The organism is Pseudomonas sp. NPDC087342, from assembly GCF_044744265.1.
Taxonomy (GTDB): Bacteria; Pseudomonadota; Gammaproteobacteria; order Pseudomonadales; family Pseudomonadaceae; genus Aquipseudomonas; species Aquipseudomonas nunensis.
On record NZ_JBIUXZ010000007.1, the window covers coordinates 119,768 to 177,438 of the forward strand.

The window sequence follows — 57,671 nt, forward strand, 5'->3', positions numbered from 1 at the left end:
TTAGTGATCGTGTGCGAAAGATATACTCGTCGCTTTAATAAAGGTATAAGTCTGTGAAACAGAACTCCCTGAAAGGATGGTTCAAGAGCGGCGCCCCCGGCGTCTGGATCAGCGGTGGCGCGGTGTCCATCGCGGTCATCATGACCATTGGCTTGCTGGCAGTGATTGCCGTGCGCGGTCTGGGCCACTTCTGGCCGGCGGACCTGGTGCACGCCAGTTATGACGTGCCGGGCCAGGCCAATCATTTGGTCATCGGCGAAGTGGTGCAGAAAGAAGAAGTGCCTCGCGAGCGTTTGAAAAGCGCGGGCCTGCCGGTGCCTGATGTCGGCCCGGAGTTCATGACCCGCGAGCTGATCAAGGTCGGCAACCGTGACTTGAACGGCAACGACTTCACCTGGATCGTCGGCGAGTGGCTGACGAACCAGAAGACGCCGCCAGAACTGATGACCATCGAACGTCGCGAGTGGGGCAACTTCTACGGTTACCTGGTCAACGTCAAAGAAGACGGCAAGGTGATCGCCGAAGGCGAGGCGGCGTGGCCGGAGTTGCAGGCTCGTGTCGATCGCGTCAACAAGCTCGCGGCACAGCTCAAGACTTTGGAGAAATCCGACATCGGCGCGATCAACGCCGGTCTGGAACGCATCCGTCTGCACGGCCGCAAACTGGAACTGGCCGGCAAGCTCGATGCCACCGCGCAAGCCGACATGGACGCAGAAAAGGCTGAGCTGAACGCCCGTTATCAGGACATCGAAGCGCGCCTCGGCGACCTGCACGCCCAGTTCAACCGCGACAGCCTCACCGCTCGCGATGCCAACGGCAAAGAGCTCGAAATCGGCATCGGCAAGGTGGTGCATGCCTACCAGCCGAACGCCATGGGCACCTTTACCAAGATCGGCTTCTACTTTGGCAAGGTCTGGGAATTCCTGTCCGACGACCCGCGTGAAGCGAACACTGAAGGCGGGATCTTCCCGGCAATCTTCGGCACCGTGATGATGACCCTGATCATGGCGATGATCGTGACGCCGTTCGGTGTGCTGGCAGCGGTTTACTTGCGTGAATACGCCAAGCAAAACGCCCTGACCCGGATTATCCGCATCGCCGTGAATAACCTGGCGGGCGTTCCGGCCATCGTTTACGGGGTGTTCGGCCTGGGCTTCTTCGTCTACGTACTCGGCGGCTCGCTGGACCGGATCTTCTTCCCCGAAGCCTTGCCGGCGCCGACCTTCGGTACGCCGGGTCTGCTCTGGGCCTCGCTGACCCTGGCATTGCTGGCGGTGCCGGTGGTGATCGTGGCCACCGAAGAAGGCCTGGCGCGGATTCCTCGCACCGTGCGTGAGGGCTCGTTGGCCCTCGGCGCGACCAAGGCTGAAACCTTGTGGAAGATCGTGCTGCCGATGGCCAGCCCGGCGATGATGACCGGCATGATCCTCGCCGTGGCCCGCGCCGCCGGTGAAGTGGCGCCGCTGATGCTGGTAGGTGTGGTGAAGCTGGCGCCGTCGCTGCCGGTGGACGGTAACTACCCGTACCTGCACCTTGACCAGAAGATCATGCACTTGGGCTTCCATATTTATGACGTCGGCTTCCAGAGCCCGAACGTCGAAGCGGCCCGACCGCTGGTGTACGCCACCGCGCTGTTGCTGGTGCTGGTGATCGCCACGTTGAACCTGTCGGCCGTGTACATACGCAACCACCTGCGCGAGAAGTACAAAGCGCTGGATAGCTAATCACGCCGCTCCCTGTAGGAGCCAGGCTTGCCGGCGAAGGCGATTTCAAGGACGCCTTCGCCGGCAAGCCTGGCTCCTACAGAACGGCAACACTGCTGGCCCATTTTTTGTGAGGCCAGTGGGCAACCGAACCGAATTTGTTAGCACAGGGAGCCTCCCATGCAGCACGAAGCACATACCCACGGCATCAACATGTCTGCCCTGGGCCGCGACAAACAGAGCCTGAGTCTCGAGCAGGAAACCGTGGCCATCGAAGTACCTGGCCTGAGCCTGTTCTACGGTGAGAAACAAGCGCTGTACGACGTCAGCATGAACATTCCGAAACAGCGCGTGACGGCCTTCATCGGCCCGTCCGGCTGCGGCAAGTCCACGCTGCTGCGCACCTTCAACCGCATGAACGACCTGGTTGACGGTTGCCGCGTCGAAGGCGCGATCAACCTCTACGGCAACAACATCTACCGCAAGGGCGAAGACGTGGCCGAGCTGCGTCGCCGTGTGGGCATGGTGTTCCAGAAGCCGAACCCGTTCCCGAAAACCATCTATGAAAACGTGGTTTACGGCCTGCGCATCCAGGGCATCAACAAGAAGCGCATCCTCGACGAAGCCGTCGAGTGGGCACTGAAAGGCGCGGCGCTGTGGGACGAAGTCAAAGACCGTCTGCACGAGTCGGCACTCGGCCTGTCCGGTGGTCAGCAGCAACGTCTGGTGATCGCCCGCACCATCGCCGTGGAGCCGGAAGTGCTGCTGCTCGACGAACCGTGCTCGGCACTCGACCCGATCTCGACGCTGAAAGTCGAAGAGCTGATCTACGAACTGAAATCCAAGTTCACCATCGTGATCGTGACCCACAACATGCAACAGGCCGCGCGGGTTTCCGACTACACGGCGTTCATGTACATGGGCAAACTGGTGGAATTCGGCGACACCGACACCTTGTTCACCAATCCGGCGAAGAAGCAGACCGAAGACTACATCACAGGGCGGTACGGCTAGCCGTACAGCTGCAAGCCGCAAGCTTCAAGCGGCAAGTAAGATGCGGTGCGAAATCAGGACTTGTACATAACTGCTTGAAGCTTGCAGCTTGAAGCTTGCAACTTTCGCGGAGCGAAACAGATGATTAGTAAAGAAGGCCTTACCCACCACATTTCCGCGCAGTTCAACGCCGAGCTCGAGGAAGTGCGCAGCCACCTCCTGGCCATGGGCGGGCTGGTGGAAAAGCAGGTCAACGACGCGGTGACCGCGCTGATCGAGGCCGACTCCGGCCTGGCCCAGCAGGTGCGCGAGATCGACGACCAGATCAACCAGATGGAACGCAACATCGACGAAGAGTGCCTGCGCATCCTGGCCCGTCGTCAGCCGGCGGCGTCCGACTTGCGTCTGATCATCAGCATCTCCAAGTCGGTGATCGACCTGGAGCGCATCGGCGACGAAGCAACCAAGATTGCCCGTCGCGCCATCCAGTTGTGCGAAGAAGGCGAAGCACCACGCGGTTATGTCGAAGTGCGCCACATCGGCGACCAGGTACGCAACATGGTGCGCGACGCGCTGGATGCGTTTGCCCGTTTTGACGCTGACCTGGCATTGTCGGTCGCGCAGTACGACAAGATCATCGACCGCGAATACAAGACCGCCCTGCGTGAGCTGGCGACCTACATGATGGAAGACCCACGCTCTATCTCGCGGGTCTTGAGCATCATTTGGGTGCTGCGTTCCCTGGAGCGGATCGGCGACCACGCGCGCAACATCTCCGAGTTGGTGATTTATCTGGTGCGCGGCACCGATGTGCGACACCTTGGCCTCAAGCGCATGAAAGAAGAAGTTGAAGGCACAAGTGGCGAAACCGCTAATGTTCCGGGCAAAGCTGACGATAAGTAAGATTGCCTGAGAAAAGCGCCCGGCCCTTTGGCTGGGCGTTTTTGTTTGCGGCGAATGAATTCGAAAGCAGCACCCGCGAACGAAAAGTCCCGGCGTGACTGAAGGTTTTTGGCAATGTGCCATCAGCAAAGCGGTATGCTTGCCGGGATTTTTTAAAGGGGTTGTGGATGAGTAAGGTCAGTGTGTTGGTCGTGGACGATGCGTCGTTCATTCGTGACCTGGTGAAGAAGTGCCTGCGCAACTATTTTCCGGGCATCCGGATCGAAGATGCGGTCAACGGCAAGAAGGCTCAGGCGATTCTGGCGCGTGAAGCGTTCGACCTGGTGCTGTGTGACTGGGAGATGCCGGAAATGTCCGGCCTGGAACTGCTGACCTGGTGCCGCGAGCAGGACAACCTCAAGACCATGCCGTTTGTGATGGTGACCAGCCGTGGCGACAAAGAGAACGTGGTCCAGGCAATTCAGGCCGGCGTTTCCGGTTATGTCAGCAAGCCGTTCACCAACGAGCAACTGCTGACCAAGGTCAAGCAGGCCCTGAACAAGGTCGGCAAGCTCGACACCTTGATGAACAGCGCGCCGACCAAGATGAACTCGGCGTTCGGCAATGATTCGCTGAGCGCCCTGACTGGTGGCAAGGCTGAGGTGGTCGGTGCTGCCCCCGTCAACCCGTTCGCCAAACCTGTCGCCGCTGCGCCAGCCCCGGCGGCCGCGCCGTCCCGTGGCCTGCTCAACAGCCCGCCGGTCAAGGCACCGGCTGCATCGGCCGCACCTGCCGGCGGTCGTGGCCAAGGTCAATTGCGTCTTTCGAGCGGCACTCAAGCCTGCGTGATCAAAGCCTTGAGCCTCAAGGAAGCGCTGCTGGTGGTCAAACGCACCGACATCCTGCCGCAAGTGCTCGAAAGCGCAGTGCTCGATCTGGAGCAGGGCGACAACGCCGAAACCGCGCGCCTGAACGGCTACCTGCACGCCATCGTCGCCCACGAACCCAAGCCCGACAGCGACTGGCTGCAACTGACCTTCCGCTTCGTCGATCAGGACGCGCAGAAGCTCGACTACATCTCCCGCCTGATTGCCCGTGGTACTGCGCAGAAGCATTTCATTCCCGGCGCGTAATCTTCGTTGCCTGCCAGTCCGCCTTCGCGGGCAAGCCTCGCTCCTACATTGGAATGCATTCCAAGTGTGGGAGCGAGCCTGCTCGCGAAGGCGCCATCAAATTCACCGCACATCTCCCGAACATCTCCCGAACATCCCATTTTGAAACATCTGCCGACTACCCAGGTCCATTGCACCTGCTAGGCTCCTTTCCAGGCCTTATTCGACAGACTCTTGCCCATGCTCGCGCGCCTGCTGTTTTTCTGTGGTCTTTTCGTGGCCTCCACCTCGGCTGTGGCCATGACCATTTACAAATCCACCGATGCCAATGGCGTGGTCTCCTATAGTGACCGCCCCACGAAAGGCTCCCAGGTGTTTGTCTTTCGGGACCGGATGGTCGAGCACCTGGAGCGCCAGGTGTACCTCGACATCAAGAAGCAGAAGGGCGTGGACGTGGTGTTTGTGCGCAACGATCTATATGCGCCGGTGGAGGTCGAGCTGAGTTTTGCCGGGTTGAGCAACGTCAAGGGTGCGCCGAGCCAGCCGATTCGCCGGGTCTTGCCGGCGCGCAGCAACTCGCGCCTGGCGCTGCTGACGGCGATTACCGGTGGAAAGCCGCTGGTGTATACCCCGAGCTTCCAATATTCCATGGGCGACCCCTCAGGCGCCGCTCAGAGCTATCGATATCCCTTCCCCTGGCGTGGCGGTCCGTTTCGCTTGAGCCAGGGCGCGAATGGCCAATACAGCCACTTCGGGGCCAAGAACCGCTACGCGATGGACATCGCCATGCCCGAAGGCACGCCGATCATTGCAGCGCGCGCCGGGATGGTGGTGAAAACCGAGAATGGCCAGAGCGGCCGTGGCAATGATCCGTCCGGCAATTTCGTGCGGGTGTTGCACGACGACGGGACCATGGGCGTGTACCTGCACCTCAAGCAAGGTTCGGTGAGCGTGCGCGAAGGTCAGCGGGTGGCGGTGGGCAGCGCGTTGGCGTTATCGGGCAATACCGGCAACAGCAGCGGGCCGCACCTGCATTTCGTGGTGCAGCGCAATACCGGGTTGGGGTTGGTGTCGATTCCGTACCAGTTCAATCAACCGGTGGGGGCGTTGCCCAACTTTGCGTTGGGCAAGCAATGAAGGCGATTAGATCAATTGTGGCGAGGGGGCTTGCCCCCGTTGGACGGCGGAGCCGTCCCAAAACCATGAATGCGGAATGTCAGGGACTGTGCGGTTGAGGGGTTTAGGGGCCGCTTCGCAGCCCAACGGGGGCAAGCCCCCTCGCCACAAAGGCTCGCCGGCAATCAATCCAGCATCAACACCTTGGCCAATATGATCTTCGGCCCTTTCATCTTCTTGATGATGATGCGCAGACCTTCGACTTCCAGCACTTCCTCCTCTTCCGGCACCCGTTTCAGGGTTTCGTAGACCAACCCGGCGAGGGTTTCGGCTTCGATGTGGTCCAGGTCGATGCCCAGCAGGCGTTCAACCTTGAACAGCGGCGTATCGCCCCGTACCAGCAACTTGCCCGGTTGATACGCGAGGATCCCGCGTTCGGCCTTGCGGTGTTCGTCCTGAATGTCGCCCACCAGCACTTCCAGCACGTCTTCCATGGTCAAGTATCCGATGATGTTGCCGTCGGCTTCCTCGACCACGGCGAAGTGCGAACCGCCCTTGCGGAACTGTTCCAGCAGTTGCGACAGCGGCATATGGCGCGAGATGCGTTCCAGCGGACGGGTCAGCTCGGCCAGGTTGAACGACTCGGGAATGTGGTCCAGGGCCGCCAATTCCAGCAGCAGGTCCTTGATGTGCAGCAGGCCGACGAACTCCTGGCGTTCGCTGTCGTACACCGGATAACGGCTGAACTTGTGACGACGGAACAGCGCGAGGATTTCCTTGAGCGGCGCGTTGAACTCCAGCGTCACCAGGTCTTCCCGGGAGTTGGCCCAGTCCACCACTTCCAGCTCACCCATTTCCACCGCCGAAGCCAACACACGCATGCCTTGGTCGCTCGGGTCCTGGCCACGGCTGGAGTGCAGGATCAGTTTCAGTTCTTCACGGCTGTAATGGTGCTCGTGATGCGGGCCGGGTTCGCCCTGGCCAGCAATGCGCAGGATCGTGTTGGCGCTGGCGTTGAGCAGGTAGATCGCCGGGTACATCGCCCAGTAGAACAGGTACAGCGGCACGGCGGTCCAGAGCGACAGCAGCTCCGGTTTACGGATCGCCCACGACTTGGGCGCCAGTTCACCGACCACGATGTGCAGGTACGAAATAACGAAGAACGCGGCGAAGAACGACACGCCTTTGATCACTTCGGCCGACTGCACGCCGACGGCTTCAAGGATCGGTTCGAGGATGTGCGCAAACGCAGGCTCACCGACCCAGCCAAGGCCCAGCGAGGCGAGGGTGATACCCAACTGGCAGGCCGACAGGTACGCATCGAGCTGACTGTGCACGGTGCGCAGGATGTGTCCGCGCCAGCCGTTTTTTTCAGCGATGGCCTCGACCCGGGTCGAGCGCAGTTTGACCATGGCAAATTCCGCCGCAACGAAAAATCCGTTGAGCAAAACCAGGATCAGAGCAAAAAGAATCATGCCGAAGTCGGCGAAGAGTGTCGCGAGGGTCAAGCCAGGGGATGGGTCCATGATGGAGTTTTGCGGATTCCGTGTATTCAAAAAAAGGGGAAATGCAGTGCCTGAAGGGCAGGCACAAGTCAGCCAATGTAGCGGCTGACTCAGTGATTGCCTAGTGGCGAGTGCTGGCCGGTATCAATCGGCCGCGTTGATCAGTTGGGATTTGGTCACCTGGGCCGGCGCGAAATGGCAGGTGAATGTGCTGCCATGCCCCGGCACGCTGCTGATTTCCATCCGCGCGCGGTGACGCAGCAGCACGTGTTTGACGATCGCCAGGCCCAGCCCGGTGCCGCCAGTGTTGGAGTTGCGGCTGGAATCGACGCGGTAGAAGCGTTCAGTCAAGCGCGGCAGGTGTTTGCTGTCGATGCCGATCCCGGAATCCTGCACGCTCAAGTGCGCGCCTTGTTCATCGCCCCACCAGCGTATGCGGATATTGCCTTCGGCCGGGGTGTATTTCACCGCGTTGAACACCAGGTTTGAAAACGCGCTGCGCAATTCGGCTTCGCTGCCCTTGAGCAAAATCGTCGCATCGGCTTCCAGGGTGATGCGCTGATTCTTCTGGGCGGACAACTGCTGGGCATCGCTCTTTATCGATTTCAGCAAGCTATCGATGACCACCGGCTGGTTGTCCGACGGGTAATCCGTGGCTTCCAGCTTGGCCAACAGCAGCAAGTCATTGAGCAACGTCTGCATGCGCCCACCTTGCTGTTGCATCTGCTGCAAGGCACGGGTCCAGCGCGGGTTAACTTCCTCGACGTTGTCGAGCAGGGTTTCCAGGTAGCCGCAGATCACGGTCAGCGGCGTGCGCAGTTCGTGGGAAACGTTGGCGATGAAGTCTTTGCGCATTTGCTCCAGTTGATGAATGCGCGTCACGTCGCGCACCAGCATCAGGTGTTCGTTGTTGCCGTAGCGGGTGATGTACAGCTGAATGCGCAGGCGATCATTGGTCGGTGAGGGGATTTCCAGCGGCTCGGCGTAGCTGTCCTGTTCGAAGTACTCCTTGAAGCGCGGATGCCGCACCAGGTTGGTCACCGGTTGGCCGCTGTCTTGCGGAGTCTTGAGACCAAGCAGGGTTTCGGCGGCGCGGTTCCACCATTCCAGGTTGCCGTCGCTGTCGAGCATGATCACCGCGTCTTTGAGCGCGGCGGTGGATTCCTGGACCCGGTCGATCACCGCTTGCAGGCGACCGCGCACCCGTTGGTCGCGGCGTTGCAGGTGGTAGATGCTGTCGAACACTTCGCCCCACAGGCCATAGCCATCGGGCGGTGCTTCATCGGGTTTGTGCAGGCGCAGCCATTCGTGCAGGCGCAGCAGTTGCTTGAGAGTCCAGGCCAGGTAAAGACCCAGGCCAGCCGCGAGGCTCCAGCCGTAATAGCCGGAAATCAGGCCGATCACCAGGCAGGCGGTGACCAGCAACAACATGTGGCGAATCAGCGTGCCATGCCAGTTTTGGTTCAAGGGGGGCGTCCTAGCGCAGCTCCAAGTTTCAAGCCGCAAGCTTCAAGTCAGCGCGGCTCTGCTTTCGCTTGCCGCTTGTAGCTTAAAGCTTGCCGCTGCTTTTATGCCTTTGTGGAAAACCGGTAGCCGGTGCCGCGCACGGTTTGTACCAGATTTTCATAGGCATCGCCGAGGGCTTTGCGCAGGCGTCGGATGTGCACGTCGACCGTGCGCTCTTCGACATAAACATTGCCGCCCCAGACCTGATCCAGCAACTGGCCACGGGTGTAGGCGCGTTCCTGATGGGTCATGAAGAATTGCAGCAGACGGTATTCGGTCGGGCCCATCTCGGCGGGTTTGCCGTCGATGGTCACGCGGTGGCTGATCGGGTCCAGCAACAGGCCGCCGACTTCGATCGGGGTTTCACCGTCGGTCGGGCCGGCGCGGCGCAGCACGGCTTTGAGGCGCGCGACCAGCTCACGAGGGGAAAACGGTTTGGTGATGTAGTCGTCGGCGCCGACTTCCAGACCCTGGATCTTGTTGTCCTCTTCGCCCTTGGCGGTGAGCATGATGATCGGGATATCCCCGGTCAGCTCATCGCGTTTGAGGCGTCGGGCCAGCTCGATGCCGGAGGTGCCGGGCAGCATCCAGTCCAGCAGGATCAGGTCCGGCTTGCGGTCGACGATGATGGCATGCGCCTGCTGGGAGTTCTCCGCCTCCAGGCAGTCATAGCCGGCCATTTCCAACGCAACGGCGATCATTTCGCGAATGGGCGCTTCGTCGTCGACGATCAGAATGCTCCTGCCAACCATGCCTTAATCCTCTTGTCATTTAACTGTCTTGCGCCGCATTAGATAACGGAATTATTGCAGTCGTGTGACAGTATTTTAGTCGCACGGCGATTGTCATGATCCTGAACTAAGCTCTAAGTCCGAATCCTGACAACCACAAAAGGAAGGTTTCCATGAAGCAATACTCGCAATCCTTCAAAGCCCTGATGCTGACTGCGGTCCTGGCTTTGCCGACAATGGCCTTTGCTGCCGAGCCCGTCATGATGAAAGACGGCGTGATGGCCGACCATAAGGGCATGACCCTGTATACGTTCGACAAGGACACGGGCGGCACGTCGGTGTGCACCGGACAATGCGCGGAAAACTGGCCGCCGTTCAAGGCGGAAGCGGGCGCCAAGGCTGAAGGTAAATGGTCGATCGTCAAACGCGACGACGGCACGATGCAGTGGGCCTACGACGGCAAACCGCTTTACTACTTCATGAAAGACAAAAAACCGGGCGACAAGGAAGGCGACAAAATGAAAGACGTCTGGCACGTCATCACCAATTCCGGTCCGAAGATGTAAGCGAGTTCAAATGCCAAGCCTCGCTTCTGTAGGAGCGAGGCTTGCCCGCGAAGGCGTCCTCCGCCTCAACGCAAGCCGTAGTCCAACACAATCCCTACAAAAATCGCCAACCCCGCCCAGTGGTTGTGCAAGAACGCCTTGAAGCAACGCATCCGGTCCTTGCCGCGGGTGTACCAGAACTCCCAGGCAAAACAGCCCGCCGCCGCCAGCAAACCGAGGTGGAACCAGCCGCCGAGCTGGAATTTTGATCCGGCCAACAGCAAGCAACCCAGCGCCAATCCCTGCAACGTCAGAATGATCACCCGGTCCGCGTCGCCAAACAGAATGGCGGTGGATTTCACGCCGATCTTCAAATCGTCGTCACGGTCAGTCATCGCGTAGTAGGTGTCGTAGCCGACGGTCCACAACAGATTGGCAATCCACAGCAACCACGCAGCGGCCGGCAGCTCACCAGTCTCGGCGGTGAACGCCATCGGCATCCCCCAGGAAAACGCCGCGCCCAACACCACTTGCGGGTAATAGGTGTAGCGCTTCATGAACGGGTAACTGAACGCGAGCGCCAGGCCACCCAGCGACAGCCAGACAGTCGGCGCATTGGTGCACAGTACCAGCAGAAAACTCACGCCCATCAGCAGCGCAAAAAACACCAACGCTTCTTTTGAGCTGATCTTGCCGCTCACCAGTGGCCGCTGTTCGGTGCGCTTCACATGGCCGTCGACCTTGCGGTCCGCCCAGTCATTGATCACGCAACCGCCGGCGCGGGTCAGTACCACACCGAGCACGAAAATCACGATGTTGGCCAATGAAGGCGAGCCCTTGCCGGCAATCCACAGCGCCCAAAGGGTCGGCCACAGCAGCAGGTAAATACCGATCGGCTTGTCCATGCGGGTCAGCTGAATGAAATCCCAGGCCCGGGGATTCAAGCGATTCAGGGACTTGAGCAGGCTGGTGTACATCAGCAGTTCTCCGGGTGGGCGCGGGTGGCGAGCCACAAGGTCGGCAGGAAAATCTCGGCCACCAGCACGCTCAAGGCGCCCCGATCAAAACGCGAGCGACGACCCCACAGTTCCGGTGCGCGTGACTCCAGCGGCAGCCATTCCTGAGGATAGTGGCAAACCTCGATGGCCTGGCGCTGGAACGCCTGATCGCAGAACAGCAGTTCGCCCAGCGAGCGGCTGCCCAGTTCGTCCATGTGCAGGCCTTCACCTTGCAACGCACTGCGCGCCGCCACGCTGCGGGCGAACACCCAGGCCTGGCCAGCGCCGCGCAGATACACCTCGCGCACCCAACCTTCGCTGCCATCGGCCAGGTCCAGCGCGGCACATTCATCGGCGCGCAACGCTTGCCAGCCTTCGAACAACGGCGTGACGCTGAAGCGATCATTCGACAGACGGATCAAGCGTCGGGTCAGCGAGCCTTCGTCGAACAGCCAGTCGAGGGTAGAGCTGTCGGGGAGGGGGGCGAGTCGGTTTTGGGTGAGCCAGAACGGGGCTTTTGAGTGCGGCACAGTGAGTCATTATTGGCAGCAAATGAGGCGGCGAGCTTACCATGTCAGCCGGCGATTTTGATTGAGCCGGCCTGTTGCGGCGTCGAACAGGCTTGCATCTGCCGGGTTCGATCAGTACAAAACGCCCTGAGCCGGACGGCAACGCTTTACCCATCGACCGTTCGCGCCGGCAAAAGCCTGAATCCTGAGGAAGTAACCGAATGAAAAAGTGGCAATGTGTGGTCTGCGGCCTGATCTATAACGAAGCCGACGGCTGGCCGGATGACGGCATTGCACCCGGCACGCTGTGGCAGGACGTACCGGAAGACTGGCTGTGCCCGGACTGCGGCGTGGGCAAGATGGATTTCGAAATGATCGAAATCAACTAAGACAAAAAAGAGGAGTAAGGCATGAACGCACCTGTCGTGATCGTCGGTACCGGCCTGGCTGGCTACAACCTGGCCCGGGAGTTTCGCAAACTCGATGGCGAAACCCCATTGCTGCTGATCACCGCCGATGACGGGCGTTCCTACTCCAAGCCGATGCTCTCCACCGGTTTCGGCAAAAACAAGGATGCCGATGGCCTGAGCATGGCCGAGCCCGGCGCCATGGCCGAGCAACTGAAGGCCGAAGTGCGCACCCATACCCGTATCAGCGGCATCGACCCAGGCCACAAACGCCTGTGGATCGGCGAGGAATCGGTGATCTATCGCGACCTGATCCTGGCCTGGGGCGCGGAAACCGTGCGGGTGCCAATCGAAGGCGACGGCGCTGACGCGGTGTTCCCGATCAATGATCTGGAAGACTACGCACGCTTCCGTGCCGCTGCGGCGGGCAAGCGCCGGGTGTTACTGCTCGGCGCCGGCCTGATCGGCTGCGAATTTGCCAACGACCTGATCCTCGGCGGTTACGAGGTGCAACTGGTGGCGCCGTGCGAGCAGGTCATGCCGACCTTGCTGCACCCGGCGGCAGCCGCTGCGGTGCAGGCCGGGCTGGAAAGCCTCGGTGCGCGCTTCCACCTCGGGCCGGTACTCAATCGCTTGCAGCGTGTGGCGGACGGGCTGGAAGCGCACTTGTCCGATGGCCAGGTGATTGCGTGCGATGTGGTGGTCTCGGCCATCGGCCTGCGTCCGCGTATCGATCTGGCGGCCGCAGCGGGGGTTCAGGTCAATCGCGGCGTCGTGGTTGATCGTCAACTGAAGACTTCCCACGCCAATATCTACGCCCTGGGCGATTGTGCCGAGGTCGAAGGTCTGAATCTGTTGTACGTGATGCCCCTCATGAGCTGTGCGAGAGCGCTGGCCCAAACGCTGGCGGGAAATCCTACAGCGGTGAACTACGGCCCGATGCCGATCACCGTGAAAACGCCGGTCTGCCCGCTGGTGGTTTCGCCGCCGCCACGGGGCACCGAAGGCGTCTGGACGGTCGAAGGGCAGGGCGCCGACATCAAAGTGTTGTGCCGTGATGGCTCAGGCAAATTGCTCGGTTATGCCCTGACAGGCACGGCGGTGATGGAAAAACTCGCGTTGAACAAAGAGCTTCCGGCCCTGCTGGCGTAAATACTGGTCGTTCTGTCGGAATCACCCCGCTTTTGCCCCTACAAACGTCGCGCCGAGACTGGCGCGGCTCTTCCGTGCGTGCCATCCTCACTCCCGTCTGCCGCAGAGTAGAGCACCTGCGGCGCCTTGGGCGCTGTTCCAACGAGAACAGCACGGACATAACAACAAAAAACCGTCAAAGGGGCTTCACTAATGCGTAAACCAGAACTCGCCGCTGCAATCGCTGAAAAAGCAGATCTCACCAAAGAGCAGGCCAACCGCGTTCTCAACGCCGTTCTCGAAGAAATCACCGGCGCTCTGCACCGCAAAGACAGCGTCACGCTGGTGGGCTTCGGTACCTTCCTGCAACGCCACCGCGGTGCCCGCACCGGCAAAAACCCGCAAACCGGTGAGCCTGTGAAAATCAAGGCCAGCAACACCGTCGCCTTCAAACCAGGCAAATCGTTGAAAGACAGCGTTAATCCATAATTGCGGCGAACTCCCTGAATAAAGGGGAGAACCGTATTGAAAAATGGGCCTGCCGATTAATCGGAGGCCCATTTTTTATGGGCGTTGCCTTCTGTTTATATGAAGAGCGTGTTGTGGACTGATTAATACACACTGGAAACAAAGTGCGTGGCCGGAGTTGCCCTTGGTATCGTCAGGGAATTCAACGCTATATAAAAGTGCCATCACAGCGATGGCACTTTTTAAGTTGGCTGTTGTCTTTCATCGTTTTGTTCATAGATGACTGCAACCTTTCAGACATTTCCTACATTTATCATTTTTTATTCTTGTCATGCTTTGCGCCCGGCTCATGGACCGAATCGTCAATGGTTGCTGGGGATTTAAGAAATGGCTCTGGAACAATGGTTACGGGGCGCCTGCTTGGCAGATGAAATATTAATCTGACATCAGGGGAGTCCCTGAGAGATATAGGGATATCTCCTACGTGAAACAGAGAACACTTCGTCTTGTTGTTTAATCGGATGCTTGCTAGTGGCCATCATAGTGATTACGATGCGCCCACTTGCAAGAGCACGAACTCAATTGGATGAGAATCATCGCAGCTCTTTGATACTGTCCACCGCCGTTGAAACTCCAATTGGCGTGTGACCGTAATCCTAATTAAAGGCCATGGATGTCCTACTCAAGCAAACTTTCCGCCCATTACCTTGATCTCGCAAAAGCCTCTGTTTCCAAAGAGAATTTCGCGGGCGAGGATGTTCGCTTTTCGAGCGAATACGAGGCCCTGGAAAGCGAGCTCGCCAAAGCCCAATCGATGCATGAAGCCGGTCAGATCGACTGGCTGAAAATCCGTGAAAACAGCGAAAACCTGCTGCGCACCCAATCCAAGGATTTGCGCGTCGGTGCCTGGCTGACCTGGGCTTTGTACCAGCGTGAATCCTTTCAGGGCCTGCTGGCGGGCCTCGGTTTGCTGCACCACTTGTCGGAAAACCACTGGGCCGAAGTTCACCCGAACAAGGCGCGCACCCGCGCCGCAGCCATCAGTTGGTTGGTGCCGCGTCTCGAGCAGGTGCTGACCGAAAAAGTCGCGATCAAAGAGCAGTTGCCGATGTTCCGCCGGATGGTGGAACACCTCGAAGGCCTCGATGCCGCGTGCACCGAACATCTGGGCGACGACGCGCCGTTGCTGCTGCCGATCTCCCGCCGCCTGAAAAATATGGTGCAGCGCGCCGCCGATAACCAGCCGGAACCCGGCGTGGTGGGGGCGGCGGTCGCTCAGGTCAAACAGGCCGCGACCCAGCTGTTCACCCCCGGCGCTCCGATCGACAACGAAAAAGAAGCCCACAAGGCCCTGCGCGCCCAGCAGGAAAACGCCCGTCCGCTGTGCGCCTGGTGGCTCAAGCAGAAAGCCACCGACCTGCGCGCCCTGCGCCTCAATCGTACGTTGCTGTGGTTGCCCATTGACGCGGTGCCCGAGCGCAACGCCGAGCAGATCACCATGTTGCGCGGCTTGCCCGCGGACAAGCTCAAGGCCTATCAGGATCGCTACGATCAGGCCAAATACGCAGACCTCTTGGTAGAACTGGAGGCGAGCCTGGCGAAGGCGCCATTCTGGTTCGATGGCCAGCGAATGGTCTGGGAATGCCTTCAAGGGCTGAACGCCGAGATGGCAATGCGCGAAGTGGAAATCCACTTCGCGCTTTTGGTTCAGCGCCTGCCCGGCATCATCGAATTGCGTTTCCATGACGGCGCGCCGTTTGCCGATCCGGCCACCCGCGCCTGGGTCAGCGCCCACGTCATGCCGCACCTGCAAACCGCCAGTGCGCCGCGCAAGGTTGAAGTCGCTGACAACCAGCCTGCCTGGGAAGTGGCCCTGGAAGAAGTCCTGCCGATTTTGCGCAAGGACGGCCTCAAGGCCGCCGTGCAAATCCTCAAGCAGGGCCTGCAAGGCGCCCAAGGCGGGCGGGCACGATTTTTCTGGCAGTTCGCCCTGGCGCGGCTGTGCTTCATGGCCAAAAAGTACGAACTGGCCAGGACCCAACTCGAAACCCTCGACCAAACATTACAGGACTCAGGCCTGAACGCCTGGGAGCCCGATCTTGCGCTGGAAGTGCTGCATTTACTGCATAGCTGCTGCGAGTTGTTGCCGCAGAACCATGCCGTACGTGAACGCAAGGAAGAGATTTATCGCAGGCTGTGCCACCTCGATCTCGAAGTGGTACTCGAATAGGCCCCAGGGCCACAACCGCAAGGAGAAAAGCCATGGCCAAAGAAGGCTCGGTAGCCCCCAAGGAACGCATCAACGTCACCTTCAAACCCGCCACTGGCGGTGCTAATGAAGAGATCGAACTGCCGTTGAAACTACTGGCAATCGGTGACTACACCCACCGCAAGGACGAACGCAAAGTCGAAGATCGCAAGCCGATCAGCATCGACAAAATGACGTTCGACGAAGTGCTGGCCAAGCAAGAGCTGAGCCTGACGTTGAACGTGCCGAACCGTCTTCAGGAAGAAGGCAGCACTGAAGAGCTGGGCGTGCAACTGCGCGTCAACTCGATGAAGGACTTCAACCCGGCCAGCCTGGTCGATCAAGTGCCTGAGCTGAAAAAACTGATGGAACTGCGCGACGCGCTGGTGGCCCTCAAAGGCCCGCTGGGTAACGCGCCTGCGTTCCGCAAAGCCATCGAAGGCGTTCTCGCCGACGACGAATCCCGCGGTCGCGTACTGGGTGAGCTGGGCTTGAACGCCGCAGCCCAGGACGCCTGAGTCTCTATCAGCCAAGGAAGCCAACACAATGAGCACTAGCGCAGCACAGCAAAAGAGCAAAGAGAATGGCGAATACAGCATTCTCGACAGCATCATCGCCGAAACCCGCCTGACGCCGGACGACGAAGCCTACGACATCGCCAAGCGCGGCGTGTCGGCGTTCATCGAAGAGCTGCTCAAGCCGCAGAACAACGGTGAGCCGGTCAAGAAGGCCATGGTCGACCGCATGATCGCCGAGATCGATGCCAAGCTCAGCCGCCAGATGGACGAAATCCTGCACCACCCGGACTTCCAGTCCCTGGAATCCTCGTGGCGCGGCCTGCAGTTGCTGGTTGATCGCACCAACTTCCGCGAAAACATCAAGATTGAAATCCTCAACGTCTCCAAAGAAGACCTGCTGGACGATTTCGAAGATTCGCCGGAAGTGATGCAGTCGGGCCTGTACAAGCACATCTACACCGCTGAATACGGTCAGTTCGGTGGTCAGCCAGTCGGCGCGATCATCGCTAACTACTACATGTCCCCGAGCTCGCCGGACGTGAAACTGATGCAGTACGTGTCCAGCGTTGCCTGCATGTCCCACGCGCCGTTCATCGCAGCTGCCGGCCCGAAATTCTTCGGCCTGGAAAGCTTCACCGGCCTGCCGGACCTGAAGGATCTGAAAGATCACTTCGAAGGCCCGCAATTCGCCAAATGGCAGAGCTTCCGTGAGTCGGAAGACTCCCGTTATGTTGGCTTGACCGTGCCGCGTTTCTTGCTGCGTAACCCGTACGACCCGGAAGAAAACCCGGTCAAATCGTTCGTGTACAAAGAAACCGTCGCCAACAGCCACGAGCACTACCTGTGGGGCAACACCGCCTACGCGTTCGGCACCAAGCTGACCGACAGCTTCGCCAAATTCCGCTGGTGCCCGAACATCATCGGCCCGCAGAGCGGTGGCGCGGTTGAAGACCTTCCGTTGCACCATTTCGAAAGCATGGGCGAAATCGAAACCAAGATTCCTACGGAAGTCCTGGTCAGCGACCGTCGTGAATACGAACTGGCCGAGGAAGGCTTCATCTCCCTGACCATGCGCAAAGGCTCCGACAACGCGGCGTTCTTCTCCGCCAGCTCGGTGCAGAAGCCGAAGTTCTTCGGCATCAGCGCAGAAGGCAAGGCTGCAGAGCTGAACTACAAGCTCGGCACCCAACTGCCGTACATGATGATCGTCAACCGCCTGGCTCACTACTTGAAAGTGCTGCAGCGCGAGCAACTCGGTTCGTGGAAAGAACGTACCGACCTCGAGCTGGAACTCAACAAGTGGATCCGCCAGTACGTGGCCGACCAGGAAAACCCGAGCGCCGAAGTGCGTGGCCGTCGTCCGCTGCGTGCAGCTCAAATCATCGTCAGCGATGTCGAAGGCGAGCCTGGCTGGTACCGCGTCAGCCTGAACGTGCGTCCGCACTTCAAGTACATGGGTGCCGATTTCACCCTGTCGCTGGTTGGCAAGCTGGACAAAGAGTAAGCGGAGCCTAACTCATGACTGGATACGGCAGCCTTTTCGAACGCCTGGGTGGCGACGCGGAAAAACGCGTCGGCTGGAGCCGCGAGGTCTCCGCCATGGCGTCCGTGGCTGCCCATCTGGCCAAGATGCTCAGCACCCGTGCGGGCAGCGTGCAAACGCTGTCCGATTACGGGCTACCCGATCTCAATGACATGCGTCTGAGCCTGCACGACTCCCTGAGTCAGGCCCGTCTGGCTATCGAAAATTTCATCGAAGCCTACGAGCCGCGCCTGAGCAATGTGCGTGTCATCTCCCTGCCGCGTGATCACGATCAGCTTCGTCTGTCCTTCAGCATCGAAGGCCTGCTGGAAGTTGATGGTTTCAAGCGTCAGGTCAGTTTCGCCGCGCGCCTGGATGGCAGCGGTCAAGTGAAGGTCAACTAAGGAGATCCGTATGCCTGGCAAACCCGCAGCACGTGTATCCGACCCGACCGCTTGCCCGCTCCCCGGCCACGGCACCAACCCGATCGCCGCCGGTTCCGGCGATGTGTTCTTCGACGGCCTCGCGGCCGCCCGCCAAGGCGATGCCTCGGCGTGTGGTGGTGCGATGGTCGGCGGGTTGGCGACGACGGTTTTGATTAACGGTAAACCGGCGGCGACCGTGGATTCCGTTGGGACCCATGGCAACAAGGTTACGGCGGGTTCCGGGACGGTGATTATCGGAAGTTAGCAAGCGCTAGCGTACATGTGCTGATGAAGGCCGGTAGGGATGAGCTCGATGTTCAGGTGGACAGTTTTTTTGGCGTGCGGTGTTTCATTCACGGCTTGCGCCGCACAACAGGTCTACCGCAACGATGTGTATTTCCTGAACACCTGCGGCATACCGCTAGAGCTGTCGCTGGTCCATGACTCCAACTATGACGACCAGCCGCGTCGCCTCACGTTAGCCCCGGGTGAGCGCCGCTCCATCGCCAACTACAGGTCGGCAGGGAAGGATGTTTCGGGGCAGATAAGCGCCCGGTACAGCCTGGTGATCAAAACCGCCAGCGCCGTCAAAACCATTGATGCGCAGACGTTGCGCACGGCGTTGGCGAGGGTGGAGAAGGTCGAAGACAACGCAGTACGTGCATGGACGATCGAAGACCGCTCGTTCTGTCCTGCCGAGGCATCGCAGTGATCTTGGTAAAGCGCTTTCGCACGGTGATGGATTTTCTGGCCTGCATCGCCAGTGTTTTGATGGTTTCCCGGATGAATTTTTACAGGATGAAAGGGAAGAGGGATTTTGGGTGATTGATCGTGGCGAAAAATCGCGTGGCAGCGCTTGAACATGAATAGCCAACGAGTGATCGGGTTGGTCGTCCATGGGATGGCCTGCGTGCTCTATATCGTGATGAATGGCTTCGCCGTGCCGATCTATAAAAACCTGGTCGGCGGGCTGACCTCCCGTGGCGTCGCCATCGGCATGGGCATGTACCTGGTTTTTTACTTTTTCGTTTTCCTGAACCTCGTTTTGGTCTTCATCCCTCGCCTGGCCATCAAGTTTGGCGTGGCGATCTTCATGATGGTCTCGATCCTGGTTTACCTGCTGCCGCAATACCCTGTTCGCGCCATGGCGTATTGCGCGCTGGCGGGCGGTTTGACCGTTTCCGCGATTGTGGTGACACGTGCCCTCGATGCAGCGGTTACCCGTTGGCGTGCAACTCAGGGAGTGGCCAGGCTGTGAGGCGGCTATTCACATCGTTCGGCGCACTAGCCGTCGCGGCCGTGACGGTAATCCTGGCCTGGGCGACGCCAGTGTTTTCCAACGCCTTTATGTTGCTGATGGACCGGGTGAATTTCATTCCGCGTGAGTCATCGATCTGGACCTTCGAGCCCTACGAGATTAACCAGGGGTCGAGCAATTACTGGCTGTATGGCGAAGACGCGCAGCGCTATTACTACTTCGCCTACACCCGCGAGGCGCCTTATCGGTCAATCGCCAAGCGCAATGATTGCGTGGGCTTCGACAAGCGCGATGTGCGCACCTGGTGCGCGCCATGACGCGTTCGATGCAGGTGTGGAAATGGCTCAATCATGTGCTGAGCGCCATCGGTGTGTTGGCGATCATCGCGCTGGTGACGCTGTTCATCTCGCTACGTCCCTCCAACCCTTCAACGCCAGTGCTGCCGGGTCACCCCGATGCGGTATGGCGCGGGGCGCAGGATGGCGGTTTTTTCATCGAGATCACCCAGTCCAATCCGCCGGATTATTTCGTGCAGGTGCGGTATGAGCATGGCGATATCTACAGCGAAGGTTGGGTCCGGTTTCAAACCCCGGACGGTAAGCCGTTGACGATGGCGCGGGTCAACAGTGCCGATGACGGATACGTCTATGTCGATTCGTATCTGCCGATGACAGCGAACAAAGAAGGGGCTCGTCCATGAACCTTCTCCCCTTCGTGGCGTCTGTGTTGGCGGTGGGTTGCCTGTTGTTGGCCGGCTGCACGACTCAACTGACGTACATCTACGAAGTTGACCTGTTGAATACCTGCGGCGTGCCGCTGCAGATCGAATCGCAGAACGCCAGCAACTGGTTGCCGCTGATGGAGCCGCGCGTCCTGGCACCGGGCAAGCAGTACGCCGTGGCCAGTTATTTGTCTTACGACGAAGAGGGCGACATACGGGTAGATGACAACTTCTCGCTGACCGTCAAAGGATCTGAACAAACGCGTCTCTTCAGTGCGCACGACATACGCAACGCCCTGCTTGGCATCAAGCATGAACGCGATGGCGGTCGACGTATCTGGACACTCAAGGATGGAGTCTTTTGCCCATGATCAACGTATCGGACGAGATGCGTGGTTGCCCGAAGTACGTGGCCGACAGCAATCTGTTCGGCGGCATGAACACCCTTGGCCGAATGCTCATCAGCGTGTTGATCCATGGCTTTGGCTGCGTGGCTTACGCGATCCTGAATGACGCGGTCGTGCATGCCTACAAAGAATTCAACGGTGGTTTCACCACCCGTGGCGTCGCAATCGGCGGGGCCAGCTACGCACTCTTTTATATCTTTGTGGCGGTCAATCTGATCGTCGCGTTGCTTCCGAACCTGTTGGCCAAGCTGCTGTTGCTGAGCGTGATGGTGGGTTTCATTCTGCTCTGGATGATGCCCGACAATCCGCTGCGCGCGTTGTTCTACGGCGTGGCCCAGGGTTGCGTCACGTTCATGGCGATTCTGACGACGCAGGTCATCGAATTGCGTTGGGCCCAGAGAACCTGGAATCGCCGCATCGGCCAAAACCCGCCCGTAGGTGTCTGCCAGTGATAAGTCTGAGCCGTCGCCTATTTCTGGGCGCTGCCCTTTGGGTGCCGATTGTCGCGTTGGTGGCTCTGATGATCCTGGATTGGGACGCGGGCAACTCACTGACACCAGACTGGAAGCAGTTCGTGATGATTCACGTCCTCTCGTTCGGCGTTCCGGCCTATATCGCTTTTGCCGCTTGGCAAACGCGAGCGCTGAACAAAGTAGCCGAACAGCAGGTCCTGAAGAAAATCCTGTGCGCGCCGCTTACGTTCATTCCTTTTTACGCGGCGCCATGGGTGATCGGCGGGCTGGGGCTTTTGCTTTTTGGGCAACTTGCCGGGCTCGGATTGATGGTGATGTGGGTGGCCATGTTGCCTTACCTGCTGGTCGCCGGTTACGTCATTTCCGTGCTGACGGCCGCGCTCTACTGGACGTTTTATTCATGAGATTTCATACCAGGCAGGTAACCCGTGTCCTTTAACCACTACTACCAAAGCGAACTCACCGCACTTCGCCAGTTGGGTCGTCGATTCGCCGAGCGTAGCCCGGCGTTGGCGCCTTTCCTGGGTCAGGCCGGGCGGGATCCGGACGTGGAGCGGTTGCTTGAGGGCTTCGCCTTCCTGACCGGGCGCCTGCGCCAGAAGCTCGATGACGAGCTGCCGGAACTCAGCCATTCGCTGATGCACCTGTTGTGGCCCAACTACATGCGGCCGCTGCCGGCGTTCAGCATTTTGCAGTTCGACCCGTTGAAGCGTTCGGGTCCTGCGTTGATGGTCGAGCGCGATACGCCGGTGGAAAGCGTGCCGATTGACGACGTGCGCTGCCGCTTCCGCACCTGCTACCCGACCGAGGTCTTGCCGCTGGATTTGGCCGCGCTGAATTACTCGGTGAAGGGCGACGGTTCGTTGTTGAGCCTGCGTCTGGAAATGAGCGCCGACGGTCACCTCGGCGAGCTGGAACTGAGTCGCTTGCGCCTGCACTTTGCCGGCGAGCGCTACATCAGCCAAATGCTCTACCTGAGCCTGCTGCGCAACCTGGAAGGCATCGAGCTGATCCCGCTGGATGGCGCCGGCAAGCCAATCAAAGGCGTCAACGGCATGCCGATGGCGTTCAAGATGCCCGGCGACCGCGTGCAGCCAGTGGGTTTTGCCGAAGAAGAAGCGTTGATTCCGTATCCGCTGAACACCTTCCGTGGCTACCGCTACTTGCAGGAATATTTCGCCTTCCAGGACAAATTCCTGTTCGTCGATATCAACGGTCTGGACCTGCTCAAGGCCCTGCCGGAAGACACCCTCAAGCAAGTGCGCGGCCTCGAATTGCGCTTCGACATTCGCAAGAGCGGCATTCAGCGCCTGCGTCCGACCCTGGACAACGTGAAGCTCTACTGCACGCCCATCGTGAACCTGTTCAAGCACGACGCACTGCCGATCCGCCTCGACGGCAAACAGGATGAATACCTGCTGCTGCCAGCGGAGTTCGATCTGGAAAACTGCGGCGTGTTCTCCGTGGAAACGGTGACGGGCTGGAAGCCGGGCGGTCTCGGTTATCAGGAATACGTGCCGTTCGAATCCTTCGAGCACGACCCGAGTTTCGACGTGCCCAACAGCCGTCCGCACTACAGCATCCGCCAGCGTTCGTCTTCGTTGCACGACGGCCTCGACACCTACCTGAGCTTCGGCATCCGCCACACCGAAGCCCACGAAACCCTGTCGATCGAGCTGATGTGCACCAACCAGAACCTGCCACGCAAGCTCAAGCTCGGCGACATCAGCCAGGCCTGCGAAGAGACGCCGGAGTTCCTGAGTTTCCGCAACATCACCCCGGCCACGCCGAGCTACGCGCCACCGTTGAACCGTGACTTCCTCTGGAAGCTGATCAGCAACATGTCGCTTAACTATTTATCCCTGGCCGACGTCAACGCGTTGAAGGTGATTCTCGAAACCTACGACTTGCCGCGCTACTACGACCAACACGCTGAAAAAGTCAGCAAACGCCTGCTGGGCGGGCTCAAGTCGATCAAGCACCAGCACGTCGACAGATTGCACCGAGGGTTGCCGGTACGCGGGTTGCGCACCGAGCTGACCATCGACCCGGAAGGGTATATCGGCGAGGGCGACCTGTTCGTTTTTGCTTCGGTTCTTAACGAGTTTTTCGCGCTTTACGCCAGTCTCAATTCGTACCACGAGTTGCGCGTAAAAAGCACACAGGGAGAGGTGTACCAATGGACACCACGTATGGGCCTTCAGCCGCTGCTTTAAGCGGACTGACCCGAGGAATACGCGAGTACTCGCTGTTTCAGGCCGTGCTGCTGGTGGTTGACCGGCTGCGCGAGGCCCACCCGCACCTGAGCCAGGACGATTTGTACGACCAGCTGGAATTCCAGGCCAACCCGAGCCTGGGTTTCCCTGGCAGTGACGTTGATCGCGTGGAGTTTTTCACCGAGCACGGGCACCTGCGCGCGCGTATGCGTTTCAACCTGATCGGCCTGGTCGGTTCCGGTTCGCCGCTGCCGGCGTTCTACGGCGAACAAGCCTTGGGCGACAGCGAAGACGGCAACCCGACGCGCCACTTCCTCGACCTGTTCCACCATCGCCTGCAACGGCTGATGCTGCCGATCTGGCGCAAGTACCGCTACCGCGCCAGCTTCGAGAGCGGCGCGCTTGATCCGTTCTCGGCGCAGTTGTTTGCGCTGATTGGCCTGGGCGGCGAAGAGATCCGCAAGGCCCAGGAACTGAACTGGAAACGCCTGCTGCCATACCTCGGCCTGCTCAGCTTGCGGGCGCACTCGGCGGCACTGATCGAAGCGGTGCTGCGGTACTACTTCAAGCACGCCGAACTGACCATCGAGCAGTGCATCGAGCGTCGCGTGGAAATCCTCGACGAGCAGCGCAATCGTTTGGGCCGCGCCAACAGCATGCTCGGTGAAGACCTGGTGCTCGGCGAACACGTCCGCGACCGCAGCGGCAAGTTCCGGATTCACATCCGCGAACTCGACTGGCTGCGCTTTCACGAATTCCTGCCGATCGGTTTCGGCTACCAGCCGCTGTGCGCGCTGGTGCGGTTCACCCTGCGTGACCCGCTTGATTACGACATTCGCCTGGTGCTGCGCCAGGAAGAAATCCGCGAACTGCGAATCGGTGAGCAGAACGCCTGTCGCCTGGGATGGACCAGTTGGCTCGGCCGCGAAAAAGCGGACGGCGTGGTAACCCTGGGCAGCAAAATTCATTAAGGACAGATGACCAATGAGCAACGTAGACCTGCAACAACTGATTCAGGCGCTGGACGCCGAAACCCGTCGCGACCTGGAAAGCTCGGCCGAGCGCTGCGTTGCCCGTGGCGGCAGCAAAATCCTCGTCGAAGACCTGCTGCTGGGCTTGCTGGAGCGCCCGAACGGCCTGCTCGCACGCGCGCTGCAAGATGCCGAAGTGGACGCCGGCGAACTGAGCGCCGCCCTGCAATCGCGGGTCGAGCACAGCGCCTCGCGCAACCCGGTGTTTGCCCCGGAACTGGTGCAATGGCTGCAAGACGCCTTGCTGGTGGCCAACCTTGAACTGGGCCAGACCCAGGTCGAACAAGCGGCGCTGATCCTCGCCCTGTTGCGCAACCCGATGCGCTACGCCGGTAGCCGCTACCAGGCGTTGCTGGCCAAGCTGAACATCGAGCGCCTGAAAGAATTTGCCCTGTCGCAGAAAGAGCAACCGGCCACTGGCAAATCCGCCGTGCAGGGTGAATCCCTGCTGGAGCGCTTCACCCACAACCTGACCCAACAGGCCCGCGACGGCAAACTCGACCCGGTGCTGTGCCGCGATGGTGCGATCCGCCAGATGGTCGACATCCTCGCCCGTCGCCGCAAAAACAACCCGATCGTGGTCGGTGAAGCCGGCGTCGGTAAAACCGCCATCGTCGAAGGCCTGGCCTCGCGCATCGCCGCCGGTGAAGTGCCACAAGTCTTGAAAGGCGTTGAATTGCTGTCGCTGGACATGGGCCTGTTGCAGGCCGGCGCCAGCGTCAAAGGTGAATTCGAGCGTCGCCTCAAAGGCGTGATCGACGAAGTCAAAGCCTCGCCAAAACCGATCATCCTGTTCATCGACGAAGCCCACACCCTGATCGGCGCGGGCGGCAATGCCGGTGGCTCCGACGCGGCCAACCTGCTCAAGCCAGCCCTGGCCCGTGGCGAGTTGCGCACCATCGCCGCCACCACTTGGGCGGAGTACAAGAAATACTTCGAAAAAGACCCGGCCCTGGCCCGTCGTTTCCAACCGGTGCAACTGCACGAACCGACCGTCAGCGAAGCGGTGACCATCCTGCGTGGCCTGGCCCAGGTCTACGAGAAGAGCCACGGCATCTACCTGCGCGATGACGCGGTGGTCGCCGCTGCCGAATTGTCGGCGCGTTACCTCGCCGGTCGGCAACTGCCGGACAAAGCCGTCGACGTGCTCGACACCGCGTGCGCCCGCGTACGCATCAGCCTCGCCGCCGCGCCGGAAAGCCTGGAGCGCCTGCGCGGTGAACTGGCTGAAGGTGGCCGTCAGCGTACGGCCCTGCGCCGCGATGCCGAGGCTGGTTTGCTGATCGACCACGAAGCGCTGGATGCTTTGGAAGCGCGTCTGGAAGCAGCCGAAGACGAAAGCGTTGCCCTGGAAGCCCTCTGGACCGAACAGAAAGAGCTCGCCGAGCGCTTGCTGGACCTGCGTCAGCAACTGGCCAAGGCCCGGGTCGCCGTAGCCGTCGAGCCAACCGTTACGGTTGAAGAAGACGCCGAAGGCACCGTGATCGAAACCCTCGAAGCGCCTGTCGACGAAACCCAGACCGTCGAAGCGCTGGAAGCCGCACTCAACGAAACCCACAAAACCCTGACGGCGCTGCAAGTCAAAGAGCGTCTGGTGAGCTTCGAAGTCTGCCCGCGTCTGGTGGCTGAAGTGATCAGCGCCTGGACCGGCGTGCCACTCGCGCAACTGGCCCGTGAGCACAACGCCAAGGTTGCGAGCTTCGCCACCGACCTGCGCGTGCGCATCCGTGGTCAGGAACAAGCGGTTCACGCACTGGATCGCTCGATGCGCGCCACGGCTGCCGGCCTGAATAAGCCGGATGCGCCGGTCGGTGTATTCCTGCTGGTCGGCCCGAGCGGCGTCGGCAAGACCGAAACCGCGTTGGCCCTCGCCGATTTGCTGTACGGCGGTGATCGTTTTATCACCACCATCAACATGTCCGAGTTCCAGGAGAAACACACCGTCTCGCGCCTGATCGGTGCGCCGCCGGGCTACGTCGGTTATGGCGAGGGCGGCATGCTCACCGAAGCCGTACGCCAGAAGCCGTACTCCGTCGTGTTGCTCGATGAAGTCGAAAAAGCCGACCCGGACGTGCTCAACCTGTTCTACCAAATCTTCGACAAAGGCGTGGCCAACGACGGGGAAGGGCGCGAGATCGACTTCCGCAACACGTTGATCCTGATGACCTCGAACCTGGGCAGCGACCTGATCGCCGAACTCTGCGAAAACGGCGAGCGGCCGAGCGCCGAAGTCCTCGAAGAAACCATTCGCCCGGTGCTGAGCAAGCACTTCAAACCGGCACTGCTGGCGCGGATGCGCGTGATTCCGTACTTCCCGGTCGGCGGCCCGGTACTGCGCGAACTGATCGAGATCAAACTCGGTCGTTTGGGCGAGCGCCTGAACCGTCGTCAACTGGAGTTCACCTGGTGCCAGAACCTCGTCGATCACCTGTCCGAGCGTTGCACCCAAAGCGACAGCGGCGCGCGCCTGATCGACCACTTGTTGGACCTGCACGTGCTGCCGCTGGTGGCCGACCGCTTGCTCGATGCGATGGCCACCGGTGAAAGCCTCAAGCGCGTTCACGCAACGCTCGATGGCAACGCCAGCGTGATCTGCGAGTTTGCCTGAGGTGGGTGTGATGTTCACTCAAGTGCCGCAACCACTGGTCTACGCCGAAGCCTTGCTGGCGCAGTTCGCCAGCCTGTCGCGGGCGGCGGACGGTGCTGCGCTGCTGGGTGACTTCGTGCGCGGCCTGGCCGAACTCAGCGGTTGCGAGTTGACTCAGTTGTACCTGCTGGACGCGACTCATACGTGCCTGGGGATGAACGCCGAGTGCCTCAACGGCATTCTGCAACCCCGGGAAGCGGAAAGCCTGCCGGCGGATTTCAACGGCGAACAACTGCTGCAATTTGCCTTGTGCCAGAACCGCGTGGTGTGCCTCGGTGAATTGAGCGGCAGCCTGCACGAAACCAGTTTCCTGCCGCCCCAGGTCAAGCCCTGGCAATCGCTGCTGTGCGTGCCACTGGTCAATCAGCAGAAAGCCGTCGAAGGCTTGTTGCTGTGCGCGAGCCACCGGCATATCGACCTGCAAGGTTTTGCTGATTCCCTCGGGCAACTGGGGTCGTTCGTGCTTGGCCAATTGCATCTGCTGCAACGGTTGCGCCGGCCGGTGGGCCAGTCATTGCCGACACCGGCCAGCGTTCCGAGCGTCAGTGGCTATGGGCTGATCGGCAAGAGTTCGGCGATGCGCCAGACGTATTCGCTGATCAGCAAAGTCCTGCACAGCCCGTACACCGTGCTGCTGCGCGGCGAAACCGGCACCGGCAAGGAAGTCGTGGCCCGGGCGATTCACGATTGTGGCCCGCGCCGCTCCCAGGCGTTCATCGTGCAGAACTGTGCGGCGTTCCCCGAGAACCTGCTGGAAAGCGAACTGTTCGGCTATCGCAAAGGCGCCTTCACCGGCGCGGATCGCGACCGCGCCGGGCTGTTCGATGCGGCCAATGGCGGCACCTTGTTGCTCGATGAAATCGGCGACATGCCGTTGTCCCTGCAAGCCAAGCTGTTGCGGGTGTTGCAGGAGGGCGAGATCCGTCCGCTAGGTTCCAACGACACGCACAAGATCGACGTGCGCATCATCGCCGCGACCCACCGGGATTTGGCGGTGCTGGTCAGCGAAGGCAAATTCCGCGAGGACTTGTACTACCGCCTCGCGCAATTCCCGATCGAGTTGCCGGCACTGCGTCAGCGCGAGGGCGACATCCTCGACCTGGCCCGGCACTTCGCGGAAAAGGCTTGCTCGTTCTTGCAACGGGACGCGGTGCGTTGGTCCGATGCGGCATTGGATCACCTGGCCGGCTACAACTACCCCGGCAACGTACGGGAACTCAAAGGCCTGGTCGAACGCGCGGTGCTGTTGTGCGAGGGCGGTGAGTTACTGGCCGAGCATTTTTCCCTGCGCATGGAAGCCATGCCGGAAGACACCAGCGGCCTGAATCTGCGCGAACGCCTGGAGCAAGTCGAACGCAGCTTGCTGGTCGATTGCCTGCGCAAAAACGACGGCAACCAGACCCTCGCCGCCCGCGAACTCGGGCTGCCACGCCGCACCCTGCTGTACCGCCTCGGGCGCCTGAATATCAATTTGGGTGATTTCGATGGGTAGGCAAACGACCTTCGATTTCACCTCATTCGCTTCTAACAGCGCCGCCCGAAAGGGTCGGCGCTTTGTGCTTTGTCTACCCATGGAGACCCTCTGATGTCTGTTCGTCACTGGCAAGCCGTCCTGCTGACCCTCGTCGTTCTATGCGGCCTCGGCGGCTGCAGCGGCAATTACAAATTCAACGACAACACCTATCGCCCATTGGGTGATCCGCAGGCGGTCAATCGCGGCAAGTGACCGCAAGGAGCATCATCATGGAACTGGTTTTCGAAATGCTGAACACCAAGCAGTTCGTGCCCACGGATTTGTGCCAGAAGACCTTCAAACAGGCTGGCGGCGTGATTGGCCGGGGCGAGGATTGCGACTGGATCATTCCGGACCGCAAGCGTCACCTGTCCAACCACCACGCGTTGATCAGCTACCGCGAAGGCACGTTTTACCTGACCGATACCAGCAGCAACGGTATCCAGGACAGCGAAAGCGGCGCGCGCCTGCGCAAGGGCGAAGCCATGCGTATCGAACACGGCAGCGTGTACGTGTTGGGTGACTTCGAGATCCGTGCGCGACTGGTGCGCGACCCGGCGACTTTCGACGTCGAAGTCGGCCGTCCGCAGGCGGCAGGCAGCATCATTCCTGATGATGCGTTCCTCGACCTCGATCCGCTGAACGCCCTCGATCAGCAAGAGCGTGTGTACTCGGAAATCGACGAGTTGATCTCCCCGCGCGCGGCGCCTGAAGACACCCGTCAACGTGCCGACTACGCACGCATCGACATGGAAAGCCTGATGGTCCCGGAGCTGATCGAAGCCCCGGCCGAACCTGCGCCAGCGCCGCCGCCGAAAGCCGTCGAGCGCCAGAGCGAAGGTTTCTGGGAGCACTTCGGTGCCGCCCTCGGCGTGGACCTCAAAGGCCTCGACCACGACGCCCGCGAAGCCCTGGCGCTGAACGCCGCGCGCCTGCTCAAGCAAAGCGTCGGCGGTTTGCAGCAGAGCCTGCGCACCCGCAGCGAGTTGAAAAACGAACTGCGCCTGGCCCAAACGATCGTTCAAGGCACCAACAAAAACCCGCTGCGCTTTGCGGTGGATGCTGGTGAAGCGCTGGGCATTTTGCTGCAGCCGAACAAGCCGGGGCAGTTGCCGGCCGAGCAGGCAATCGCCCGTTCGTTCCGCGATTTGCAGGCGCACCAAGTAGCCTTGCTGACCGCCAGTCGCGCAGCGGTTCGCGGCACGCTGGAGCACTTCTCGCCCGAGCAGTTGACCTTGCGTTTCGAGCGCGACAACAAGCCGATCCTGGCCACTTCCGGTAGCCGTTGGAGAGCCTACGGTCGTTATCACCAGGCCCTGCGTCAGGACGATGACTGGAGCGAGCGCCTGCTGGCCCGCGACTTCGCCCAGGCCTACGAAGAACAGATCCGCCTGATTTCCTCCCTTCACAACGACCACCAAGGATGATGCGCATGTCTCGCTGCTCGACCGCTTTTTTCAAGACGCTGACAGCGCTCACAGCCCTGGTGCTGCTGGCCGGCTGCTCGTTGCTGTCGCCGTACTCCCATGTGACAAAACTCAACCTCAAGCTGACCGCCAGCGATCAACTGAACCCGGACCTCAACGGTCGTCCGTCGCCAATCGTCGTGCGCCTGTTCGAACTCAAGCACCCGGTGGCCTTCGAGAACGCTGACTTCTTCAGCCTGTACGAGCGCGCCAAGGAATCCCTGGCCCCGGACATGGTAGCCACCGAAGAACTGGAGCTGCGTCCGGGCGAAACCGTCGAGCTCAAGCTCAGCGTGGAGGAGGGCAGCCGCTACGTTGGCGTCCTCGCCGCCTACCGCGACCTGCCGGAAACCAAGTGGCGCTACACGGTGCAAGTCACCCCGGTGGAAGTCACCGAGGCTGACCTGACACTCGACCAGTCCGGCATCCGCAACACCAATGAAACGCTCGCCAAGGCGGTTGACTGATCATGAACTCCCATAAAGTCATTTGGCAGGAAGGCATGCTGCTGCGTCCGCAGCACTTCCAGCACAACGATCGCTACTACGAACACCAGATGAAGACCCGCACCCAGTTGCTGGGCAGCTACACCTGGGGCTTCCTGAACCTGGACATCGACTTGCAGTTCCTCAACATGGGCAAACTGGTGATCAGCCAGGCCTCGGGGATTTTGCCGGACGGCAGCCTGTTCGAACTGGGCGGCAACACCGAGCCGTTGGCCCTGGATGTGCCGCCGAACACTGGCAACACGCCGATCTACCTGGCGCTGCCACTGGTCACCGGCAACCACATCGAAGCCCGTCGCCCGGAGCAATCCGACGTGCTGGCGCGCTACACCGCATATGAATCGGAAGTCGCTGACTCGAACGCGGGCGATGATTCGTCCAGCCAGGTCAGCTGCGCACGCCCGGACTTCAAACTATTGCTCGGCGAGCAGCAGAGCGACCAGGCCTACGTGAAGCTGAAGATCTGCGAAGTGCTCGACACCACGCCGGACGGCGTGATCAGCCTTGACCCGGACTTCGTGCCGACCTACATCCAGGCGCATTCCTCCAGCTACTTGCTGTCGTGCCTCAAGGAAGTGATCAGCATGCTCGGCCACCGGGGCGACACCATCGCCGACCGGATCCGTTCCAACGGCAAGGTCGGTGGCGCGGAAGTCGGCGACTTCATGATGCTGCAACTGATCAACCGCACCGAACTGCTGCTGCGCCACTACCTCGGCCTGGAGCAGGTTCACCCGGAAGAGTTGTACCGCACGCTGCTGACCATGCTTGGCGATCTCGCGACGTTCTCCAGCGACAGCAAGCGCCCGCGCCTGGATAGCCGTTATCAGCACAGCGACCAGGGCGCGAGCTTCCGCAAACTGATGGAAGCGATTCGTCAGGTACTGTCGATGGTGCTCGAACAGCACGCCATCGAACTGGTGCTGCAGGCGCGTCAGTACGGGATCATCGTCTCGCCGTTGCACGATCACAAACTGCTGGGCTCGGCCTCGTTCGTGCTCGCGGCCAGTGCCAACTGCGATTCCGAAGAACTGCGCCACCGCTTGCCGGCGCACCTCAAGGTCGGCCCGGCGCAGAGTCCACTGACAGACTTCGCCGCACCGCCGCGTTTCGAACAGCTCGAAGAACGCATGATCTACGCCGCGCGTTTGCGTCCGGCCGAAGCGTTCAACATCAGCCTCAATTCGCTGGTGGCCGCAGGCTCTGACCTGTTGTCGGAAGTGGTGCGCCTGAAGCACAGCGACACCCGCGAAGACATGTACGCGCTCAACGAGCGACTGACTTCCGCGCTGAAGCTGTTTGAAGTGCGCGCCCTGCACAACGGCGCCGAAAGCAGCCAGGTGATGGCCGCCCGTTACGTGCTCTGCACCGTGGTCGACGAAGCCGTCGTGACCACGCCGTGGGGCAACGAAAGCGAGTGGTCGCAGATGAGCCTGCTCAGCAGCTTCCACAACGAAACCTTCGGCGGCGAGAAGTTTTTCCAGCTGCTGGATCGCCTGTCGAAAAACCCGGTCAAGCACCTGCCGATGCTGGAGCTGATGTACCTGTGCCTGTCCCTGGGCTTCGAAGGCAAGTACCGGGTGCAAGCCCGCGGCATGCTCGAGCTCGAAGGCATCCGCGACGCCTTGTATCGCCAGATTCGTCAACTGCGTGGCGACGTGCCGCGTGAGCTGTCGCCGCATTGGGAAGGCTTGAACGATCAGCGCCGCAGCCTGGTGCGCATCGTGCCGGCGTGGATGGTGGTGCTGTTCACGTTGGTGTGCCTGGTGGTGATGTATTCGGGTTTTGCCTGGGTATTGGGCGAGCAACGCGAAACCGTTCTGCAACCTTATCAGCAGCTAGATCCGGCCGCGGTCCAGCCGCAGTCGCAGCCGTAAACAGGGACGTGTGATGAAAAAGTTTTTCAAGAAAGTCGGCGCATTCTTGCGCAAGACCTGGGTCTGGACCCTGCTGGTGGTGTTGTTCCTCGCGCTGCTGGTGTGGTTCGTCGGGCCGCTGCTGGCCGTAGATGACTACAAGTTCTGGGAAGGGTCGACCTCCCGCCTGCTGACCATCAGTGTGCTGTTCCTGATCTGGGGCCTTACCATGGTCTTCGTCAGCTGGCGCGCGGGTGTTCGCAAGAAAGCCATCGAAGACACCGAAGACGGCCAGGATCGTATCCGCCGTGAAGAGCTGATCGACGAAGAGCAGAAAGAACTGAAGGTGCGTTTCAAGGACGCACTGAAAACCCTCAAGACTTCGAGCCTGTATCGCGGTCGCAGTGAGCGCTGGCGCAGTGATTTGCCCTGGTACTTGCTGATCGGTCCACAGGGCAGCGGCAAGACCAGTTTGCTGGACTTCTCGGGCCTTGAGTTTCCGATCAACAAGATCGACCGCAAACTGACCCGCGACACCCTCGGCACCCGTCATTGCGACTGGTACTTCGCCGACCACGGCGTCCTGATCGACACCGCTGGCCGTTACCTGACCCAGCCGGATGCCGAAGTCGATGGCAGCGCCTGGAGCACCTTGCTCGACCTGCTGCGCAAACGTCGCCGCAACCGTCCGTTGAACGGCGTGCTGGTGACCATTCCGGTGGAAACCCTGCTGGGCGGCAGCGAGCAAGACCTCGACACCCTGGCGCGCCAGGTCCGTGCGCGTTTGCAGGATGTGCATCAAAAGCTGCACGTCGATGTGCCGGTTTACCTGGTGTTGAGCAAGGCTGATCGCCTGCTCGGCTTCGACGAGTTCTTCGATCAACTGACCCGCGAAGAAAGCGATCAGGTGCTCGGCACCAGCTTCCGCAAAGAGCAAAGCGGCACCGACGTGGCGGTATTGCGCGCCGAGTTCGAAGAGCTGCTGCGTCGCCTGAACAGCCAAGTGATCATGCGCATGCACCAGGAGCGCGACACCCAGCGCCGTGGTCGCATCCTCGACTTCCCGCATCAATTGGGGCAGATCGGCGAGCGCCTGTGCCTGTTCGTCGACATGGCGTTCACCGGCAACCGCTATCAGCGTGTCAGCCAGTTGCGCGGTTTCTACCTGACCAGCGCACCGCACCTGACTCAAGAGATGGACCAGACCACCGCCGGCATCGGCGCCAATCTGGGCATCAACTCTGGCGTGCTGCCAACCCTGCGCAGCGGTCGTTCGCGCTTCATTCACCATTTGCTCAGCCGCGTGATTTTCCCGGAAGCCGATCTGGCTGGCCTGGACAAGCGCGAACGCAGCCGCATCCACTGGGGCCAGCGTGCCTTGTACGTGGGCGCACTGGCGGCGTTGGCACTGTTCGGCATGCTCTGGGCTGGCGGTTTCTCCGCTAACTACGAGCGTCTGGAAAACCTGCGGACCCTGGCACAAAACTGGACCCAATCACGCTCGGCACTGACCCCGCGTGATGATTCCATGGCGGTGCTCAAAACCCTCGACAGCAGCTACGCGGCGACTCAGGTGTTCCCGAAAAAGGGCGACGTGAGTTACCACGAGCGTGGCGGTTTGTATCAGGGCGAAGAGTCCAACCCAGTGGTCAAGGCAGCCTACGAGCGTGAGCTTCAAGCGCAGCTGTTGCCACGGGTCGCGACCCTGCTTGAAGGGCAGATCCGCGCCAACATGCAGGACCGCGAGCGCTTGCTCAACAGCCTGCGTGCGTACCTGATGCTGAACATGAAGGATCGCCGCGACGCCGGTTGGCTCAAGGATTGGGTCGCCACCGAGTGGTCCCAGCGTTATACCGGCAACACCGCGGTGCAGAACGGCTTGAACACGCACTTCGAGCGTTTGCTGGAGCAGCCGTTTATCTACCCGCTGAACGATCAACTGGTGGCCCAGGCGCGTCAGGTCTTGCGTAGCGAGTCCTTGGCCAACGTGGTTTACCGGATGCTCCGCGAGCAGGCCCGCAACCTGCCGGAATACCGTTTGAGCCAACACATGGGGCCGCAAGCTTCGTTGTTTGTCGGTACTGACTATGTGATCCCGGGGTTCTACACCCAACAGGGTTATCAGCAGTACTTCTCGGTGCAGGGCGCTACGCTGGTCAGCGATATGCTGCGTGACAACTGGGTGCTGGGCGAAGGCTCGGGCATCAGCGGCATGGACTTGCGTCGCCTGATGGTCGAACTGGAGCAACTGTACTTCCGCGACTACGCCAACTTCTGGAGCGAAGCCGTGGGCCAGGTTGCCTTGCCGGCGATCAGCGACTTCAGCGAGGGCGCCGAGCAACTGGCGGGCCTGACCTCGGCTAACTCCCCAGTCCTGCAACTGCTGGTGGAAGTGCGCGAGAACACCCGTTTCCCGGCAGATGCCGAGCCGGTTGATCAAGCCGCTGACGCCGCTGGCGCGCTGGCCGATCAGAAAGGCAAGTTGGGCAAGGTTGGCAAACTGGCGTCCGCCGTAGCGGACAAGGCGTCCGACATGGCCGCCGCCAAGAACCTGCCGGACACCGCGAAGAAATCCCTGCAACGGCGCTTCGAACCACTGCACCGTCTGCTGGATGACAACAACGGCCCGGCCGCTGATCTGACCCCGGCACTGACCGCACTCAACGACCTGCAACTGCAAGTCGCGAGCCTGGCCCGCGCCAGTTCGCCGGAACAGGCTGCTTTCGAAATGGCCAAGACCCGCATGGGCGGCCAGCGTGATGCGCTGAGCAACCTGCGCAATGCGTCCAACCGTTTGCCGCGTCCGGTCAGTGTCTGGTTCAACGTGTTGGCCGAAGACACCTGGCGTCTGGTGCTCAACGATTCCTACCAGTACCTGAACCAGCGCTACCAGAGCGAGCTGTACGGCTTCTATGGCAAGGCGATCAACAAGCGTTATCCGTTCAGCGCCCACAGCACCAGTGATGTGGCGATCAGCGACTTCCGCGAGTTCTTCAAGGCCCAAGGCATCGTCGATCGCTTCTTCGACACCTACATGCGTCCCTTCGTCAGCGGCGATCCGGGCAACTACCGCATGCGCAGCGTCGATGGTCACAGCCTGCCGATCTCCAAGGTCTACCTCGACCAGATGGCCGCGGCGCAAACCATTCGCCAGAGCTTCTTCGCCGAGAACCCGGCCGAGCCGCAAGTGCAGTTCAAACTGGAGCCGTACACCCTCGACCCGGCCGTCAGCCGTTCCGAGTTCAAGTTTGGCGACAAGACCATGGAATACCGTCACGGTCCGATCCTGCCGATGGCCTTCAAATGGCCGACCGATGCTGAAGACGGTCGCACCAGCCTGGTCCTCGACAAAATGGTCGGTCGCCCGATCGGCATCGAGAAGAACACTGGCCCATGGTCGCTGTTCCGTCTGTTCGACCTGATGCAGACCGAGTACCTGAACGGTCGCGACGTGCTGGTCCTGAAAGCGGACGTGGGTGGCCTGCGCGCCAACTACCTGCTGTCGAGCCAACGCACGCCGAACCCGTTCGACATGGGCGTGCTGCGTACCTTCCGTATGCCGGTGCAACTCTGATGCTGGTTGCCAGTCCCTGGCGCAGCGCTGCGCGTACCGATCCTGGCAAGGTTCGGGCGCGCAACGAAGATGCTTTCCTCGACGCTCCACAGCACGGGCTGTGGGTGGTCGCGGACGGCATGGGCGGTCATCAGGGTGGCGACATCGCCAGCCAGTTGATCGTCGCCAGCCTGGCGGAATTGCCGGTGCAGGAAGACTTCGACGAACGACTCAAAGGCATTCGCCAGTGCTTGCACTGGATCAACCGCCGCTTGGGCCAGGAGTTGACCGTCACCGCCGGGCGCCACGACAGCATCATGGGCAGCACCGTGGTGGCGCTGCTGGTGGAAGGCAGTCGCGCGGCCTGCATCTGGGCCGGCGACAGCCGTTGCTATATGTGGCGTGGCCAGCGGCTGTATCAGCTGTCCAAGGACCATTCGCTGCAACAGCAACTGATCGACGAGCAAAACATGAGTGTCGAAGACGCCCGCGCCCATCCATCGGCTCATGCCCTGACCCGTGCGGTCGGGGCGGCCGATGTGCTGACGCTGGACGTGCTCGAACTTGAGGTTTACCCCGGCGATACGTTCCTGTTGTGCAGCGACGGTTTGTACCAAGGGCTCAGCAGCGATGCCCTGGGCAACGCCCTGAGCCTGACCGCGCCACACGTTGCGCTGGAGCGTCTGTTCGACGGCGCTTTGCGTGGCTCGGCCCGGGACAACCTGACTGCCGTGGTGATCCGCCAATGACTGAACTCATGCGACCGATCGACGACCTGCTGGTGAGCGAAGAGCAGGACAACAACCTGACCTACTTTGCGTTCGCCAAGCCCAATCCGGCTTCACCCGCGCTGGCGCCGACCCGGGCCAGCGTCGGCGAATTGCCCGACGTGCTGGCGGGCCGTTACCGCATCGAGCGCCTGCTCGGTGCCGGTGGCATGGGCGCGGTTTACCGCGCACGGGACTTGCTGAGCGAACAGTTCGGCGATCCCGACCCCTACATTGCGCTGAAAATCCTCAGCGAAGAATTTGCCGAATCGCCGGACGCCAGTGCCTTGCTCTACAGCGAGTTCGCCCTGACCCGACGCTTGCGCCACGACAACGTGCTGCGCTTTCACACCTTTGAAGTCGACACCGACTGCCAGCGTGCCTTCATCACCATGGAACTCATGCGTGGGCTGACCCTGGACAAATTACTCTGCGAGCGGCCCCTGGGCCTGCCGTGGAAAGAACTGCGCGACATCGCGCTGCCGCTGCTCGACGCGCTGGCCTACGCCCACGCTCGCGGCGTGCTGCACGGTGATATGAAACCGAGCAACGTGATGCTCAGCGAAGAAGGCGTGCGCCTGTTCGACTTCGGCCTCGGCCAGGCCGAAGAGGGCATCTTGCCCGGCCTGCCACACCTGAGCCGCAGCCGCTTCAACGCCTGGACCCCAGGCTATGCCGCCCCGGAACTGCTCGAAGGCCAACCGCTGACCGCCAGCGCTGACGTTTACGGTGTGGCTTGCGTGCTCTACGAACTGGCCGGCGGCAAACACCCGTTCCGCCGCTTGCCCTCGACCCAGGCCCGCGACGAACGTCTGGAGCGCGAACTGCACGCCCCGCGCAATCTACCGAAACACTGCTGGCCAGCCTTGCGCAAAGCGCTGACCTTCAACGCGGCTGATCGAACCATCAGCGCCGCCCAATTACGTAGCGCCATGGGCGCCACTTCGTCTTTGCTGCAACGCCTGCGACTGCGGGCGTAACGGATGACTGCCGAACAGGGAGCAAACAATGTTCAACCCCGCTAACGAAACGCACTTCAGCCTCACGGTCGAAGATTACGTGGGCGACCTGCAAGTGCTGTCGTTCACCGGCACCGAAGGCATCAGCCAGCCGTATCGCTTCGACCTCGAACTGGTCAGCGAAAACCCGGATCTGGACCTGGAAAAACTCCTGCACAAACAGGCCTTCCTCGCCCTCGATCCGCAAGGATCCGGCATCCACGGCCAGATCTACCGCGTCGCCCAAGGCGATGCCGGCAAACGCCTGACCCGCTACAAAATCTCCCTGGTGCCGCAACTGCAATACCTGCACCACCGCACCAACCAGCGTATCTACCAGCAGATGTCGGCGCCGAAAATCATCGCGCTGATCCTCGACGAGCACGGTATCAAAGGCAACGCCTACAACTTCCAGTTGAGCGTCGTGTGCCCGGACCGCGACTACTGCGTGCAGTACGACGAAACCGACCTGCATTTCGTGCAGCGTTTGTGCGAAGAAGAAGGCATTCACTACCACTTCCAGCACAGCGAAAAAGCTCATTTACTGGTATTTGGCGACGACCAGACCGTGTTTCCGAAACTCGGCCAGCCGACCGCCTATGTGCAAGGCAGCGGATTGGTCGCCGATGAGCCGGTGATCAAAGGCTTCAAGCTGCGTCTGGAAACCCGCACCAGCCGCACGACCCGTCGCGACTACGACTTTGAGAAGCCGCGCCTGCAACTGGAGTCCGGCTACAAACCCGAAGGCGAGAGCACCGAACCGGACCTGGAAGACTACGATTATCCCGGCCGCTTCATCGACCGCGCGCGCGGCAAGTTCCTCAGCCAACGTGCCCTCGAACGCCATCGCGCGGATTACCAACAAGCCGAAGGCTGGGGCGACCAGACGCGTCTGATCAGCGGCCATTTCCTGGAAATGTCCGACCACCCACGCACAGAGTGGAACGACCTCTGGCTGCTCACCGAAATCTTCCACGAAGGCAAACAACCGCAAGTCCTCGAAGAATCGGTACCCAGCGACACCACCGACAACAAAGACGACTTCCACCAGGGCTACCGCAACCGCTTCCTCGCCACGCCGTGGGCCGTGTTCTACCGCCCAGCCCTGGAACACCCGAAGCCCCGCGTCCTCGGCAGCCAGACCGCCCTGGTCACCGGCCCCAAAGGTGAAGAAATCCACTGCGACCAATACGGCCGCATCAAGGTGCAATTCCACTGGGACCGCGAAGGCCAGGCCGACGACAAAACCAGCTGCTGGATGCGCGTCTCCTCAAGCTGGGCCGGCGACCGCTACGGCGCCATCGCCATCCCACGCATCGGCATGGAAGTCCTCGTCACCTTCCTCGAAGGCGACCCCGACCAACCACTGGTGACCGGTTGCCTGTACCACAAGGAAAACCTCGTCCCCTACGAACTGCCGGCGAACAAAACCCGCACCGTGTTCAAAAGCCTCAGCTCACCGGGCGGCGGTGGCTACAACGAACTGCGGATCGAAGACAAAAAAGGCGCGGAACAGATCTACCTGCATGCCCAGCGCGATTGGGATGAAAACATTGAGCACGATCAGAAGATCCGCGTGGGCAATGAACGCCATGACACGGTGGAGAAGAACACCTACACCGAGTTGAAGGCTGAAGAACATCGCACCACGATTTCGGATCGCAAGATTGAAACGCGGATGGATGACCACCTGACGATTGGGCAGAACCAACATGTGAAGCTGGGGACTGCGCAGCTGACGAGTGTGGGAAAAGAGATTCATCTGAAGGCTGGGGACAAGATTGTTATTGAGGCGGGGATGGAGCTCACCGTGAAGGCGGGTGGGAGCTTTATCAAGCTGGATGCGGGTGGGATTACGGTGGTTGGGCCTGTTATCAAAATCAACGCTGGTGGGTCGGCGGGGAATGGGACCGGGATCGGGATTAAACCGCCGGTGCTGCCGGGGGCTGCGGATCAGGATAAGGCGGGGAGTTTGATGGATCAGGCGTTGATGAATGCGCCGTCTGAGAAGGTTAAACCGAAGGCTTTTTTTGTGTTTTCTGAGTGATGAAGTTCGTGATGACAAAGAACAATCAAGTGCGAAGTTTCAGCTTCAAGTGGCTTGCTCTTCTGACATTTGGACTGAGTTCCGGAGTGTTTGCAGCTGAGTGCCCGAGCGACGATTTTGCCGGTTTCATAAAGGCGTTCTCTGCCGAGCCAGAGATACAGAAGGCGTTTATTGCGTCATCGCTGACCGAGCAAACAGTGGTCGCTACTGGCTTGACACCGCAAGTGGTGCAGAAGCAGACCATGGCGTTAGACCCTCACTTCCTGGCGGTGCTTGCTCCGAACAATGTTGTGAACGCCGAATTGAGCGTCAACGTCGAGTTACCTAATCAACTATTCGTGCGCGATCACAAAGGCAGTGTTCTGAATATCTTCACTTTCGAGAAAAGTGAATGCTGGAAACTGGTTCGCGTAGAAGATTGGTCACTTGAAAATGTCCTTAATGCTCAGAAGCCTGAATCCAGAATGTCACCTGGCGAACGGGACCTGAAACGAGGCACGTTGTATAACGATTTGGGCATGGAGGCCGAATTTCCAGCGTCCACTCAATTGTTCATTTCTGCGTTGGACAGTTACCTGAATGGGGCCGAGCAAGGATCCAAAGAAGCAGCTTATAAGGCCGCTTTGTTGAGCCTGTCCGGACAAGCCCCGCGCTTGGATAATGGGAAGATTTTGGCTCTATTGAAAGATGCTTCTACCACCGTGGCCGGAGCAAGTTTGGCGCTCGCTGATTTTTACTGTGATGAAGGTCACTACGATCAACAGCGTTCGTGTGCAAATCCGGAAAAATCCATGGAGGCATTGCAGAGCGCCGTAAAGCTCGGGTCAGTCGATGCTGTAAACCAACTGGGAACCTCTCTTGAACGTGGATCACTGATTCCTCAGGACACTGAGCGTGCGTTGGCCTGTTATCAAATTGCCGCGGCAAAGGGACTAGACATCTCTCGATCAAATGCCGAGAGACTGAGCGCCCAAGGCGTGCAGACAAACGAATCCAAGAAATGTTTATAGCAGGAAGCTACCAATGACTACCGGTGTACTTGAGCAGAGCGGCCTCTATGACAAGGGCGACTACGAATATGGTGGCGGCAAAGGCCTCGATACCAACGGCAATGGCAAGAAAGAAATAGATTGCTCGACGTTGGTTTGGAAGATGTTGAGCGGCGCTGGCTACAACATTCCATATCACACGACCTCGGTCCTCAATGGCAACGTTACCCACTACGACGTCATTGAGTGGGCCAACGTATTGCCCGGTGATATTGCGGTGTGGGCCAGCCACACAGGTTTCGTCGTGACTGCCGATATTGCGAATCGCAAAGGCACTTTTTTTGGCTCGCAGAGCTCGACAGGTCCGGCCCCGGCCAGTTTTGGTGCCGGCGCGAATTACTGGCGAATGCCGGGCCGATTCCTACGTGTGAAAGAGCAATACAAGACGGGCGCTCAACCAGCGCCTGCCCCAGCTGCTGCCCCAGCCCCGGCTCCTGCGGCTCCTGCTGCCTCAGCACTCATGAATTTCCAATACCCGATCAGGAAAGCTGACGGCAAACAGTTCACAGATGCTGAAGAACTCTACAAAGGTCTTGAGGGTGAAACGTCGGGCCATTACCTGCTGGGTAGCAATAAATTCTGGCATGGTGGTATTCACATCAGCGACAAAAGTGCCCCGCAGTGCAAGCTGAACGAGCCTGTGCGTTGCATGGCTGACGGTGAGGTCGTTGCGTATCGTCTGAACCAGGACTACTTGCAATCGACGTTTGGAGACAACGAGAAAAAGCTGAAGTACTCCAACTCTTTCTGTCTGGTGCGCCACGAATACAAATCGGCACCGAACCCGGAAGAGGGCGCGAATAAGGGCAAACAAAACAAGCTGAATTTCTACAGCTTATACATGCACTTGTTGCCTCATGCTCGTTATCCGCTGGCCCCCGAAGAAACGCCGGCCAAGAAAGTCACCATGAAAGTCGGTGACTTCAATGCCTATCCAACGGCTCCCCCGCCCGGTGTTGTTTCGCAGCCCGATGGAAAACTGGTTAATGGCACCCGACTGGAAATTCTCGAAACGGCGGAAAGCGGCGAGCTGACTTATGCCAAGGGCAAAATACTTTCCGGAAGCGTGAAAAAAGGCGCGGCGAAGACTCACGGTGTCGGGGATGCAGTCTGGTTTGCCTATTTGAAAAACGGCGAACCCTACAAAAACTCCCTAGATACGCAAATCTGGAAGGAAGAGCTGGTCCCCGAGCGTCTTCGGCCTAACTATTGGCAGGGCAAAGTCAAAGCGAAGGTCGTGAAGCGCTTGCCGCTTTACGAAGCGCCTGCAAACCCCACGAATGGGCAGCCTGCCGGTAGCCCGAAAGGGACTTTGCAGCTGAGCGTTGACAGCGTCATCGAATTTGACAGTAAGGCAGTTTTAAACCTGGCCGTTGGCAACCAAATAATGCGCATGGCCTCGTGCACATTAGTGAGTGGAGGTCTTTGGGGAGATGGCGTTACACCGACGACTTTCTGGGCCTGTGTCGAGAACGTAGTGCCCAATAAATATTTAAGTTGGGATACCGTCACACCGAGTGAATTCGATAGCGTAGTTGCGACTGGCACCGGGATAAAGGCGGGTGACCCGATCGGCTACTTGGGGCTGACAGAAAACCTCACAGGCGAAGATGGCGGCGTGACCAATAAGTACCAGGTTCATGTCGAGATATTCACTGCTGAAGCCGACGTTAAAGATTTCCTCAAAAACGTTGCCGGTTTGAAGATAGGTAAACAATACCTGCATCTTGCGGCAGGAGCCGAACTCAAGAAAAAGGCACCTGCCACCGGTAGTATTCCGGTCAAGAAGGAGCATGCGGTTGATTTGAGCAAGGCTCCCGTGATCAAGGAAGGCGATGAAAACTGGTATGACGTCAGCGTGGTTGAGGACGATCAGCCATTAAAAGGATTGGTTAAAAAGGCTGGTGCAACGCTTATCACGCAGCACGATTGGGAGAAGTTGGGTTTCCAGATTGTGGAAGAAACCAATGCCGTTGCTGATGGGTTCCTCGACCCTGAAGACATGCCTCAGTTCTTCAAGGATCTCTTCGCCAAAATTGATAAAAACCACGACGGGAATGTTGATCCCGGCGAACTCGCTGAAGCGTTGAAGAACGCTGATACGAGAGACCACTGGGCGAAGCTGATTGCTCACCACCCGACGGAGTGGAAGGACAAGGCAGAGTCGGCTAAGTGGAGTAAATTGGATACGTTGTTGGAGACTTCTCCAAAAACCTTGAAACATGAAAAAGAAAGAATAAGTAAATACGTTTTCTGGAGTGAGCTGTCAGGTAAAGCCGCTGTTAGTTCGGATGTGGTTTGGCATTTTCATCCGATTGAATTCATCTCCAACATGACGGCGAAAAAAACCTGCGAATGCAATGCTGTTGTTAAAGCGACTCGTTGGGTTTCTAGCACCATGACCCATTATGGTCCACTGCATACCGGTGATAAGGAGTTAGGCAGCGCCCCTCAATGGGATGAACTGGTGTCCGGGGGCAGGATTACAGCAGATGAAAAGAAAATCATTGTTGTAATGTCGGGGAATGAAGCAAAAATCAACGGCGTACAATGTTATGACAGCGAAGTGATCACTGCGGGGGCGATGCAAAAAACAGTGAAAGTTTCGGGTGCCGGTGAGTTGCCTGTTCAGATCAAAAAATTCAAGGATCAGTACCCAGACGCCTATGTTGAATTTTTTGAATCGAAAGGCTGGAAGTTAGATGAAACAGGTACAGCCCCCAAATTATATTATCAGGGGGAGGCCCGCGCTAACGGCGCTAAATTGGAAGGCCAGGCGCTAAAAGATAACCTGCAACTCGGATGCAGTGAAGCGACCTTTGGCAAGGTAGTTGATTGCCAGCCTGTTTCTGTAATGGCGTGTGCGATTGCCAGCCCGTTATACGTAGAAATACAAATAATGGATTTTATCGATAGACTACACAGTGCGTTGGGGAAAGTGCCTACGGGGTACAGCTTTAGTGCTGAAAAGCTATTCAAGTCTCCTCTGGGGAAAGCCGTCATCCTTGATCATGATATAAACAGGCCCGCCAACGTAAAAGATGATTTAGGTTCAGCGCTCGATACGTTTTTTGCCCAGAATCCTGCGGTCAGTAGAAATGTTGATACCTGGGGAGCGGCGCACGGCACGAATGAGCAGAAGGTTCTCGATTTGTATGGCAATAACAGGCGGATGACCAACCCATCCCTCCGTTATACTCACCTAAAGGCAGGGCTCTGAAAGTGTTAAAAGCAAAGTTTTTTATCGGTACATGTTTACTGTTTTCAATTAGTTCTTTTTGTAATGCCGCAGATTCGAATTTGACCGGTGCCGATGGTTCGACTCTCAAGTTTTCTTCTTGGGATCAAAATGCAGCTGTCTGGAAGCGCGCTATCTTCTCAAAGATGAATAGCAGCTTTGATATATACGAAGGTGGGGTCGGTTCTTCAATTGGCCTGGGCATTAACTCTGACTCTCTTTCGCCCAACAAGAAATATGCTCTGCTTCAGCGAACTGTATTTGGAGAGTTGAGCAGCGGTCAACAGGTGGATGCTACCGAGAATAGCTATTGCGATATGGTCTCGATGGACACGGGTTGCGTACTTTTATCACGTTCTGCCGAAGCTTGTTCCGGTAGTTGGAAAGGGGCAAATTGGTCGACTGATGGGGGAGAGGTGATTACGCCGAAGTTGGAAACGATTTCCCCTGGCAACTTAATAAAATCAGTGGCATCGATTGCTAATGCATCGGCGAAAGGGCTTGCTGTAAAAGACCAACTATTCATGGGGCCTGACTCTTATATGAGCTGCTATCCAGCCGCCAAAAACGTCCAGGCCTTAAATGATGTTGGTTTCTATCTGGCACAAGCAGGTGATGATTCCTCCGCACTGAAGATTTATCGGGGTATTGAAGTAGTCGGTAAGCGGACTGTACTGATGCTGAATATCGCGGACTCATTGTGGAATTTGAAAAAAACTCCTGAGGCAGCGGAGTATTACAAAAAATACTCTGACGCTATGATCGCGGAAGGTAAAGCCGGCAAAGTTCCTGCACGCGTTGCTGAGCGGGTGAAATAACAGCGCAAGGGAACGAGTTTATATGTTCATGGCCTTGAAACACGTGGTTTCGAAAGACGCAGCCATAAAGGCCAGTCACTGCCTGTAAATTTCGTGGCGCAGCTATAAACGTTGAAGAAGGGGACATTCAGTCCCCTTCATACTTTTATTACACTGCAGCCCGTTGACGGCTCCCCGGATCCGGCGAATCAATTTGATTCAGCGCTTGCTCCACCATCAGATGCACCCCATCTGCCAATCGACTCAGCCCCAGCGCTACCGAGCGGCGTGTGCCTTCCACGTCGTCCGCCAAATCTGCAGCGATGGCGCTGATGGACAGCAGGTCTTCGGATGCATTGGCCAATAGTGTTTCGGTTTGGTGGTCGGAGGAGGCGGTGAATAGGGCGCCTTTGCGGGGCTTGGGCTTGGTTTTCGTTTCGGGGTTGGGGCCGAGGTGGTAGTCGAGGGCGCGTTCGGCGGCTTCGTGGAGTTTTCTGGAATCGAGGGATTCGTAGGGGGATGTGGATAAGTCGTCGGGTGGGTTTGGTGTTGGTTTGATCATTAATGGCACCGATTTTTTGAGCTATCACCATTCGCTCGCACTTCGAATGGGGTGGCAGCTGTGTATAGGTGTGCAAGACCGGAATCGGTAAACCGGCAGACCCGAAGGTCTCCCACACACAGCCGCCATAACGATTCGCGAGCATAAGAAAACGCTCGATGAATAGCCATAACCGATGTGTACCAATTCCGGACTTGCACGTCTGGGTCACCGTTTTTTGCGATGACCAGAAGAGGTTATCGGTGAACGCAAACGACGCCTAGTTCACGAACACCCCCGCGTATCGAAGGAAAAATCCGATGGTTTTGCAGGCAATGTAAGCGGATGATCCGACTCTTTTAAACGTAACCAGCGCACTGCTTAAACAAGGGCTTTCGAGTGATCGACATGGAGTGTTTTTTGAAACAGCGCGGTTTCGGCGCGGTGCTGAAGGCTGCTTTTGTACTGAGCCTGTTCCTGGGTGGCGCGAATGCATTCGCTGAAGGCCAACCTTGCCCGTTCGATGTCCCGCAAACAGACCTGAAAGTCGCAAGCTGCGTGCAGGAAGGGGACGTGAGCATCCTGAAACTCGTGCCCCGCAACGAACCTGAGTCCACCAACGACTTCGACAACCTCCCCACCTTCATCGTCTCCGGGAAAAACCTGCAGGACATTTTGGCGGTTGTTGGAATCGATAGCGCACGGCGTTACAACAAGCTGATCGAAGTGCCTCATGCTGAGGGACTCAAGGAGTTTTCGGACGCTGCGCCCACCGCAAAAGCGTTAATGAAGCAGCAGGGCTGGACGCTGTTGGACATGAAAAACGTTATCTACCCTGGCCCGGATGATGTAGAGGGGTTTTCATTAACCTGCAACACACTTCAAGCAGAAACAGTCCAGGGGTTTGTCGTGGTTTCGCAGTGCAACACCTTTTATGAGGAAGGCGTATCCGACTTGAAAAAACTCCTGGCCCGAATCACCTGCGAACCCGCAAAAAGTGAAGCCTTCCCAGTGCTCAACACCGACTCAGGCACCATCGTTTTCAACTACACCAAACTGCCTGAAGAAGAATCCCAAGCTTCCGACGACGTAGCCATCGACGTCGATTTTGTGAATTGTGCCGACGGTATAAAGAAGAACATCGGCGGGCTGCCATTTTTGGCGGCCACTGGTCGCGTGCAAGCGGCTTTCCTGGCTCAGGCCAAACCCGATACCGCGCCGATGCTTTTCATCATTCATGCGGTCGGAATCAGAGCCTATACGGGCGTTAATTATCTGGGCGAGTACTACACCGTTCATGCGTATTCCCCTACCGCGAAGGGTTACGTAAGAGATGAGCGACTGTCGAACTATTTTGGCAATGGCGGCGATATTGCGCGCGATGCTGAGTCGGAGGAGTTGGTCTACACGTTCCCGTATAAAACCGCGGATGAACTCGTGGCCAAACTCAATTCTGCCGCTTATAAAGGCTGGGCAGCGGGGGACAAGGTAACGCTCACGATCAACAAGAAAACTTCCATTTACAGTTCGCCGGTATTAGCCGATGTCACGAAGATGTATTTGATCCAGGGTGATTCGGTGTTGCAGGAAGGCGTTGAGGCGGGTTGGGTCAAGATCCTGTTCAAAACCCCCAAGGGCAAAGCGATTCGGGGCTGGGTGCAATGCGGCGATGCCGGTGGTTGTTAATCGATACTTCATGGAGCGGAGTGCAGTAAAACAAATGAAAAACGTAATCCTGGCGGTGTTGGCAGGCTGCTTTATCACGATGGCGAACGCTGCCGATTTTCAACGCGTGACCGTAGAGCCGCAGGGCGAGCAGAAAGTAGTGGGGCCGTGCATTGGCGATCAAAACACCTTGCAGCTGAAGAATGACGTCATCAGCGTCGTTGCGCAGAACGGTGAAACTTACAGCCTGAATGCCGATGAACAAACCGAGGCGCTTGCCGCTTACTTCGGATCGGACGCTGATTCAGGTGTGTGCGTGATGGCCATCAAATATGCCGAGAACGAGGTGAATGAAAGTTTTTCGCTGTTCGTCTTTGATCCGCAGCAGAACCGGTTCAAGCCTTCCGCCGTCAAGACCATCACCAACCCGGAATTTACCAATAATCAAATCCTCAGCAACTACAAGGATGGACCGACTAATTACAGCGATACCTTGTGTTTTGATAGCAGCGATTACTTCCCCTGCGAGAAACGCGAGTGGTTTACAGAGCGCCTCGGCAAGCAGCAAATGTGTGAGGGTGAAGACGCGTGCGCACTGCCCGACATCATCAGCGCAGCAACGGGCCAGCCGGTTGACGCGACGATCGCCGGTGCAAAGGTTTACTTGCTGAACAAGACCGATGAAGCGGTTTTTACGCAGAGGAAAGCCTATCTGGTGCGCGGCGACAGCGTAACGCTGGAAGACTACGTTCGGAACGACGAGGGTTTGTACTTTCAGGTGACGTTTGTGGGCAAGGTCAAGACGGTAGGCTGGGTACCGGCGAAGTCACTCAACATTGGCTATTAACGGGTGGCTGGCCACGCCCATTAATAAATAAATCTGCCCCCGATTTCCTTTAGACTTGCGCCCCTCAAGGAAGACCTCAGGACACGGAATGCCAGTCCCTTCAAACACGCTCCGCAAAGCCCTGGTTGCCTGGCTGTCCGCCGCAGCCCTGGTGCATCTGTTCGTCAGCATCATCCTGACCTGGGTCGGCCCTTCGGGATGGCTCGACGTCTACCTGCAAAACGTCGACTACGCCTTCTGGACGGACCTGCCACCGCGCGCCGCCCGCGAGCAACAACTCTGGTGGCTCGCCGTGTTCGGCGCGACGCTGCAAAGCTATTCCCTCTACATGTTCGCCCTCGTGCGAATCGGCAATCGCCTGAAAACTCCGATGGCGTGGGGTTGGTTGATCGCCGGCATCGTGATCTGGGCGCCGCAAGACATGTGGTTTGCCCTGACGGCGCAGCTCTGGGTGAACTTGTGGATTGACGGTTTCGCACTGCTGACTTTATTGCCGCCGCTGTTCTGGCTCTATTGCCACGACCGCCGCAACGCCCCTTCAAACAACCCACCGAGTGACGCCGACCATGCCTGATTTTTCTCTTCTGGATTGGGCGGTTGCGCTGCTGATTGCCCAGGCCATTTTGGGGGCGCTGGATACCCTCTATCACCACGAACTCACGGTCGCGCTGCCGTATCGGCACAGTGCGCGGCTGGAGTTGTCGATCCATGCGCTGCGGTCGTGTTTCTACGGGATTCTGTTTCTCGGCATGGCGCATCTGGCGTTTCAGGGCACGTGGGCGATTGTGATCGCGCTGCTGTTTGCCCTGGAAATTTGCCTGACGCTGTGGGATTTCGTGGTCGAGGATCGCAGCCGCAAACTGCCGGCCATCGAGCGGATCATGCACACCGTGTTGGCGGTGAATGGCGGGGCGTTTTTCGCGTTGTATGGCGTGCAACTGGCGCAGTGGGCGAGTCTGCCGACGGGCCTGTCCGCGATTGATCTCGGCTGGCGTGGCTGGTTGCTGACGTTGTTTGCGATTGGCGTGACGGCGTCGGGTATTCGCGACGGCTTGGCGGCGTTGCGCATGCAGCGCGAAGGCAAACCAGCGAACCCGTTCGCGGGCGGCGCTTATAAGCGCGTGTTGGTGACCGGCGGCACCGGGTTTATTGGCGAAGTGCTGGTCAATCAATTGCTCGACGCTGGCCACACGGTCAGCGTGTTGGCGCGTGATCCGTTGAAGGCCGCGTACCTGTTCGACGGGCGTGCCCGGTGTGTGCGATCGCTGAGCAAACTCGGCTATGACGAAACCTTCGATGTGGTGATCAACCTCGCGGGCGCGCCGGTCGCCGGGCCGCGCTGGAGTGCCAAGCGTCAGGCGCAATTGATCGCCAGTCGGGTCAACACCACCGAAGCGCTAATGAGCTGGCTGAAGAACGCCAAACATAAACCGGCGCTGTGGGTGCAGGCTTCGGCCATCGGCTATTACGGCGTGCGCGATGCCAGCGAAAGCCTGGATGAAGGGGCGAGCAAGGGCGACGGTTTCATGGCCGAGTTGTGCGCCCAGTGGGAAGCCGCTGCGCAACCGGCCACCGAGTTCGGCGTGCGTCAGGTGGTGTTGCGGTTGGGCGTGGTGTTCGGCCCGGGCGGCGCATTGTTGCCGTTGCTGATTCCGTTTCGCCTGGGTTTCGGCGGACGCATGGGCGATGGTCAGCAGATCATGAGTTGGGTGCATCGCGATGATGTGATTCAGGTGATCGCCCGAACCTTCAACGACAACAGTTTGAGCGGCACGTACAACCTGGTGGCGCCGGATGCGATAAGCCAAGGCCTGTTCGCCGAGCGCGTCGGCAAAGCCCTGAAGCGCCCGGTGTGGTTCCACATTCCCGCAGCGCCGGTGCGCGCGCTGGCCGGTGAGATGGCGCAGTTGTTTTTCGACGGTCAACGGGTGGTGCCGAGCCGATTGACCGAGGCGGGCTACACCTTCCGCTACCCGACGCTCGACACTGCCCTGCGCGATCTGGCTTGAGGATTTGTTCATGAACAAGCCTGTGATGTACCTGCTGGCCGGCAACGGTGGCGCCGCTGATTGGTGGGATGACGCGCTGCCGCACTTTCAGCGTTATCAGGTGGTGCCGCTGGAATTGCCGGGCTTCGGCGACAATCCACAGGCGCCGTGCGAAGACCTCGCGGCCTACGCTCAGGCGTTGCTGGCGATGACGGTTCAGGGCAGCGCGATCATGGCGGTCGGGGTCAACGCGCTGCTGGTGCTGCATGCACTGCAACGTCAGCCGGGACACTTTTGCCGCAGCGTGTTGCTGGCGCCGGTCGGGGCATTCTTGTGGCAACGACGGTTGCCGGCGCTGATGTCGCCGCTGCCGATTCGCAAGACCATTCATTGGTTGCTGGCGAATAAACCTGCGCTGTTCAAACACAAATTCTCCAACCAGACCTGGACGCCCGCGCAGTATCAGCGCATGGGTGCCGGGTATGCGCGCTGTCGCGCGTTTGTGCCGCACTGGGACTTGGTGCGGGCCGACACGGCGTTGCCGCTGCTGGAGTGGATCACCGATCCGGTCGAGTTGGTGTGGGGCGATCAGGACAACGTGCTCGGCATCGCCCAGGCTGCGGCGTGGTCGGCGATTCTGGCGCGTGCTGATCTCACTGTCTGCCTGAAAACCGGTTGGGGTCATTACCCGTGGATCGACTCGCCTTCTGAGTTCGCCGCGTGGCTGGAGTCGGGCGAGCGTGGATTCGTCGCGCATACCAAGGGCGGTCGATTGCGTCTGGCGGAGTTGGCCGGGCAAGCGGTGCCGCCGGCGCTGTCACTCAACGATGCTCTCGATTCGCGGTTGCCTGCGTTTCTTGCCAGCCAACCGGACGCCACGTGGGCGGTGCGTTCCTCCAGTTATGGCGAGGATCAAGCCGACGCGGCGAATGCCGGGTTGAGCACCACGTTCCTGCGTGAACCGACCTCCAACGTGCCAGCGCGCATTACCGAGTTGAGCGCGGCGGGTGTGGAAGAAGTGGTGGTGCAACGCTTCATCACGCCCAAGGTGTCCGGAATCGGGTTTGTGCGGCATCTGTCGGTCGAACTGGAGTGGGTCGAGGGGCATCTCGAATCCTTGGCCGACGGTCAGGTCAGTCCCGAGCGCGCGATCATTTCGCGCCTCGGGGAATCGTGGAGCAGCGACACGTTCAAGCCCTCCCACGGTCTGACGGCGGATCTGTTGTGGCGCTTCCTGCAAGGTGTGTTGCGGGTCTTTCACTACGTGCCCGGCGACGTCGAATGGGCCTGGGATGGCCAGCAACTCTGGCTGCTGCAATACCGGCCGATCAGCGACTACGGCTGGCGCCGGCACCTGACCGCCGCCAACATCGCCGAGATCCTGCCGCCGCAACCGAGCGTGTTCGTGGAGTACGCGCAACGACGTGCTGCGGCGAGTATTCCGGCGATCATGGCGCGGTGGGATTCGCGGGTGTTGCAGGACAACGAGCCGTTTACTGCGGTGTTTGGCGGCGCTTCGTATATCAACAATGATCTGTTTCTGGCGCGGCTGGCGGACTGGGGGATTTCTGCCAGCAGCTATGCCGGTGAGGTCGGCGGTGCGACGCCGCATCTGCCTTGGCGACCATTGCGAATGCTGCGTTCGTTGCCATTGTTTCTACGGATGCAACGCATCGCGCGCGGGCATTTGCTGACACTGGAAAGGGGTTTGCAGCGCTTCGATCAGGAGCTCTCCGAGCTGATCGTACAAGGCGCCGACGGCCAGCAACTCGCTGATTGGTTCACCCGGTTTTATGTGTTCGTGGTGCAGGGCAACCTGTGCATCGCTACGTCGTTGGCCAGCAGTGGCGGCGATTTGCTGGGCCGACCGCCAACCGCGTATGACGATCTTGAAAACAGCCCGCATCGATTGCCGTGGGAGACCGATCCAGGCACGCCACGCCCGGCGCCGACCGACCTGCCGTTGCAGGCCTTCCCGCAATGGTCGGGGCTGATCCGTGTGGCTCATTCGACCGGCCTGCCGGGCCTGCGCGGTTACTACCTGCAAGTGCGCGAGTGGTATCGCGACAACCTGATGCGGATCTTCTTCCGCCTTCATCACGCCATGCCGTTGGCCGACCGAGCGCACTGGTTCGCGCCACATCCGGACATCCGCAGCCGCGATGGCAGCTTCTGGCAGGACGGTCGCGAAGGCACCGAACAAGCGACCGGATTCATGATTTATCCGGGCCAGGTGCAGGGTATTTTGGGCGATGACATTTTGCTCGAAGACACCCTGGACCCCGGACGCCACGCGCACTATCAGGCCGCGCGGGCGGTGATTGCGCGCATGGGCGGGCGCTTGTCCCACGGCTCGACCTTGTTGCGTGAACTGCGCAAACCTTCGGCGGTGCTGCCTCAAGTCGATGTGGCGTGGCTGGGGTGTGAGGTGCTGTATCGCGATGGTGAACTGACGTTGGTGAAGTAGTTTTTGATGAAAAGGAATTCTCTTGTGGCGGGTGTGAAGCGTGGATGCCTGGCGTGGTTGGCGCTGGTGATGTCGTCGGCGGTGTTCGCGGCGGAGTCGGGCGCGGTGCAGTGCCCCAGCGCCAATTTTGCGGAGTTCGTCACCGCGTTTACGGCGAATGCTGATACTCAGCCAGCCTTTGTCGCTTCGCCGGTGATGGAGCTGTCGGTGGTTTCCACCGGGTCGAAACCCCGGGTGGTGCAACGCCAAGTGCCGATGCTGAGCCCGCGATCGTTGGTCGAACTGTCTGCGGATTACATCGCGAAATCCGGGCTGAGCCTGCAGGTTCAGTTGCCCAACTATGTGTTCGTCCGCGACCGCAAAGGCGAGGTGCTGAAGGTCCTCACGTTCAAGTTCGGCGACTGCTGGAAATTGGTGCGGGTCGAAGACTGGTCACTGGAAAAAGTGCTGTCCGCGCAACAAGGGGAACTGCGCGCTGCGCCGGGTGCCCGCGCCCTCAAGCGAGGCGCGCTGTATGACGCGCTGACGAACGAGTCGGGGTATCCGGCTGATGTGCAATTGTATATTTCGTCCCTGGACAGTTACCTGGACGGTGCTGCCCAGGGTAACGACCAGGCCGCGTATGCTGCCGCGTCGGTCAGCCTTTCGGGGCAGGCGCCGCGCCTGGACAACAGCAAAATCCTCGAACTTTATATTCAAGGTTCCCGAACGCTCGCACAGGCCAGCCATGCGCTTTCCGGGTTTTATTGTGACGAAGGCGAGTATGGCGACCCGCGCCCCTGTGCCGACCCGGCAAAATCCCTGGCGGCGTTGAAAAGGTCCGCTGCGCAAGGCGCGCCCTATGCGCTCAACGACCTCGGCAGCGCCTTTCAGCGTGGCACGCAGGGCATTCAGGATTCGCAACGAGCGCTGGCCTGTTACCTGGCGGCGGCAAATAAGGGGCAGGAAGGTTCGCGCACCAACGCGGAACAACTGATTGCTCAGGGCATAACAGTTGACGCGGCCAAGCCGTGCCTGGCGCAAGAACCTACTGAGGAACCCCAGGCATTGGCCTGCCCGTCGGAGAGTTTCGATGCGTTTTTAGCCGACTTCATGGAAAGCCCGGCCATTCAAAAAGCCTTCACCCACGTCCCGATGAAGAAGCTCATCACGGTGGACGCCGAGCCTGAGCCGAAGCAGGTCAGTACGTTGCTGGATCGCAGCGAGCTGGTATTTCCGCTGATCCCAGAGGCGAAGGCGCGTGAGACGCAAGGGCTGACGCTGCAGGTCGTGGACAAGAGCGAGACGTCGGCGACGGTGAAACTGCAAAAGCCGGATACGGGTTATCAAGTCATGTACCGGTTCAGTTTTGATGGGTGTTGGGGACTGGACGAAGTGCAGGATTTCTCGATTTGAATGCCGGGGTTATTTCAAAGGATTTGAAGTGAAAAGATTGCTGCTGTTCGTGATTGGCGTGCTGCCGTTGACTGCTCAGTGCGAGGTTGTGTCGGAGAATCTTTGTTTTGAAAGGGGCGAGGGGAGTCCGGTGAAATTCGAGCTTCGGACTTACTACGACGAAACGAACAAATGGCACGGTGGGTTTGTTAAGTACGCATCCTCCGGCGTGGCGATTCCTCTGGTGTTAACCGATCACCAAGCAGAGGAAGTAGGCCCAGATATGCCTTGGCTGGCCACCACCACGTGGACCGAGGTGTCTGACGGGAAGGTGTCCGGCGAGTACGAAATGGTGAGTCAGGGCGTGACAGTCCTTTCCATGACTTACACGAAGAAATCGAATGGCAAGCAGTACGACTTTTCTCACAACTGGAATATCGACTTTTCTCCGGAGAAGGGATGCCAATGGGAGCAGTGAATTTATTCAGGAGTTACAACATGAAAGGACTTTCGATTTTATTGGGCTGCGTCCTGGCTGGTGCAGCCTCTTTATCTTTCGCCGCCGATCCATCCTTCACAGACTTCAAGGTCACCGAAGTGTTTGCCGGTCCAAACCACGCCCTGGCGCCCCAGGAAAACAGCAACCAATGGATGGATGAAGCGCGAGCACAAGCGCTTGCCGGCAAGGTCAATTTCGCCGGGCACTACGTTCTGCACAAGGTTGGCTGTGGCGGCAGCGCCATGTGTGTCGAGGTGCTGGACGCGCAGACGGGCAAGGTCGCGACAGGTTTGCCCAATGCCTACGACGGCAACTTACTGGCTCTGTCTTACCACCCCGACAGCAACTTGATCATCGTCTCCGGCATCACTGCCGACACCGAAGAAGACCTGAAAGGTAAACGGCTGAAGAATCGCGATAGGACTCGCTATTACGAGTTTGTGAACAACGAGTTTCGGCTGTTGAAAATCTCCGAGGAATAAACGATTCGGCGAATGCCAGAACAGGGGCTTATTCATGATTAAGCGTTTTTGCGTGGGCAGCCGTAATCTAGCGTTGCTGGTCCTGGGCGTTTTAATCGCGGCGAATTGCCAGGCTGAAGATGTTTGCAAAGAAGTCACCCAAGGCGTGTCGGTCTACAGGTGCTCGGAGTCCAAACGGAAAGCCGCCGATGTGCAACTCAACGTCAGCTACAAAAAGTTGATGGCGCGGTTTGAATCTCAGCAGCGGGTTAACCCAGAGCAAGGAAAGGTCTTCATGGCCATGGCCAGGGATTCCCAACGCGCATGGCTCAAGTTGCGCGACACCAATTGTCCGCTCGAGGCCACGGATATTGAGCCGGAAGCAGAGGCGTCTTTCACGACGATCAACTTCTGCATAGCCAGAATGAGCACGGAACGTGCGGCATACCTTGACGGGATTGTGCGGGACTAGTCAAAACAAGGGAGTTGTCTTTGAAAAAGTTATTGATGCTGATGTTGCTGGCCTTCCCCGCATTCGCTCACAGCGAAGTGGAAACGGAAATTGACTGTTTTCAATCCCTGGAAGGCAAAGACATAAAGCTGGAGTTCAGGATCTACCGTGACGAGGCCGCCAAGTGGAGCGGGGCGGGCGCCAGGTATGGGACGTCCAAAGAGTCGATCCCGCTGGTATTCAAAAGTACCGAGCAAGAAGAAATGGCCGAAGGCCGGCCTTTTCAATTCACCACCACGTGGGTGGAAGTCGTTGGCGGCGCCGTCACGGGTGAATACGTCATGGTTCGTCAAGGTGCGCTGATTTACGGCATGTCGTACACAAACGCAAAAAGCAAAAAAGCGGTATGCGTTTGATCATCACCCGTTGATTGAGTCTTCTGCTGAGAAGGGGTGTCAGTGGTGAAGCTGTTTACCTTGAAAATTCCAATGTTCCTGATGGCGCTATTGAGCTTTGGCGCGGGTGCCGCTGAGTTGGTTTTCCCCCACGCAACGATCTGTGAGCCTTATGGCAAAGCGCCCGGCAGTTGTTCGGTTGCCTTGAATTCAGACGGCTTTATTTTAGATGCCGGCTCAGGAAAGCGACTGCTCGACGCCCCGGAAGACACGGGCTCGATATTAACAAACGCGCTGTATCGATCCGGCAGCCAATACATCCTGGACAGTGAAAATTACTCTTCCGCCAAGTCGCGCCGTTGGGTGGTCTTCAGTTATGACGGCAAAGAGATCGTCCTGAAGCATGTCTACATTTTTTCATTAGCGATCTCCATGCAGGTTGGCCCCTACTGGCATGGCTATGACTGCCGTCCGGTCAATGCGAAGTTGGTCCGTGCGGGGGGACTGTTGGAGTCGTCCCTGGAGACGCTCTGCAAGGACGTCGAAGCCGACGTGGTCACGATTGCGGATCAAGCCCCCGCACCTTCGGCCGCCGGCTCGCTGGCGGTCAGTGTGCCGGTGTACAGCGACGGGCAACGCAATGGCGCGGCAACTTACCTGTTTAAAGGGACGGATGAGCCTGAGTTTTTGAAGATGGCGTGTGACGCCGGCTGCGCGCTGCCCTTGAAAGAAACGGCTTCGCTGAGTACGGGGGAGGTAGTGCAACCGAGTGCCAGCGACAACCCGCCAACGGTGATCAAACGGCAACAGGCCAGTTTATTGGGTGATGCATCCCATCAAAACGTGTTTGTGCTGACCGGTGATGCTGGGACAACTTACCGCCGCTTGCAGATCACACCCGAACATGGCTCCGGCGACGACATCCTGCTGGATACCTCCAAGGCGTTGCCGTTGATCAAGAGCCAATACTCGTCGGCCATGAGCGATGTCTTCGGCGTCAACATAATCAGCAACCCGGCAGGCGTGCTTAAGATCATCGATATACAAGGTGACACCGTGTCGGTCAAACAGTCTTCTGCCGAAGCCGGGAGCGCCCTTGTACTGGTCAGCAGCGAAGAAGATAACGCCGTTTATAACTTCAACCTGGTGTTTCGCTACAACAAAAACTCCAGGCAATTTGAGCTGAAAAACGTATTGCAGGTAACGAACAACGAGGCCTGTGATCACTCGATTGTCAGTGTTCGAGAAGTGCCTCTGGGCGTGATCGGCGAAAAGTCATTGGCGTCTTTTGATGGGCGCAGGGCGTTTGAGCAGCTGTCTGACTTGCACCCTAAGTCTGCCGACTACAAGAAATTGATGATGACTGACGTCGCGGAAAAGCTCGACAAGGCGTTGGCGCTGCATCGAAAAGGGCAGACCGAGGCGGTCCGGGAGTTGATGGGAAGCTTCCTGATGTACAACAACGCAGGCCAATGCGACCCAGAAGGCTACATCGCTTCAAAGTATGACTTCCCTCAGTTTCCCGGCTGGTCTAACGACTTGGGGTTTCTATTAGGCGAAACCGGTTATTACCAAGAATCCATCGAATTGTTGAACGCCGTAATTGCCCGAAATCCCAACCGAACCGTGGCCTATCTGAACCTCGCGGACAGTTACTGGGGACTGAAAGATAAAGTGCGGGCGGCAAAGGCTTACAAGCAGTACGCCGCGTTGATGACTGACGCGGGTAAGGCGTCGAAGATTCCCGCGCGAGTGGCAGAGCGCAGTGATGGAGTAGTTGAGTGATGTGGGGATACAAAAAGGTATTAGCCGGTATTGCCTTGGCGGCGTTCATATCTCCGGTTTTCGCTCAACCGTCCTGTCAGCCCGAAAGCTTTGAGACGCCCGATCTGCTGATTTGCAGTCAGGAAACCTTCGACCGACTCGATTCATCGCTGAATGATCAATACAAAAAAGCGTTGGCCAGTCTTTCTCCGGACGACAGGAAACTGTTGGTGGATGTGCAGCGCAGTTGGGTGAAGTTCAAGGAAGAGTATTGTCAGGAGCTTTATGAACATGCCGGAACTGGGGAGGATCCGGCACTCAAAAAATGGTCCTGTTTATTGCACACCACCAATGGAC

Annotated in this window: 53 protein-coding genes and 1 pseudogene (1 of these 54 cut by a window edge); 48 read left to right on the forward strand and 6 right to left on the reverse strand. The window is 59.0% G+C overall.

The genetic code is table 11. The annotated features are described in order from the left end of the window. The first annotated feature begins 53 nt into the window (after positions 1 to 53). The 5 genes from pstA to ACIOYV_RS17100 all read left to right on the forward strand — a co-directional run bounded on the left by pstA (position 54) and on the right by ACIOYV_RS17100 (position 5,827). Complete coding sequence (gene pstA / locus ACIOYV_RS17080; protein ID WP_054048331.1) at positions 54 to 1,724, forward strand: phosphate ABC transporter permease PstA; 1,671 nt, start codon at positions 54 to 56, stop codon at positions 1,722 to 1,724. A 159-nt stretch (positions 1,725 to 1,883) separates the two neighbouring features. Then, entirely contained in the window at positions 1,884 to 2,717 is an 834-nt protein-coding gene (gene pstB, locus ACIOYV_RS17085) for a phosphate ABC transporter ATP-binding protein PstB (RefSeq protein WP_007934504.1), read from the forward strand. Between the two features lie 120 nt (positions 2,718 to 2,837). Further along, complete coding sequence (gene phoU, locus ACIOYV_RS17090; protein ID WP_008150055.1) at positions 2,838 to 3,599, forward strand: phosphate signaling complex protein PhoU; 762 nt, start codon at positions 2,838 to 2,840, stop codon at positions 3,597 to 3,599. 167 nt (positions 3,600 to 3,766) lie between these two features. Further along, positions 3,767 to 4,711, forward strand: coding sequence for a response regulator (locus ACIOYV_RS17095; protein WP_054617068.1), 945 nt, complete (start codon positions 3,767 to 3,769; stop codon positions 4,709 to 4,711). 219 nt (positions 4,712 to 4,930) lie between these two features. After that, positions 4,931 to 5,827 (forward strand): peptidoglycan DD-metalloendopeptidase family protein, encoded by an 897-nt coding sequence (locus ACIOYV_RS17100; RefSeq protein ID WP_401325404.1) that lies wholly within the window; start codon positions 4,931 to 4,933, stop codon positions 5,825 to 5,827. 164 nt (positions 5,828 to 5,991) lie between these two features. On the opposite strand, the gene ACIOYV_RS17105 is transcribed toward ACIOYV_RS17100, so the two are convergent. The 3 genes from ACIOYV_RS17105 to phoB form a co-directional block, all read right to left on the reverse strand. Beyond that, on the reverse strand, positions 5,992 to 7,332 hold the full coding sequence (locus ACIOYV_RS17105; RefSeq protein ID WP_054048336.1) for a hemolysin family protein: 1,341 nt from the start codon (positions 7,330 to 7,332) through the stop codon (positions 5,992 to 5,994). Positions 7,333 to 7,455: 123 nt separating this feature from the next. Next, on the reverse strand, positions 7,456 to 8,742 hold the full coding sequence (phoR, locus tag ACIOYV_RS17110) for a phosphate regulon sensor histidine kinase PhoR (RefSeq protein WP_290023432.1): 1,287 nt from the start codon (positions 8,740 to 8,742) through the stop codon (positions 7,456 to 7,458). A gap of 137 nt (positions 8,743 to 8,879) precedes the next feature. Next, the gene (gene phoB, locus ACIOYV_RS17115) at positions 8,880 to 9,569 is read right to left on the reverse strand and encodes a phosphate regulon transcriptional regulator PhoB (protein WP_008150066.1); all 690 of its coding nucleotides are present in this window, start codon (positions 9,567 to 9,569) and stop codon (positions 8,880 to 8,882) included. Between the two features lie 152 nt (positions 9,570 to 9,721). Between phoB and ACIOYV_RS17120 the strand changes: the two genes are divergently transcribed. After that, positions 9,722 to 10,114: a hypothetical protein gene (locus tag ACIOYV_RS17120; protein ID WP_265041903.1), complete on the forward strand. Its 393-nt coding sequence runs from the start codon at positions 9,722 to 9,724 to the stop codon at positions 10,112 to 10,114. A 65-nt stretch (positions 10,115 to 10,179) separates the two neighbouring features. Here the strand turns inward: ACIOYV_RS17120 and ubiA are convergent, their stop codons facing one another. Further along, on the reverse strand, positions 10,180 to 11,070 hold the full coding sequence (gene ubiA / locus ACIOYV_RS17125; protein ID WP_163910612.1) for a 4-hydroxybenzoate octaprenyltransferase: 891 nt from the start codon (positions 11,068 to 11,070) through the stop codon (positions 10,180 to 10,182). Further along, positions 11,070 to 11,621, reverse strand: a complete 552-nt coding sequence (locus ACIOYV_RS17130) for a chorismate--pyruvate lyase family protein (protein ID WP_401325408.1) — start codon at positions 11,619 to 11,621, stop codon at positions 11,070 to 11,072. The genes ubiA and ACIOYV_RS17130 overlap by 1 nt, the downstream gene beginning before the upstream one ends. A 200-nt stretch (positions 11,622 to 11,821) precedes the next feature. On the opposite strand from ACIOYV_RS17130, the gene ACIOYV_RS17135 reads away from it, so the two are divergent. From ACIOYV_RS17135 to ACIOYV_RS17280, 30 genes and pseudogenes are all read left to right on the forward strand, one after another. Beyond that, entirely contained in the window at positions 11,822 to 11,989 is a 168-nt protein-coding gene (locus tag ACIOYV_RS17135) for a rubredoxin (protein WP_007954349.1), read from the forward strand. 21 nt (positions 11,990 to 12,010) lie between these two features. Further along, the gene (locus tag ACIOYV_RS17140; RefSeq protein WP_401325411.1) at positions 12,011 to 13,159 is read left to right on the forward strand and encodes an NAD(P)/FAD-dependent oxidoreductase; all 1,149 of its coding nucleotides are present in this window, start codon (positions 12,011 to 12,013) and stop codon (positions 13,157 to 13,159) included. Positions 13,160 to 13,351: 192 nt separating this feature from the next. Next, positions 13,352 to 13,627, forward strand: a complete 276-nt coding sequence (locus ACIOYV_RS17145) for an HU family DNA-binding protein (protein WP_003213368.1) — start codon at positions 13,352 to 13,354, stop codon at positions 13,625 to 13,627. 652 nt (positions 13,628 to 14,279) lie between these two features. Further along, positions 14,280 to 15,836 (forward strand): type VI secretion system protein TssA, encoded by a 1,557-nt coding sequence (tssA, locus tag ACIOYV_RS17150; RefSeq protein ID WP_163910619.1) that lies wholly within the window; start codon positions 14,280 to 14,282, stop codon positions 15,834 to 15,836. Between the two features lie 32 nt (positions 15,837 to 15,868). After that, the gene (gene tssB, locus ACIOYV_RS17155) at positions 15,869 to 16,372 is read left to right on the forward strand and encodes a type VI secretion system contractile sheath small subunit (RefSeq protein ID WP_054048357.1); all 504 of its coding nucleotides are present in this window, start codon (positions 15,869 to 15,871) and stop codon (positions 16,370 to 16,372) included. A gap of 28 nt (positions 16,373 to 16,400) precedes the next feature. Beyond that, on the forward strand, positions 16,401 to 17,876 hold the full coding sequence (gene tssC, locus ACIOYV_RS17160; protein WP_054048359.1) for a type VI secretion system contractile sheath large subunit: 1,476 nt from the start codon (positions 16,401 to 16,403) through the stop codon (positions 17,874 to 17,876). A 14-nt stretch (positions 17,877 to 17,890) separates the two neighbouring features. Then, positions 17,891 to 18,298: a type VI secretion system baseplate subunit TssE gene (gene tssE / locus ACIOYV_RS17165; protein WP_054048360.1), complete on the forward strand. Its 408-nt coding sequence runs from the start codon at positions 17,891 to 17,893 to the stop codon at positions 18,296 to 18,298. A gap of 10 nt (positions 18,299 to 18,308) precedes the next feature. Continuing rightward, positions 18,309 to 18,581, forward strand: a pseudogene (locus ACIOYV_RS17170) (PAAR domain-containing protein); the annotation flags it as partial. Between the two features lie 42 nt (positions 18,582 to 18,623). Beyond that, the gene (locus ACIOYV_RS17175) at positions 18,624 to 19,031 is read left to right on the forward strand and encodes a hypothetical protein (protein ID WP_401325415.1); all 408 of its coding nucleotides are present in this window, start codon (positions 18,624 to 18,626) and stop codon (positions 19,029 to 19,031) included. A gap of 150 nt (positions 19,032 to 19,181) precedes the next feature. After that, entirely contained in the window at positions 19,182 to 19,577 is a 396-nt protein-coding gene (locus tag ACIOYV_RS17180; RefSeq protein WP_401325417.1) for a hypothetical protein, read from the forward strand. A gap of 41 nt (positions 19,578 to 19,618) precedes the next feature. Further along, the gene (locus tag ACIOYV_RS17185) at positions 19,619 to 19,894 is read left to right on the forward strand and encodes a hypothetical protein (RefSeq protein ID WP_401325627.1); all 276 of its coding nucleotides are present in this window, start codon (positions 19,619 to 19,621) and stop codon (positions 19,892 to 19,894) included. Next, a complete protein-coding gene (locus ACIOYV_RS17190; RefSeq protein WP_163910623.1) occupies positions 19,891 to 20,277 on the forward strand; it encodes a hypothetical protein in 387 nt (128 codons plus the stop codon). Before ACIOYV_RS17185 ends, ACIOYV_RS17190 begins: the two co-directional genes overlap by 4 nt. Then, positions 20,274 to 20,669: a hypothetical protein gene (locus ACIOYV_RS17195; protein WP_265041826.1), complete on the forward strand. Its 396-nt coding sequence runs from the start codon at positions 20,274 to 20,276 to the stop codon at positions 20,667 to 20,669. The genes ACIOYV_RS17190 and ACIOYV_RS17195 overlap by 4 nt, the downstream gene beginning before the upstream one ends. Continuing rightward, entirely contained in the window at positions 20,666 to 21,157 is a 492-nt protein-coding gene (locus tag ACIOYV_RS17200) for a hypothetical protein (RefSeq protein WP_401325421.1), read from the forward strand. Before ACIOYV_RS17195 ends, ACIOYV_RS17200 begins: the two co-directional genes overlap by 4 nt. A gap of 68 nt (positions 21,158 to 21,225) precedes the next feature. Continuing rightward, entirely contained in the window at positions 21,226 to 21,582 is a 357-nt protein-coding gene (locus ACIOYV_RS17205) for a hypothetical protein (RefSeq protein ID WP_265041822.1), read from the forward strand. A 24-nt stretch (positions 21,583 to 21,606) separates the two neighbouring features. Further along, positions 21,607 to 23,394, forward strand: a complete 1,788-nt coding sequence (gene tssF / locus ACIOYV_RS17210) for a type VI secretion system baseplate subunit TssF (protein WP_163910625.1) — start codon at positions 21,607 to 21,609, stop codon at positions 23,392 to 23,394. Next, entirely contained in the window at positions 23,358 to 24,365 is a 1,008-nt protein-coding gene (gene tssG, locus ACIOYV_RS17215; protein WP_054048373.1) for a type VI secretion system baseplate subunit TssG, read from the forward strand. The genes tssF and tssG overlap by 37 nt, the downstream gene beginning before the upstream one ends. 13 nt (positions 24,366 to 24,378) lie before the next feature. Next, entirely contained in the window at positions 24,379 to 27,033 is a 2,655-nt protein-coding gene (gene tssH / locus ACIOYV_RS17220; RefSeq protein WP_054048374.1) for a type VI secretion system ATPase TssH, read from the forward strand. 10 nt (positions 27,034 to 27,043) lie between these two features. Beyond that, complete coding sequence (locus ACIOYV_RS17225; protein WP_054048376.1) at positions 27,044 to 28,564, forward strand: sigma-54-dependent Fis family transcriptional regulator; 1,521 nt, start codon at positions 27,044 to 27,046, stop codon at positions 28,562 to 28,564. Positions 28,565 to 28,657: 93 nt separating this feature from the next. Then, positions 28,658 to 28,798: a hypothetical protein gene (locus ACIOYV_RS17230; RefSeq protein ID WP_008030659.1), complete on the forward strand. Its 141-nt coding sequence runs from the start codon at positions 28,658 to 28,660 to the stop codon at positions 28,796 to 28,798. Between the two features lie 17 nt (positions 28,799 to 28,815). After that, complete coding sequence (gene tagH / locus ACIOYV_RS17235; RefSeq protein ID WP_054048378.1) at positions 28,816 to 30,012, forward strand: type VI secretion system-associated FHA domain protein TagH; 1,197 nt, start codon at positions 28,816 to 28,818, stop codon at positions 30,010 to 30,012. Between the two features lie 5 nt (positions 30,013 to 30,017). Beyond that, positions 30,018 to 30,518, forward strand: a complete 501-nt coding sequence (gene tssJ, locus ACIOYV_RS17240) for a type VI secretion system lipoprotein TssJ (RefSeq protein ID WP_401325427.1) — start codon at positions 30,018 to 30,020, stop codon at positions 30,516 to 30,518. Positions 30,519 to 30,520: 2 nt separating this feature from the next. Further along, the gene (tssK, locus tag ACIOYV_RS17245) at positions 30,521 to 32,434 is read left to right on the forward strand and encodes a type VI secretion system baseplate subunit TssK (protein ID WP_401325430.1); all 1,914 of its coding nucleotides are present in this window, start codon (positions 30,521 to 30,523) and stop codon (positions 32,432 to 32,434) included. A 13-nt stretch (positions 32,435 to 32,447) separates the two neighbouring features. Then, positions 32,448 to 35,987: a type VI secretion system membrane subunit TssM gene (gene tssM, locus ACIOYV_RS17250; RefSeq protein WP_054048385.1), complete on the forward strand. Its 3,540-nt coding sequence runs from the start codon at positions 32,448 to 32,450 to the stop codon at positions 35,985 to 35,987. Continuing rightward, on the forward strand, positions 35,987 to 36,715 hold the full coding sequence (locus ACIOYV_RS17255) for a PP2C family serine/threonine-protein phosphatase (protein ID WP_054048387.1): 729 nt from the start codon (positions 35,987 to 35,989) through the stop codon (positions 36,713 to 36,715). The genes tssM and ACIOYV_RS17255 overlap by 1 nt, the downstream gene beginning before the upstream one ends. Further along, positions 36,712 to 37,713: a serine/threonine-protein kinase gene (locus tag ACIOYV_RS17260; RefSeq protein ID WP_054617056.1), complete on the forward strand. Its 1,002-nt coding sequence runs from the start codon at positions 36,712 to 36,714 to the stop codon at positions 37,711 to 37,713. The genes ACIOYV_RS17255 and ACIOYV_RS17260 overlap by 4 nt, the downstream gene beginning before the upstream one ends. Positions 37,714 to 37,741: 28 nt before the next feature. Next, on the forward strand, positions 37,742 to 39,778 hold the full coding sequence (tssI, locus tag ACIOYV_RS17265; protein ID WP_401325434.1) for a type VI secretion system tip protein TssI/VgrG: 2,037 nt from the start codon (positions 37,742 to 37,744) through the stop codon (positions 39,776 to 39,778). Between the two features lie 11 nt (positions 39,779 to 39,789). Next, positions 39,790 to 40,788 (forward strand): tetratricopeptide repeat protein, encoded by a 999-nt coding sequence (locus ACIOYV_RS17270; RefSeq protein WP_401325437.1) that lies wholly within the window; start codon positions 39,790 to 39,792, stop codon positions 40,786 to 40,788. 13 nt (positions 40,789 to 40,801) lie between these two features. After that, a complete protein-coding gene (locus ACIOYV_RS17275) occupies positions 40,802 to 44,047 on the forward strand; it encodes an EF-hand domain-containing protein (protein ID WP_401325440.1) in 3,246 nt (1,081 codons plus the stop codon). Between the two features lie 2 nt (positions 44,048 to 44,049). Next, a complete protein-coding gene (locus tag ACIOYV_RS17280; RefSeq protein WP_401325443.1) occupies positions 44,050 to 44,883 on the forward strand; it encodes a type IV pilus biogenesis/stability protein PilW in 834 nt (277 codons plus the stop codon). Between the two features lie 148 nt (positions 44,884 to 45,031). On the opposite strand, the gene ACIOYV_RS17285 is transcribed toward ACIOYV_RS17280, so the two are convergent. Continuing rightward, positions 45,032 to 45,424 carry a DUF6124 family protein gene (locus tag ACIOYV_RS17285; protein WP_054048398.1) on the reverse strand — a complete coding sequence of 131 codons (393 nt, stop codon included), beginning with the start codon at positions 45,422 to 45,424 and terminating at the stop codon, positions 45,032 to 45,034. A gap of 399 nt (positions 45,425 to 45,823) precedes the next feature. Here ACIOYV_RS17285 and ACIOYV_RS17290 point away from each other — a divergent pair, with 399 nt between their 5' ends. The 12 genes from ACIOYV_RS17290 to ACIOYV_RS17345 form a co-directional block, all read left to right on the forward strand. Continuing rightward, complete coding sequence (locus tag ACIOYV_RS17290) at positions 45,824 to 47,089, forward strand: hypothetical protein (protein ID WP_401325446.1); 1,266 nt, start codon at positions 45,824 to 45,826, stop codon at positions 47,087 to 47,089. 34 nt (positions 47,090 to 47,123) lie between these two features. Continuing rightward, positions 47,124 to 47,915, forward strand: coding sequence for a hypothetical protein (locus tag ACIOYV_RS17295; RefSeq protein ID WP_401325449.1), 792 nt, complete (start codon positions 47,124 to 47,126; stop codon positions 47,913 to 47,915). 88 nt (positions 47,916 to 48,003) lie between these two features. Next, entirely contained in the window at positions 48,004 to 48,489 is a 486-nt protein-coding gene (locus ACIOYV_RS17300) for a cell division protein (protein ID WP_290023078.1), read from the forward strand. Then, the gene (locus ACIOYV_RS17305; RefSeq protein WP_401325452.1) at positions 48,482 to 49,924 is read left to right on the forward strand and encodes a TIGR01777 family oxidoreductase; all 1,443 of its coding nucleotides are present in this window, start codon (positions 48,482 to 48,484) and stop codon (positions 49,922 to 49,924) included. Before ACIOYV_RS17300 ends, ACIOYV_RS17305 begins: the two co-directional genes overlap by 8 nt. A gap of 10 nt (positions 49,925 to 49,934) precedes the next feature. Then, positions 49,935 to 52,370 carry an alpha/beta hydrolase gene (locus ACIOYV_RS17310; protein WP_401325455.1) on the forward strand — a complete coding sequence of 812 codons (2,436 nt, stop codon included), beginning with the start codon at positions 49,935 to 49,937 and terminating at the stop codon, positions 52,368 to 52,370. Positions 52,371 to 52,376: 6 nt separating this feature from the next. Beyond that, positions 52,377 to 53,765 (forward strand): sel1 repeat family protein, encoded by a 1,389-nt coding sequence (locus ACIOYV_RS17315; protein ID WP_401325458.1) that lies wholly within the window; start codon positions 52,377 to 52,379, stop codon positions 53,763 to 53,765. A gap of 28 nt (positions 53,766 to 53,793) precedes the next feature. Further along, positions 53,794 to 54,222 carry a hypothetical protein gene (locus ACIOYV_RS17320; RefSeq protein ID WP_401325461.1) on the forward strand — a complete coding sequence of 143 codons (429 nt, stop codon included), beginning with the start codon at positions 53,794 to 53,796 and terminating at the stop codon, positions 54,220 to 54,222. Positions 54,223 to 54,242: 20 nt separating this feature from the next. Then, positions 54,243 to 54,725 (forward strand): hypothetical protein, encoded by a 483-nt coding sequence (locus ACIOYV_RS17325; RefSeq protein WP_401325464.1) that lies wholly within the window; start codon positions 54,243 to 54,245, stop codon positions 54,723 to 54,725. A gap of 34 nt (positions 54,726 to 54,759) precedes the next feature. After that, the gene (locus tag ACIOYV_RS17330) at positions 54,760 to 55,176 is read left to right on the forward strand and encodes a lysozyme inhibitor LprI family protein (protein ID WP_401325467.1); all 417 of its coding nucleotides are present in this window, start codon (positions 54,760 to 54,762) and stop codon (positions 55,174 to 55,176) included. A gap of 20 nt (positions 55,177 to 55,196) precedes the next feature. Continuing rightward, entirely contained in the window at positions 55,197 to 55,571 is a 375-nt protein-coding gene (locus ACIOYV_RS17335; RefSeq protein ID WP_401325470.1) for a hypothetical protein, read from the forward strand. 45 nt (positions 55,572 to 55,616) lie between these two features. Further along, on the forward strand, positions 55,617 to 57,335 hold the full coding sequence (locus tag ACIOYV_RS17340) for a tetratricopeptide repeat protein (RefSeq protein ID WP_401325473.1): 1,719 nt from the start codon (positions 55,617 to 55,619) through the stop codon (positions 57,333 to 57,335). Beyond that, a protein-coding gene (locus ACIOYV_RS17345) for a lysozyme inhibitor LprI family protein (protein WP_401325476.1) crosses the window boundary here: on the forward strand, positions 57,335 to 57,671 show its 5' portion. 254 nt of this gene lie beyond the right edge of the window; the window shows 337 of its 591 coding nt (coding positions 1-337); its start codon is at positions 57,335 to 57,337; its stop codon lies off the right edge, out of view. Before ACIOYV_RS17340 ends, ACIOYV_RS17345 begins: the two co-directional genes overlap by 1 nt.

Coding starts and splice junctions, on each gene's coding strand:
- tssI (WP_401325434.1), top strand. CDS start 37,742: ATGTTCAACCCCGCTAACGAAACGCACTTCAGCCTCACGGTCGAAGAT.
- ACIOYV_RS17105 (WP_054048336.1), bottom strand. CDS start 7,332: ATGGACCCATCCCCTGGCTTGACCCTCGCGACACTCTTCGCCGACTTC.
- tssE (WP_054048360.1), top strand. CDS start 17,891: ATGACTGGATACGGCAGCCTTTTCGAACGCCTGGGTGGCGACGCGGAA.
- ACIOYV_RS17135 (WP_007954349.1), top strand. CDS start 11,822: ATGAAAAAGTGGCAATGTGTGGTCTGCGGCCTGATCTATAACGAAGCC.
- ACIOYV_RS17270 (WP_401325437.1), top strand. CDS start 39,790: ATGACAAAGAACAATCAAGTGCGAAGTTTCAGCTTCAAGTGGCTTGCT.
- ACIOYV_RS17225 (WP_054048376.1), top strand. CDS start 27,044: ATGTTCACTCAAGTGCCGCAACCACTGGTCTACGCCGAAGCCTTGCTG.
- ACIOYV_RS17195 (WP_265041826.1), top strand. CDS start 20,274: ATGAACCTTCTCCCCTTCGTGGCGTCTGTGTTGGCGGTGGGTTGCCTG.
- ACIOYV_RS17305 (WP_401325452.1), top strand. CDS start 48,482: ATGCCTGATTTTTCTCTTCTGGATTGGGCGGTTGCGCTGCTGATTGCC.
- phoR (WP_290023432.1), bottom strand. CDS start 8,742: ATGTTGTTGCTGGTCACCGCCTGCCTGGTGATCGGCCTGATTTCCGGC.
- ACIOYV_RS17295 (WP_401325449.1), top strand. CDS start 47,124: ATGAAAAACGTAATCCTGGCGGTGTTGGCAGGCTGCTTTATCACGATG.
- tssB (WP_054048357.1), top strand. CDS start 15,869: ATGGCCAAAGAAGGCTCGGTAGCCCCCAAGGAACGCATCAACGTCACC.
- tssA (WP_163910619.1), top strand. CDS start 14,280: ATGTCCTACTCAAGCAAACTTTCCGCCCATTACCTTGATCTCGCAAAA.
- ACIOYV_RS17175 (WP_401325415.1), top strand. CDS start 18,624: ATGAGCTCGATGTTCAGGTGGACAGTTTTTTTGGCGTGCGGTGTTTCA.
- ACIOYV_RS17310 (WP_401325455.1), top strand. CDS start 49,935: ATGAACAAGCCTGTGATGTACCTGCTGGCCGGCAACGGTGGCGCCGCT.
- ACIOYV_RS17140 (WP_401325411.1), top strand. CDS start 12,011: ATGAACGCACCTGTCGTGATCGTCGGTACCGGCCTGGCTGGCTACAAC.
- ubiA (WP_163910612.1), bottom strand. CDS start 11,070: ATGTACACCAGCCTGCTCAAGTCCCTGAATCGCTTGAATCCCCGGGCC.
- ACIOYV_RS17200 (WP_401325421.1), top strand. CDS start 20,666: ATGATCAACGTATCGGACGAGATGCGTGGTTGCCCGAAGTACGTGGCC.
- tssM (WP_054048385.1), top strand. CDS start 32,448: ATGAAAAAGTTTTTCAAGAAAGTCGGCGCATTCTTGCGCAAGACCTGG.
- ACIOYV_RS17095 (WP_054617068.1), top strand. CDS start 3,767: ATGAGTAAGGTCAGTGTGTTGGTCGTGGACGATGCGTCGTTCATTCGT.
- ACIOYV_RS17205 (WP_265041822.1), top strand. CDS start 21,226: ATGATCCTGGATTGGGACGCGGGCAACTCACTGACACCAGACTGGAAG.
- ACIOYV_RS17285 (WP_054048398.1), bottom strand. CDS start 45,424: ATGATCAAACCAACACCAAACCCACCCGACGACTTATCCACATCCCCC.
- phoB (WP_008150066.1), bottom strand. CDS start 9,569: ATGGTTGGCAGGAGCATTCTGATCGTCGACGACGAAGCGCCCATTCGC.
- ACIOYV_RS17275 (WP_401325440.1), top strand. CDS start 40,802: ATGACTACCGGTGTACTTGAGCAGAGCGGCCTCTATGACAAGGGCGAC.
- ACIOYV_RS17325 (WP_401325464.1), top strand. CDS start 54,243: ATGAAAGGACTTTCGATTTTATTGGGCTGCGTCCTGGCTGGTGCAGCC.
- tagH (WP_054048378.1), top strand. CDS start 28,816: ATGGAACTGGTTTTCGAAATGCTGAACACCAAGCAGTTCGTGCCCACG.
- tssC (WP_054048359.1), top strand. CDS start 16,401: ATGAGCACTAGCGCAGCACAGCAAAAGAGCAAAGAGAATGGCGAATAC.
- ACIOYV_RS17230 (WP_008030659.1), top strand. CDS start 28,658: ATGTCTGTTCGTCACTGGCAAGCCGTCCTGCTGACCCTCGTCGTTCTA.
- ACIOYV_RS17255 (WP_054048387.1), top strand. CDS start 35,987: ATGCTGGTTGCCAGTCCCTGGCGCAGCGCTGCGCGTACCGATCCTGGC.
- tssK (WP_401325430.1), top strand. CDS start 30,521: ATGAACTCCCATAAAGTCATTTGGCAGGAAGGCATGCTGCTGCGTCCG.
- ACIOYV_RS17315 (WP_401325458.1), top strand. CDS start 52,377: ATGAAAAGGAATTCTCTTGTGGCGGGTGTGAAGCGTGGATGCCTGGCG.
- ACIOYV_RS17300 (WP_290023078.1), top strand. CDS start 48,004: ATGCCAGTCCCTTCAAACACGCTCCGCAAAGCCCTGGTTGCCTGGCTG.
- phoU (WP_008150055.1), top strand. CDS start 2,838: ATGATTAGTAAAGAAGGCCTTACCCACCACATTTCCGCGCAGTTCAAC.
- pstB (WP_007934504.1), top strand. CDS start 1,884: ATGCAGCACGAAGCACATACCCACGGCATCAACATGTCTGCCCTGGGC.
- ACIOYV_RS17180 (WP_401325417.1), top strand. CDS start 19,182: ATGAATAGCCAACGAGTGATCGGGTTGGTCGTCCATGGGATGGCCTGC.
- ACIOYV_RS17145 (WP_003213368.1), top strand. CDS start 13,352: ATGCGTAAACCAGAACTCGCCGCTGCAATCGCTGAAAAAGCAGATCTC.
- tssG (WP_054048373.1), top strand. CDS start 23,358: ATGGACACCACGTATGGGCCTTCAGCCGCTGCTTTAAGCGGACTGACC.
- tssH (WP_054048374.1), top strand. CDS start 24,379: ATGAGCAACGTAGACCTGCAACAACTGATTCAGGCGCTGGACGCCGAA.
- ACIOYV_RS17330 (WP_401325467.1), top strand. CDS start 54,760: ATGATTAAGCGTTTTTGCGTGGGCAGCCGTAATCTAGCGTTGCTGGTC.
- tssJ (WP_401325427.1), top strand. CDS start 30,018: ATGTCTCGCTGCTCGACCGCTTTTTTCAAGACGCTGACAGCGCTCACA.
- ACIOYV_RS17100 (WP_401325404.1), top strand. CDS start 4,931: ATGCTCGCGCGCCTGCTGTTTTTCTGTGGTCTTTTCGTGGCCTCCACC.
- ACIOYV_RS17190 (WP_163910623.1), top strand. CDS start 19,891: ATGACGCGTTCGATGCAGGTGTGGAAATGGCTCAATCATGTGCTGAGC.
- ACIOYV_RS17120 (WP_265041903.1), top strand. CDS start 9,722: ATGAAGCAATACTCGCAATCCTTCAAAGCCCTGATGCTGACTGCGGTC.
- ACIOYV_RS17260 (WP_054617056.1), top strand. CDS start 36,712: ATGACTGAACTCATGCGACCGATCGACGACCTGCTGGTGAGCGAAGAG.